The sequence below is a fragment of the Actinoplanes sp. NPDC048796 genome (assembly GCF_040650035.1).
Classification (GTDB): Bacteria; Actinomycetota; Actinomycetes; order Mycobacteriales; family Micromonosporaceae; genus Actinoplanes.
Window position 1 is genome coordinate 56,703 of record NZ_JBEZGO010000009.1, and the last position, 53,861, is coordinate 110,563.

General features: G+C 71.1%; 59 protein-coding genes and 2 pseudogenes (2 of these 61 cut by a window edge). 28 read left to right on the forward strand and 33 right to left on the reverse strand.

The annotated features are described in order from the left end of the window. Positions 1–206: the 5' portion of a hypothetical protein gene (locus AB0C26_RS31530; RefSeq protein WP_360254899.1), read on the reverse strand. Its footprint begins 25 nt before the window's first position; the window shows 206 of its 231 coding nt (coding positions 1–206); the start codon lies at positions 204–206; its stop codon lies off the left edge, out of view. 132 nt (positions 207–338) lie between these two features. Here AB0C26_RS31530 and AB0C26_RS31535 point away from each other — a divergent pair, with 132 nt between their 5' ends. Both AB0C26_RS31535 and AB0C26_RS31540 read left to right on the forward strand, forming a co-directional pair. After that, entirely contained in the window at positions 339–833 is a 495-nt protein-coding gene (locus AB0C26_RS31535) for a sigma-70 family RNA polymerase sigma factor (protein WP_360254901.1), read from the forward strand. Beyond that, positions 820–1,431, forward strand: coding sequence for a hypothetical protein (locus AB0C26_RS31540; protein WP_360254903.1), 612 nt, complete (start codon positions 820–822; stop codon positions 1,429–1,431). The genes AB0C26_RS31535 and AB0C26_RS31540 overlap by 14 nt, the downstream gene beginning before the upstream one ends. Here AB0C26_RS31540 and AB0C26_RS31545 read toward each other — a convergent pair. The 3 genes from AB0C26_RS31545 to AB0C26_RS31555 form a co-directional block, all read right to left on the reverse strand. Beyond that, positions 1,388–1,783: a DUF6069 family protein gene (locus AB0C26_RS31545; protein ID WP_360254905.1), complete on the reverse strand. Its 396-nt coding sequence runs from the start codon at positions 1,781–1,783 to the stop codon at positions 1,388–1,390. The two genes, AB0C26_RS31540 and AB0C26_RS31545, sit on opposite strands and share 44 nt — an antisense overlap. Positions 1,784–1,788: 5 nt before the next feature. Continuing rightward, entirely contained in the window at positions 1,789–2,754 is a 966-nt protein-coding gene (locus AB0C26_RS31550; RefSeq protein WP_360254907.1) for an RNA polymerase subunit sigma-70, read from the reverse strand. A gap of 64 nt (positions 2,755–2,818) precedes the next feature. Continuing rightward, complete coding sequence (locus tag AB0C26_RS31555; RefSeq protein WP_360254909.1) at positions 2,819–3,334, reverse strand: GNAT family N-acetyltransferase; 516 nt, start codon at positions 3,332–3,334, stop codon at positions 2,819–2,821. Positions 3,335–3,351: 17 nt separating this feature from the next. Here AB0C26_RS31555 and AB0C26_RS31560 point away from each other — a divergent pair, with 17 nt between their 5' ends. The 5 genes and pseudogenes from AB0C26_RS31560 (at position 3,352) to AB0C26_RS31580 (ending at position 8,038) form a co-directional block, all read left to right on the forward strand. Continuing rightward, entirely contained in the window at positions 3,352–4,632 is a 1,281-nt protein-coding gene (locus AB0C26_RS31560) for an alpha-hydroxy-acid oxidizing protein (protein ID WP_360254911.1), read from the forward strand. Positions 4,633–4,761: 129 nt separating this feature from the next. Next, positions 4,762–6,009: a PQQ-binding-like beta-propeller repeat protein gene (locus AB0C26_RS31565; RefSeq protein WP_360254913.1), complete on the forward strand. Its 1,248-nt coding sequence runs from the start codon at positions 4,762–4,764 to the stop codon at positions 6,007–6,009. Between the two features lie 7 nt (positions 6,010–6,016). Then, positions 6,017–6,365 (forward strand): annotated as a pseudogene (locus AB0C26_RS31570) (acetamidase/formamidase family protein); the annotation flags it as partial. Between the two features lie 18 nt (positions 6,366–6,383). Further along, a complete protein-coding gene (locus AB0C26_RS31575) occupies positions 6,384–6,701 on the forward strand; it encodes an acetamidase/formamidase family protein (RefSeq protein WP_360254915.1) in 318 nt (105 codons plus the stop codon). 341 nt (positions 6,702–7,042) lie between these two features. Continuing rightward, positions 7,043–8,038, forward strand: a complete 996-nt coding sequence (locus AB0C26_RS31580; protein ID WP_360254917.1) for an SGNH/GDSL hydrolase family protein — start codon at positions 7,043–7,045, stop codon at positions 8,036–8,038. Here AB0C26_RS31580 and AB0C26_RS31585 read toward each other — a convergent pair. The 9 genes from AB0C26_RS31585 to AB0C26_RS31625 are packed head-to-tail and all read right to left on the reverse strand — an operon-like array spanning position 8,007 to position 15,441. Continuing rightward, positions 8,007–8,645, reverse strand: coding sequence for a PilZ domain-containing protein (locus tag AB0C26_RS31585; RefSeq protein ID WP_360254919.1), 639 nt, complete (start codon positions 8,643–8,645; stop codon positions 8,007–8,009). The genes AB0C26_RS31580 and AB0C26_RS31585 overlap by 32 nt on opposite strands. Before the next feature lie 51 nt (positions 8,646–8,696). Further along, positions 8,697–8,978, reverse strand: coding sequence for a YciI family protein (locus tag AB0C26_RS31590; RefSeq protein ID WP_360254921.1), 282 nt, complete (start codon positions 8,976–8,978; stop codon positions 8,697–8,699). Beyond that, a complete protein-coding gene (locus AB0C26_RS31595; protein WP_360254923.1) occupies positions 8,975–9,889 on the reverse strand; it encodes an amidohydrolase family protein in 915 nt (304 codons plus the stop codon). The genes AB0C26_RS31590 and AB0C26_RS31595 overlap by 4 nt, the downstream gene beginning before the upstream one ends. After that, positions 9,876–10,952: a VWA domain-containing protein gene (locus AB0C26_RS31600; protein ID WP_360254925.1), complete on the reverse strand. Its 1,077-nt coding sequence runs from the start codon at positions 10,950–10,952 to the stop codon at positions 9,876–9,878. Before AB0C26_RS31600 ends, AB0C26_RS31595 begins: the two co-directional genes overlap by 14 nt. Next, a complete protein-coding gene (locus tag AB0C26_RS31605; protein ID WP_360254927.1) occupies positions 10,939–11,805 on the reverse strand; it encodes a MoxR family ATPase in 867 nt (288 codons plus the stop codon). Before AB0C26_RS31605 ends, AB0C26_RS31600 begins: the two co-directional genes overlap by 14 nt. After that, positions 11,802–12,806 (reverse strand): molybdopterin cofactor-binding domain-containing protein, encoded by a 1,005-nt coding sequence (locus AB0C26_RS31610; RefSeq protein WP_360254929.1) that lies wholly within the window; start codon positions 12,804–12,806, stop codon positions 11,802–11,804. The genes AB0C26_RS31605 and AB0C26_RS31610 overlap by 4 nt, the downstream gene beginning before the upstream one ends. A 3-nt stretch (positions 12,807–12,809) precedes the next feature. Beyond that, on the reverse strand, positions 12,810–14,189 hold the full coding sequence (locus AB0C26_RS31615) for a molybdopterin cofactor-binding domain-containing protein (RefSeq protein WP_360254931.1): 1,380 nt from the start codon (positions 14,187–14,189) through the stop codon (positions 12,810–12,812). Continuing rightward, complete coding sequence (locus tag AB0C26_RS31620) at positions 14,189–14,656, reverse strand: (2Fe-2S)-binding protein (protein WP_360254933.1); 468 nt, start codon at positions 14,654–14,656, stop codon at positions 14,189–14,191. The genes AB0C26_RS31615 and AB0C26_RS31620 overlap by 1 nt, the downstream gene beginning before the upstream one ends. 17 nt (positions 14,657–14,673) lie before the next feature. Then, positions 14,674–15,441 (reverse strand): FAD binding domain-containing protein, encoded by a 768-nt coding sequence (locus AB0C26_RS31625; protein WP_360254935.1) that lies wholly within the window; start codon positions 15,439–15,441, stop codon positions 14,674–14,676. A 49-nt stretch (positions 15,442–15,490) separates the two neighbouring features. Here AB0C26_RS31625 and AB0C26_RS31630 point away from each other — a divergent pair, with 49 nt between their 5' ends. Further along, positions 15,491–16,198: a GntR family transcriptional regulator gene (locus tag AB0C26_RS31630; RefSeq protein WP_360254937.1), complete on the forward strand. Its 708-nt coding sequence runs from the start codon at positions 15,491–15,493 to the stop codon at positions 16,196–16,198. Between the two features lie 7 nt (positions 16,199–16,205). On the opposite strand, the gene AB0C26_RS31635 is transcribed toward AB0C26_RS31630, so the two are convergent. Continuing rightward, positions 16,206–16,382 carry a hypothetical protein gene (locus AB0C26_RS31635; RefSeq protein WP_360254939.1) on the reverse strand — a complete coding sequence of 59 codons (177 nt, stop codon included), beginning with the start codon at positions 16,380–16,382 and terminating at the stop codon, positions 16,206–16,208. Between the two features lie 140 nt (positions 16,383–16,522). Here AB0C26_RS31635 and AB0C26_RS31640 point away from each other — a divergent pair, with 140 nt between their 5' ends. Further along, positions 16,523–16,984, forward strand: a complete 462-nt coding sequence (locus tag AB0C26_RS31640) for a hypothetical protein (RefSeq protein WP_360254941.1) — start codon at positions 16,523–16,525, stop codon at positions 16,982–16,984. Here AB0C26_RS31640 and AB0C26_RS31645 read toward each other — a convergent pair. Then, positions 16,981–17,844 carry a WD40 repeat domain-containing protein gene (locus tag AB0C26_RS31645; RefSeq protein WP_360254943.1) on the reverse strand — a complete coding sequence of 288 codons (864 nt, stop codon included), beginning with the start codon at positions 17,842–17,844 and terminating at the stop codon, positions 16,981–16,983. The two genes, AB0C26_RS31640 and AB0C26_RS31645, sit on opposite strands and share 4 nt — an antisense overlap. 167 nt (positions 17,845–18,011) lie before the next feature. After that, positions 18,012–18,818: a ThuA domain-containing protein gene (locus tag AB0C26_RS31650; RefSeq protein WP_360254945.1), complete on the reverse strand. Its 807-nt coding sequence runs from the start codon at positions 18,816–18,818 to the stop codon at positions 18,012–18,014. A 137-nt stretch (positions 18,819–18,955) separates the two neighbouring features. Here AB0C26_RS31650 and AB0C26_RS31655 point away from each other — a divergent pair, with 137 nt between their 5' ends. Then, positions 18,956–19,897, forward strand: a complete 942-nt coding sequence (locus AB0C26_RS31655) for a hypothetical protein (RefSeq protein WP_360254947.1) — start codon at positions 18,956–18,958, stop codon at positions 19,895–19,897. Here AB0C26_RS31655 and AB0C26_RS31660 read toward each other — a convergent pair. The 5 genes from AB0C26_RS31660 to AB0C26_RS31680 all read right to left on the reverse strand — a co-directional run bounded on the left by AB0C26_RS31660 (position 19,894) and on the right by AB0C26_RS31680 (position 22,385). Beyond that, positions 19,894–20,112 (reverse strand): hypothetical protein, encoded by a 219-nt coding sequence (locus AB0C26_RS31660; RefSeq protein WP_360254949.1) that lies wholly within the window; start codon positions 20,110–20,112, stop codon positions 19,894–19,896. The two genes, AB0C26_RS31655 and AB0C26_RS31660, sit on opposite strands and share 4 nt — an antisense overlap. Before the next feature lie 4 nt (positions 20,113–20,116). Then, positions 20,117–20,446: a transposase gene (locus tag AB0C26_RS31665; RefSeq protein WP_360254951.1), complete on the reverse strand. Its 330-nt coding sequence runs from the start codon at positions 20,444–20,446 to the stop codon at positions 20,117–20,119. Between the two features lie 459 nt (positions 20,447–20,905). Further along, a complete protein-coding gene (locus AB0C26_RS31670; protein ID WP_360254953.1) occupies positions 20,906–21,253 on the reverse strand; it encodes a hypothetical protein in 348 nt (115 codons plus the stop codon). Positions 21,254–21,392: 139 nt separating this feature from the next. Next, complete coding sequence (locus AB0C26_RS31675) at positions 21,393–21,554, reverse strand: hypothetical protein (RefSeq protein ID WP_360254955.1); 162 nt, start codon at positions 21,552–21,554, stop codon at positions 21,393–21,395. Between the two features lie 12 nt (positions 21,555–21,566). Then, entirely contained in the window at positions 21,567–22,385 is an 819-nt protein-coding gene (locus tag AB0C26_RS31680) for a hypothetical protein (RefSeq protein WP_360254957.1), read from the reverse strand. Between the two features lie 164 nt (positions 22,386–22,549). Between AB0C26_RS31680 and AB0C26_RS31685 the strand changes: the two genes are divergently transcribed. From AB0C26_RS31685 to AB0C26_RS31695, 3 genes are all read left to right on the forward strand, one after another. Continuing rightward, a complete protein-coding gene (locus AB0C26_RS31685) occupies positions 22,550–23,536 on the forward strand; it encodes a LacI family DNA-binding transcriptional regulator (protein ID WP_360254959.1) in 987 nt (328 codons plus the stop codon). Between the two features lie 125 nt (positions 23,537–23,661). After that, positions 23,662–24,237, forward strand: a complete 576-nt coding sequence (locus AB0C26_RS31690; RefSeq protein WP_360254961.1) for an RNA polymerase sigma factor — start codon at positions 23,662–23,664, stop codon at positions 24,235–24,237. Further along, positions 24,230–25,132 carry a CU044_5270 family protein gene (locus tag AB0C26_RS31695; RefSeq protein ID WP_360254963.1) on the forward strand — a complete coding sequence of 301 codons (903 nt, stop codon included), beginning with the start codon at positions 24,230–24,232 and terminating at the stop codon, positions 25,130–25,132. The genes AB0C26_RS31690 and AB0C26_RS31695 overlap by 8 nt, the downstream gene beginning before the upstream one ends. A gap of 3 nt (positions 25,133–25,135) precedes the next feature. Here the strand turns inward: AB0C26_RS31695 and AB0C26_RS31700 are convergent, their stop codons facing one another. Together AB0C26_RS31700 and AB0C26_RS31705 are read right to left on the reverse strand one after the other, a co-directional pair. Beyond that, the gene (locus tag AB0C26_RS31700) at positions 25,136–25,957 is read right to left on the reverse strand and encodes an SAM-dependent methyltransferase (protein ID WP_360254965.1); all 822 of its coding nucleotides are present in this window, start codon (positions 25,955–25,957) and stop codon (positions 25,136–25,138) included. 10 nt (positions 25,958–25,967) lie between these two features. Further along, the gene (locus AB0C26_RS31705) at positions 25,968–26,801 is read right to left on the reverse strand and encodes a helix-turn-helix transcriptional regulator (RefSeq protein WP_360255495.1); all 834 of its coding nucleotides are present in this window, start codon (positions 26,799–26,801) and stop codon (positions 25,968–25,970) included. A gap of 121 nt (positions 26,802–26,922) precedes the next feature. Here AB0C26_RS31705 and AB0C26_RS31710 point away from each other — a divergent pair, with 121 nt between their 5' ends. Further along, positions 26,923–27,864, forward strand: coding sequence for an SDR family oxidoreductase (locus tag AB0C26_RS31710; RefSeq protein ID WP_360254967.1), 942 nt, complete (start codon positions 26,923–26,925; stop codon positions 27,862–27,864). Here the strand turns inward: AB0C26_RS31710 and AB0C26_RS31715 are convergent. Both AB0C26_RS31715 and AB0C26_RS31720 read right to left on the reverse strand, forming a co-directional pair. Beyond that, positions 27,851–28,843 (reverse strand): phosphatidylinositol-specific phospholipase C, encoded by a 993-nt coding sequence (locus tag AB0C26_RS31715; protein ID WP_360254969.1) that lies wholly within the window; start codon positions 28,841–28,843, stop codon positions 27,851–27,853. The genes AB0C26_RS31710 and AB0C26_RS31715 overlap by 14 nt on opposite strands. A gap of 10 nt (positions 28,844–28,853) precedes the next feature. Next, positions 28,854–29,060 carry an FG-GAP repeat protein gene (locus tag AB0C26_RS31720; protein WP_360254971.1) on the reverse strand — a complete coding sequence of 69 codons (207 nt, stop codon included), beginning with the start codon at positions 29,058–29,060 and terminating at the stop codon, positions 28,854–28,856. A gap of 197 nt (positions 29,061–29,257) precedes the next feature. On the opposite strand from AB0C26_RS31720, the gene AB0C26_RS31725 reads away from it, so the two are divergent. Together AB0C26_RS31725 and AB0C26_RS31730 are read left to right on the forward strand one after the other, a co-directional pair. After that, a complete protein-coding gene (locus AB0C26_RS31725; protein ID WP_360254973.1) occupies positions 29,258–31,216 on the forward strand; it encodes an alpha-1,4-glucan--maltose-1-phosphate maltosyltransferase in 1,959 nt (652 codons plus the stop codon). A gap of 54 nt (positions 31,217–31,270) precedes the next feature. Beyond that, positions 31,271–31,636 carry a BlaI/MecI/CopY family transcriptional regulator gene (locus AB0C26_RS31730; RefSeq protein WP_360254975.1) on the forward strand — a complete coding sequence of 122 codons (366 nt, stop codon included), beginning with the start codon at positions 31,271–31,273 and terminating at the stop codon, positions 31,634–31,636. A gap of 57 nt (positions 31,637–31,693) precedes the next feature. On the opposite strand, the gene AB0C26_RS31735 is transcribed toward AB0C26_RS31730, so the two are convergent. Further along, the gene (locus AB0C26_RS31735; protein WP_360254977.1) at positions 31,694–32,326 is read right to left on the reverse strand and encodes a VTT domain-containing protein; all 633 of its coding nucleotides are present in this window, start codon (positions 32,324–32,326) and stop codon (positions 31,694–31,696) included. Positions 32,327–32,510: 184 nt separating this feature from the next. Between AB0C26_RS31735 and AB0C26_RS31740 the strand changes: the two are divergent. The 7 genes and pseudogenes from AB0C26_RS31740 to AB0C26_RS31770 form a co-directional block, all read left to right on the forward strand. Continuing rightward, positions 32,511–32,777, forward strand: a pseudogene (locus tag AB0C26_RS31740) (helix-turn-helix domain-containing protein); the annotation flags it as partial. A 120-nt stretch (positions 32,778–32,897) separates the two neighbouring features. Continuing rightward, entirely contained in the window at positions 32,898–33,722 is an 825-nt protein-coding gene (locus tag AB0C26_RS31745; RefSeq protein ID WP_360254979.1) for an alpha/beta hydrolase, read from the forward strand. Positions 33,723–33,823: 101 nt separating this feature from the next. Then, positions 33,824–34,480: a DUF4142 domain-containing protein gene (locus AB0C26_RS31750; protein ID WP_360254981.1), complete on the forward strand. Its 657-nt coding sequence runs from the start codon at positions 33,824–33,826 to the stop codon at positions 34,478–34,480. Continuing rightward, positions 34,477–35,160, forward strand: coding sequence for a class F sortase (locus AB0C26_RS31755; RefSeq protein ID WP_360254983.1), 684 nt, complete (start codon positions 34,477–34,479; stop codon positions 35,158–35,160). The genes AB0C26_RS31750 and AB0C26_RS31755 overlap by 4 nt, the downstream gene beginning before the upstream one ends. Before the next feature lie 889 nt (positions 35,161–36,049). After that, positions 36,050–37,108: a hypothetical protein gene (locus tag AB0C26_RS31760; protein WP_360254985.1), complete on the forward strand. Its 1,059-nt coding sequence runs from the start codon at positions 36,050–36,052 to the stop codon at positions 37,106–37,108. Between the two features lie 130 nt (positions 37,109–37,238). Further along, a complete protein-coding gene (locus AB0C26_RS31765; protein WP_360254987.1) occupies positions 37,239–37,844 on the forward strand; it encodes a response regulator transcription factor in 606 nt (201 codons plus the stop codon). A gap of 200 nt (positions 37,845–38,044) precedes the next feature. Then, positions 38,045–38,590, forward strand: coding sequence for a hypothetical protein (locus AB0C26_RS31770; RefSeq protein ID WP_360254989.1), 546 nt, complete (start codon positions 38,045–38,047; stop codon positions 38,588–38,590). A 62-nt stretch (positions 38,591–38,652) separates the two neighbouring features. Here AB0C26_RS31770 and AB0C26_RS31775 read toward each other — a convergent pair whose 3' ends face one another. Next, entirely contained in the window at positions 38,653–40,110 is a 1,458-nt protein-coding gene (locus AB0C26_RS31775; RefSeq protein WP_360254991.1) for a glycosyl hydrolase, read from the reverse strand. Between the two features lie 248 nt (positions 40,111–40,358). Here AB0C26_RS31775 and AB0C26_RS31780 point away from each other — a divergent pair, with 248 nt between their 5' ends. Beyond that, positions 40,359–41,582 carry a hypothetical protein gene (locus tag AB0C26_RS31780; protein ID WP_360254993.1) on the forward strand — a complete coding sequence of 408 codons (1,224 nt, stop codon included), beginning with the start codon at positions 40,359–40,361 and terminating at the stop codon, positions 41,580–41,582. Between the two features lie 12 nt (positions 41,583–41,594). After that, complete coding sequence (locus AB0C26_RS31785; protein WP_360254995.1) at positions 41,595–42,398, forward strand: DNA-formamidopyrimidine glycosylase family protein; 804 nt, start codon at positions 41,595–41,597, stop codon at positions 42,396–42,398. Positions 42,399–42,446: 48 nt separating this feature from the next. Here AB0C26_RS31785 and lon read toward each other — a convergent pair whose 3' ends face one another. Continuing rightward, the gene (gene lon, locus AB0C26_RS31790) at positions 42,447–44,699 is read right to left on the reverse strand and encodes an endopeptidase La (protein ID WP_360255497.1); all 2,253 of its coding nucleotides are present in this window, start codon (positions 44,697–44,699) and stop codon (positions 42,447–42,449) included. Positions 44,700–44,879: 180 nt separating this feature from the next. On the opposite strand from lon, the gene AB0C26_RS31795 reads away from it, so the two are divergent. Beyond that, positions 44,880–45,260, forward strand: a complete 381-nt coding sequence (locus tag AB0C26_RS31795) for a nuclear transport factor 2 family protein (protein ID WP_360254997.1) — start codon at positions 44,880–44,882, stop codon at positions 45,258–45,260. Here AB0C26_RS31795 and AB0C26_RS31800 read toward each other — a convergent pair. Continuing rightward, positions 45,257–46,615, reverse strand: a complete 1,359-nt coding sequence (locus AB0C26_RS31800; RefSeq protein WP_360254999.1) for a UTP--glucose-1-phosphate uridylyltransferase — start codon at positions 46,613–46,615, stop codon at positions 45,257–45,259. The genes AB0C26_RS31795 and AB0C26_RS31800 overlap by 4 nt on opposite strands. A gap of 132 nt (positions 46,616–46,747) precedes the next feature. Here AB0C26_RS31800 and AB0C26_RS31805 point away from each other — a divergent pair, with 132 nt between their 5' ends. Continuing rightward, positions 46,748–48,673, forward strand: a complete 1,926-nt coding sequence (locus AB0C26_RS31805; RefSeq protein ID WP_360255001.1) for a Xaa-Pro dipeptidyl-peptidase — start codon at positions 46,748–46,750, stop codon at positions 48,671–48,673. Positions 48,674–48,870: 197 nt separating this feature from the next. Beyond that, positions 48,871–50,277, forward strand: coding sequence for a protein kinase (locus tag AB0C26_RS31810; protein ID WP_360255003.1), 1,407 nt, complete (start codon positions 48,871–48,873; stop codon positions 50,275–50,277). Here AB0C26_RS31810 and AB0C26_RS31815 read toward each other — a convergent pair. The 4 genes in view from AB0C26_RS31815 to AB0C26_RS31830 are tightly spaced (at most 51 nt apart) and all read right to left on the reverse strand, a layout consistent with a single transcriptional unit that may run on beyond the window. Beyond that, a complete protein-coding gene (locus AB0C26_RS31815; protein WP_360255005.1) occupies positions 50,274–50,900 on the reverse strand; it encodes an alpha/beta fold hydrolase in 627 nt (208 codons plus the stop codon). The genes AB0C26_RS31810 and AB0C26_RS31815 overlap by 4 nt on opposite strands. Then, positions 50,900–53,107 carry an FxSxx-COOH system tetratricopeptide repeat protein gene (gene fxsT / locus AB0C26_RS31820; protein WP_360255007.1) on the reverse strand — a complete coding sequence of 736 codons (2,208 nt, stop codon included), beginning with the start codon at positions 53,105–53,107 and terminating at the stop codon, positions 50,900–50,902. Before fxsT ends, AB0C26_RS31815 begins: the two co-directional genes overlap by 1 nt. A 50-nt stretch (positions 53,108–53,157) precedes the next feature. Beyond that, positions 53,158–53,568, reverse strand: coding sequence for a hypothetical protein (locus tag AB0C26_RS31825; RefSeq protein ID WP_360255009.1), 411 nt, complete (start codon positions 53,566–53,568; stop codon positions 53,158–53,160). Positions 53,569–53,619: 51 nt separating this feature from the next. After that, positions 53,620–53,861: the end of an alpha-amylase family glycosyl hydrolase gene (locus AB0C26_RS31830; protein ID WP_360255011.1), read on the reverse strand. The gene runs 2,500 nt beyond the window's last position; only the last 242 of its 2,742 coding nucleotides appear in the window; the start codon falls outside the window, past its right edge — the gene reads right to left on this strand; its stop codon occupies positions 53,620–53,622.

A 53,861-nucleotide genomic window follows, 5' to 3' on the forward strand; every position in this document is an offset into this window, starting at 1 on the left:
CCGAAGCCGCTGTCGCCGGTGGTCGTGGTGGTGGTGGCGTCTGTGCTGTGTGGAGCGCTGAACCAACCTCCGGAGCCGGAGCGGCGGCGGATGGGGCCGATCCCGCGGCGGTAGCCGTCGTCGAAGCCCCGGCGTACGCCGATGACCAGGGCGGCGACCAGCACGACGATCACGGCGACGGACGCGGCCGCGAGAAGGATGTCCATGTCCGTAGTGTGACCGATGGGTGCTGTCGTTCCCCCGCCCGTGGGCCGGGCTCGGCGGCCGTTTCCGCGGTTCGCGAAAGCGGCGGTAAGGATCGGGGCTTCGGCCGACATGTACCGGTCGAGGAGGGACCGATGGGCGACGCTCCACCTGAACAGAGATTCACCGAGCTCTACCGGGCCAGTCACGGGCGGGTTCTGCGGTTCGTCGCGCGCCGGGTCGACGACGACGCCGAGGCCGAGGATCTGACCGCTGAGGTGTTCCGGATCGCGTGGGACAAGACCACGGGCGGCGACGTTCTCACGCCGGCCTGGCTTTTCGTGACGGCCCGGCATGTGCTGAGCAATCACCATCGGTCGGTACGGCGGGGCGACTCGGCCTACCGCAAGGCGGCCGTCACCGGGCCACGGGCCGACGAGCGGACCGCCGATCTGGTCGCCGAGGTGCTGGAACGGCTGCCGGAGGCGCATCGGGACGTCCTGGTCCACCGGTACTGGGACGATCTGACCGCCGGCGAGATCGCCGCGCTCACCGGGCTGTCGGCGTCGGCGGTGTGGGTGCGGCTCCATCGGGCCCGGCAGGCTTTCAAGAGGTCGTACGGAGCGGAGGTCCGTCATGCCCAGCGTTAAGCGACTGATGCGGGACGCCAACCCGGTGCCCGGCGACCGCCCCGGGACCGAGGCGCGGGCCGAGGCGCGGCTGGCCGAACTGCTGGGTGGTCCGGCGCGGACGGCCGCTCCCCGGCGCCGGATCCTGGTCGGGGTGGCCGCCGCCGCAGTCGTGCTGGCCGGGGCGGTGACCGTGGGCGCGGTGGTGCTCCGGGACGCGGCGCCGCCCTCGTCGCCGGCGTCGGACCAGCCGTTCTATCCGACCGCCGGCGAGCTGGAGGGCAGTGCCGAGGCCATCGTCCGGGGGACGGTCGGCGCGACCCGCGCCAGTGCGGGCGAGACCGTGGCCACCTTCGCGGTGAGCCGGGTGGCCACGGGCACCCCGCGACCGGGCTCGTCGATCCGGGTCGTCTTCTCCGCCTCCGGACCGGAACAGGCCGACGGCATCCGCCAAGGCGGCGAGTACGTCCTGCTCCTCCAGGCCCGCGACGCCACCTCGTGGAACCTGGTCAACACCACCCAGGGCTACTACACCGTCGACCGGGGCCGGCTCGTTCCCACCGCCGGCAACCCGGTCACCCTCGGGCCGCCGACAACGACGGCGCTGGGGCTCTCCTGAGCATCCGGAGCGTCAGCGCCGGAATCATCACCGCGGCCGCGACGAGATGAAGCGCGACCAGGGTGGCCACGGTGGCCGCGTCCGCGCCGGAGAGGAAGGGCGGGATCAGCGAGATCGCGGTCAGCGCGCCCGCCGTCCACCCGAACCGCTCGGCCGGGCGCGTGCTCCAGCGGCGGAAGGCGTAGGCGAGCGCTACGCCCACGAGGGAGAAGAAGCCGGTGACGACGGCGATCCCGGACAGCGGGATGGTCTCGCCATCGTTCGGGACCTCGAAGTCCACCCCGAGAGCCTGGGCGAGCGCGGCGGTGAGTGTGGTGGCCAGTACGGCGGCGAGTGTGGCGACGAAGGGCATCGGTGTCACTCCGTGCCGTCGGCGGGCAGGTGGGCGGGCAGGCCGAAGCGCGGGAAGCGGTCGGCGTGGAACGTGTAGATCTCGGTGATCGCGCCGGCCGTGAGGCGCAGGACGTCCATGGTCAGGGGCAGGTACGCGCCCTCCGCCGGGCGCCAGTGGTAGTAGGCGATCGCGGGCTGGCGGTTGGCCGAGGTGGGTACGGCGCGCAGGCCGGTCATGCCCTCGTAGCCGCTCTCCTTCCAGTACCTCACCACCGTGTCGCGGCCGGCGTACAGGCCCGGGGTGGGTGGCATGGCGCTGCGGACGTCGTCGCGCACCATCGACGCGAGGACCGGGATGTTCGCGGTCACGCTGGCCTCGGTGTACCGGCGTACGAGATCAAGCGTCTCGGGGTTCTCCTCGCCGCCGGTCCAGTCCTGCCGTTCGGCCGGCAGATGCTCCCGCATGCCGGCCCGGGCGCGCTGAAGTGCGCTGTTCACCGAGTTGACCGAGTCGCCCAGAAGGTCGGCGACGTCCTTGGCCGGCCAGCCGAGCACGTCCCGCAGGATCAGCACGGCCCGCGGGCGCGGGGCCAGATGCTGGACCGCGATCAGGTACGCCAGTTCGACCGTCTCCCGCGCCACGGCTCGCACCTCGGGCGCGTCGGCGTCGCCGGCCGGCAGCTCGTCGAGCAGCCGGTCCGGGTAGGGCTGCAACCACAGCACCTCGCCGCCGGCGGCCGGTTCCGGGCGGACCTTGGCCAGCAGGTCGAGGCAGGCGTTGGTGGCGATCCGGTACAGCCAGGCCCGTACGGTCGACCGCCCCTCGAAGGTCTCCCGCCGGCGCCAGGCCCGCAGGAACGTCTCCTGCACGGTGTCCTCGGCGTCCTCGAACGATCCGAGCATCCGATAGCAGTGCACGTGCAGTTCCCGTCGGTGCCGTTCGGCCAGCCCCGAGAAGGCCGGCTCCTCCAGCCGCGTCTCCGCGCTCATCACGTCATCCTTCCGCCTCAGCGTGTCCAGTCGTAGGTATGACGGCCGTGGCGGCGGGAACTCATCACAGCTGCTTGTGGAGGATCAGCAAGTGGCAGGGCACGGCCAGCAACGGTGACAGCTCCGGATGGTCGCCGGCCAGCGATTCCGTGCCCACCTGGCGGTAGCCGATCCGGGTGTACCAGCCGCGCAGGAACTCCTTGACCGGATGTTCCCCGTCCAGCGGCACCAGCAGTTCCAGCCGCATCGCCGGCGCCCCGGCCGCCCGCGCGTGCTCCTCGGCGTACCGCACCAGTTCCCGGCCCACGCCGCGGCCGCGCTCGGCCGGGTCGGCCGCCAGCATGCCCAGCTGGAAGAGCCCGGGCGCGAACGGCTGAACCCGTACGGAACCCAGAATGTGATCCCCCCGCCGCGCGACCGCGAGTTTCCCGCCGAGCCCGGCCATCTCCGCCGCCGACGTTCGCCGCATGCCCTCGCGCCAGAGGCCCTTCTCCCCTTCGGCGTACGCGTCGTTGACGATCCGGGCCAGCCGTTCGGCGGTCGCGGCATCGGGTTCCGCCTCCAGCATCGCGATCTCCATGCCACTAGCATGCGGCCATGTCCACCACCGCGGGCGCCGGGCTGAGCCGGCTGAACACGATCTACCGGGCCGGCGTTCTCGGGCGCCGGCCGCGCGTACCGGCCGACTTCGCCGAGCTCGAGCGCCGGGCCCGGCGCGTCAGCAGCGCTGTGGCCTGGGCTTATGTGGCCGGCGGGGCGGGTGCGGGGCGGACCATGCGCCGCAACCGGGAGGCGTTCGACGGCTGGGCGATCGTGCCGCGGATGGCATCGGGCGCCGTCGACCGCGACCTGTCGGTGGAGTTGCTCGGGCGGCGGCACCCCACGCCGGTGCTGCTGGCGCCGGTGGGCGCCGGGGCGCTGATGGGCGCGGACAGCGATCTGCACATCGCGCGGGCCGCGGCCGCGACCGGCACCACGTACATCCTCTCCAACCAGGGCTGTAACCCGATGGAGGACTGCGCGGCGGCGATGGGCGACGCCTCGCGCTGGTTCCAGCTGTACTGGAGCAAGGACGAGGACCTGGTCGACAGCCTCATCGGCCGGGCCGAGGCGGCCGGGGCGGGGGCGCTGGTCGTCACGCTCGACACGACGGTGCTCGGCTGGCGGCCGCAGGACCTCAATCTCGGGTCGCTGCCGTTCAGCCGAGGGCAGGGCATCGCGCAGTACACGTCCGACCCGCGGTTCCGGCAGATCGTCGCCGAGCGGCTCGGCCGGCCGGCGGCGCGGCCCCAGGTGACCCTGGGCGCGATCCGGACGCTGCTGGCGATGTCGCGCAACCATCCGGGGCGGTTCCTGGCCAACCTCCGCTCGCCGGTGCCGCGGGCGTCGGTCGAGACGTTCCTCGACATCTACTCCAACCCGGGGCTGAGCTGGGACCACCTGGCCACGCTGCGCGAGCGCACCCGGCTGCCGGTGGTGCTCAAGGGCATCCTGCACCCGGACGACGCCCGCCGCGCCCTCGACCTGGGGGCCGACGCGATAGTCGTCTCCAACCACGGCGGCCGCCAGGTCGACAACGCCGTGGCCTCCCTCGACGCGCTGATCACCATCCGCGACGCGGTCGGTCCCGATCCGGTGCTGCTGCTCGACAGCGGCGTCCGCGGCGGGGCCGACGTGTTCACCGCGCTCGCCCTGGGGGCGAACGCCGTCCTGCTCGGCCGCCCCTACATGTACGGGCTGGCCCTCGACGGCGGCCGTGGCGTCGAGGACGTCATCCGCAACGTGATCGCCGAGCTCGACCTGACCATGGCCCTGGCCGGCACGCCGGACATCGCCTCGATCACCGGAGATCTGCTGACCAGCACTCAAGTACGGTGATCGGCGCCCGACCCGGCAGTCCGTGCCACCGGCTACCGGCCGGCCCAGGGCTTTCACCTCGCCGGGCCGATGCCGGGCGAGGACGTGTCCCTGCTGTTCGAGAGGGCTACCAGCTACATTGCCTGAACGATGGCTCTGATCGACCTCGGTGACACCGCGGCGCCCGCCCCGCCGGCGGCCGCGCCGGTGAACCTGCCACGGCTGCGCCGGACGGCGCTGGCCGGGCTCACCGTGGCCGGGCTGCTGGCGGTGGGCGCCTCGGCGGCGCCGGCGCCGGCGCCGGTGCGGACCGCCTGGACGGCGACGTTCCGGCCGAGCGACACCATGGCGATCGACGGCCGTACGGTCTACCTCAACCGCGACAGCGACGCCGGGCCGACCGTCGTCACCGCCTACGACCTGGCCACCGGGCGGCAACGGTGGTCCACCCCGGCCGGCGACGGTCCGGCCGACCGGGGCGTGCGAACGGCCGGCGACGTCGTGCTGGTCTCCACCGAAACGCCGGGACCGGGCACGATCGCGCTCGACGCGGCGACCGGCGCCGAACTCTGGCGGGCGAACGGCGACGCCCGGCCGTCGGCGGCGAGCGGCGACGTGCTGCTGGCCGGGACGGGCCGGCTGCGCCTGGTGAGGTTGCGCGACGGTCGCGAGGTGTGGCGGCACCCGCTCTCGCCGGCCGATCAGTGGACCATGCTGACCGAGGGCGGCCGGCCCTCGACGATCGTCACGGTCTCCGCCCAGGGCGACGCCACCGTCTACCGCTACGCGGACGGCGAGGTGCTGCACCGCGGCCGGATCCCGTGGAACGGGGTGTACTCGGCCGGGCTCACCCCCGCCGGCCCCTACCTGGTGGTGGTGCGGACGGCCTCGGCCCAGACCGTGGCCACCGTCTACCGCCCGGCCGACCTGCGGCCGCTGTGGCGGACCGGCGAGCTGATCGGTTCGGTGACGGGCTGCGGGGTGCTGATCTGCGCGGCCGGTGTACGCGGGGTGGCCGCCCACGACGCGGCCACCGGCCGCGAGGTCTGGCGGCGGGACGACATGACGTACGTCTGGGACCTCGGCGGCGGCCGCCTGCTGCTCTCGGCGGCCGACCCGGCCCGGACGGCGCTGGCCGACACCGCCACCGGCCGGGCCGTCGGCCGCCCGCTCGACGGGCAGCCCGTGACCGACAAGGCCGGTTCGATCCTCCTGCTACGGGCGACCGGAACGCCGGTTGCCCGCACGGCGGTGACCCGGGTCGACCTGGCCACCGGCCGGACCGTCCCGCTCGGCACCATCGGCTCGTCCCCGGCCCCGGACTGCCGGGGAGCGCCCGGCCACCTGCTCTGCGCCCGCGACGACACATTGACGGTTACCCTCGTCACAGGGAGGTAGGCGACCGATGGTCGACATCCTCGACGTGGGGCCGATCCCGCAGGAGGACTCGGGGCCGCTGGCCGGGCAGGGCTGGGGTTACACCGGCATCTTCGCCACCGCGAACGGTGGCGGTTTCCTGACCGAGCAGTTCCCCGACGCGTACAAGGTGATCTGGGACTTCGCCGGCCAGACGGCGACCTCGCGGCACATCCCGCACGTCTCGTTCACCGGCATCGTGCATCCGGGCCTGATGGGTACCGCCCCGTCGGCCGCCCTGCTGGCGAAATGGAACCAGCGGGAGGGCGCCCTGATCGCGACCGACCCGAACCGGGTGCCGCCGCTGGCCTTGCCGCCGGAGCCGCGCGACGCCGTACTGGGAAGCCTCCCGCAGAGTGACTACGCGCGGGTGGCGGCCGAGGCCGCGCGGACCGCACCACGACGGCGAGCAGCGCTACCTCGACTCGCACCTGTCCTACCAGCGGGCCTGCCTGCACGCGATCGACTATCTGACCGCCTTCGGCTACACCCCCGAGCAGGCCTACATGATCCTGGGCGCCGCCCCCATCGAGGGCCGGCTCTCCGGCGTCGTCGACATCCCCAACGCGTGCGCCACGGTCTACCTGCCGACGGCCATCTTCGACTTCGACATCCGCCCCTCCGCCGCCGGCCCCACCCGCGTCAACCCGGGCCCGGGCGTACCCCGCTCGTGACCTCGAACGCGGGCACGGCCTCGGCCGTGGGGATGGAGAAGAACAGCGCCGAGAACTACGCCCCGGCGACGTTGACGGAGTACGGCCATCTGGTCGAGACGTTCGCGGTCGTTGAAATCCTCCGTCAGGTGACCTGGCCGGCATCAGAGCGCTGCGCGCCCGCATCGGTGGGCGCCTCGCCGCCGCGGTGGTGTTCTACACCGGGGCGTTGAGCTTCCGATTCGACGACGACACGTTCGTGCTCCCCCTGGACGCGCTCTGGTCGAGCGCGTCATAGTCGGCACCTGGGTTGCACCCGGGGGATGCTTGGGAGAGTGCCTATGCCGGCCGATGCGTTCGGCGTGAAGAGTCGTCTTGCCGGCCGCCTCGCCGGCGTTGTGCTCGCCGCCACTGTTCTGGCCGCGGGGATCTCCGGTCCCGCGGCCGCTGACCGGCTTGTGGCGGAGCCCGTCCGGGTGATGCCGCTCGGGGATTCGATCACCTGGGGTAGTGGGAGCGCCGACTCGCGGGTCGGCAACCGGACCGGGGCCGCGACGGCCAGCGGGTACCGGGTCGATCTGCGGAAGCGGCTCACTGCGGCCGGGATGGACGTCGACTTCGTCGGGTCGCGGCAGGCCGGGCCGTCCGGGACCGACCGCGACAACGAGGGGCACCCGGGGTGGCGGATCGACCAGATCGCGGCCGAGGTGGACGGCTGGCTCGACACCTACCGGCCCGACGTCGTTCTGCTGCACATCGGGACCAACGACATCGCTCAGAACCGGCCGGTCGACGTCTCCGCCGCCGGGTTGTCCGCGCTGATCGATCAGATCCGGGCCGGGCGGCCGGGCGCCGACATCTTCGTGCAGCGGCTCGTCCAGGGGCACGCCGAGCCCGTCAAGAGCCGGATCGCCGCCTACAACCGGATGATCCCGGGCATCGTGGCCGGCAAGGACGCCAAGGTGCACCTGGTCGACCAGTCGTCGGTCGGTGGTCTGTCGCTGTTCGACAACCTGCACCCCAACGACGACGGCTACGCCAAAATGGCCTACAACCTCTACCGCGCCATGGCCCGGGTCTACTCCGGCGGCGGCGCCTGGCCCGCCGGCCGCAACCCGTACACGGCGACCGCCCGGACCCTGTGCTTCCAGATCAACCGGACCGTGGCCGGGCGGCGGACCTGGCACCCCGACTGCCGTACCTGGACCCTGCGCACCGTCTGGCAGCGGCCCGGCACCACCGTCCGGACCTACCGGGTCAAGGTCAAGGGGCATTACGTGACGCGTACGCGGGTGGTGGCCACGTGGCTGTCCGACGACCCGTACCTCACGAGTGTTCGTGCCGGCGGCGTTCGCTGATCTCCCAGCTCATCACGTAGGAGCGGATCGTCCGGGCCGCCTGCTCGGGCGTGGTGAAGGTGACCACGACGTGCCGGCCGGGGTCGCCGTGCGGGGCCTCCCGGACGGTCAGGATCGTGCCGTCCAGGGCCAGCCGGTGGTCGCCGGGCAGGTTCATGGCGGCCCGCAGCCGGTCGCCGGGGGTCAGCGGGGCCGGCTCGTCGATCCAGCAGCGCAGTCCGCCCTCGCTGATGTCGAGCAGGGCGGCCTGCATCTCGTGGCCGTCGCCGGTCAGGCGCACGGCGGCGCCGCCACCACCGCGGACGTACTCCCGGCGGTTGCTGTGCCGCGCGGGGCCGGCCGGGGCCAGGGCCCAGTGGTACGGGGCCTCGCCGTCGACCGCGACCAGGCGGCTGGGGAGAACGATGCGGGTGCTCGGTGACGCCCAGAAGACGTCGAACTCCGCCGCCTGGCCGGCGACCTCGAGCGGGGCGGCGACGGTGAAGGTGTCGCCGCCGGTCGCGACCAGGCGGGAACGGACGTTCGCGCCCTCGCCCAGGGCCAGGTACATCGGGGTGCCGACGGCGGGCAGCTCAGCGAGGGCGGTGGAGGAGGCCGAAGCGATCATGTGCATCCGGATCGGCCGCGGGTGCGGGTACCTGAGCGGTTCGGTTGCGGATCAGGTGTGATCCGTCAGGCCCACCGTGATCTTCCATTCCTTCAGGTCGCGGTCCTTGGTCACCCCGTGTCTGGTGTACGGGTCCTGCTCGACCAGGGCCTGCGCGGCCTCGAGGTCGGGCGCGGACAGGACGATGACGCCGCCGCTGAGGTCGGCCAGCGGCCCGGCCAGCAGGAGGGCACCCGAAGCCTGGAGCTTGGCGAGGTGTTCCAGGTGCTCCGGGCGGCGCGAAGCGCGCTCCGGGGTGTCGTGGTATCCGTACGTGAGAATGAAGTGGCTCATGGCTCTTTCCTTTCGGGGAGGCCGTAGACCCGGCGGGCCGTACGGGAGAAGACGTCCGCCTGTTCGGTGCCGGTGCGGTGGGCGAGGGCCTGTTTCCAGGCGCCGGTCAGCTCGGCGGCGGTGGTCCACAGGGTTTCGACGGGCAGGTTCGTGCCGAACATCGCCCGCTCCGACCCGAATAGGGACAGCACCTCGTCGGTCACCAGCCGCAGCAGCGACGGGTCGACGCGGTGCACGAAGGTGCCCTGCCCGGTCAGCTTGACCACCACGTTCGGCAGCGCGGCCAGCTCGCGCAGGCCGGCCCGCCACTCGGCGAGGACCGCCGGATCCGTGTGGTCGGTCAGCATGCCGGCGTGGACCAGCACGAACGTCACGTCCGGGTGGTCGGCGACGAGGGCCGCCGCGTCGTGCATCTGCCCGGCGAAGACCTGCAGCTCGAACAGCCAGCCCAGGTCCTTCAGGGCCGCGATGTTCGAGCGGAACACCGGGTCCTTCATCCGGTCGGGCGCGTCGGCGAAGCGGAACTCGGGGCGCTCGTGCCAGTGCAGCTGGAGGCGGGTGCCGACGACGAGCGGGCTGATCGACTGCTGCGTCCGCATGACCTCGACCGCGTCCTCGGCGAACAGGTCGGCGCAGCCGACCACGGCCATCGGCCAGCCGGACCGCTCGTGCACCCCGGCGATCCAGTGGATCTCGTCGACGACCCGGTCCATCGGCCAGTTCGGCTGGACGTACACCGACGAGCTGATGCCGGCCGAGATGGCGTCGTTGCGGTACTCCTCGATGAGGTAGTCGCGCCGGATCGGCTCGTACGGGCCGAAGATCCTGGGGACCATCGGCCCGGACAGCCATGGCATGTCGGCCTGTCGCCACACGTGGTGGTGCGAGTCGACGATGTCACCCGTGTACATAGGCAAACCCTTCTCGTACGGCGGTGAGCGCGGTCCCGAGGTCCCGGACCCCGGTCAGCGAGTCGAGGTCGGCCCGCACCGCCGCCATGGCGCGGGTCAGCGGCCGGTACGCGGGGTCGCAGGCCAGCGGCGACCACCAGCAGAGCCGGTGCGCGAGCCGGGACAGCCGGCCGACCGCGTCGGTCATGGCCGCGCAGTCGCCGCGTTCGAGCCCGTCGGAGAGGACGAGCACGAGCGCGCCCCGGGCCATGGTCACGTAGTGCGCGTTGCCGAGGAACGTCAGCAGGCTCTCGCCGATCTGGGTGCCGCCCTCGGCGTCCTGCACCACCCCGGCCAGGGCGCCGAGCGCGGCGTCGAGCGACGGGACCCGCAGCGCCCCGGTCACCCGGGTCAGCCGGGTGCCGAAGGTGAAGACCTCGGCCCGGGCGCAGGTGGCGACGACCGCGTGCGCGAACCGGAGGTAGTCGGCGCTGTACTGCTTCATCGACCCGGACACGTCGACCAGCACCAGCACGCGGCGCTGCCGGCGGGGCCGGGAAAGCCAGTGCAGCCGGACGACCTCGCCGTAGGTACGCCGGGAGTCCTGACAGGTGGAGCGCAGGTCGACCCGCCGGCGGCGGCCGCCGGGCCGGCCGCGCCGCGACCTGGTGGTGGGCACCGCCCGGGGCAGCGAATCGCGGATCTGCCGCAGCAGGTCGAGCGGGCCGGGCTCGGTGGCCGGGAACCGGACCGTCGTCTCGGGGCTGATCCGGCCGGCCGCGAGTCCTTCGCTGCCGCCCTGCTCGAGGACGAGGTCGCCGGCCTCGCGGGAGCCCGGGACACCGGTCGACTCCTCGCCGGTGTCCGGCGCCGCCGCCACGATCAGCTCCGAGGAGGCGAACACCTCGTCGTAGATCCGCAACTCGGCCTCGGAGGTCACCAGGGTGGCGGCCCCGGCCCAGTAGAAGTGAGACGGCATCAGCTCCACGGCGGCGAAGAAGTCCCGCTGCTTGTCGACCGGCACGGCGAGCCCGCGCGCCCGCAGCTCGCGGACGAAGGCGAACAGGACGTCAACGGGGGTCATCGGGGAAGACCTCACCGGCGTGCGCGGTGATCAGGGCGACGTCCTCCTCGTTCTTCAGCACGAGCCCGAGCGACGCGCGCAGGGCGTCACCGGGTGACGCGCCCTCGGCGGTCAGCGCGAGGGAGCCTTGAGCCCACGCGATCGACTCGGCGATGCCGGGCCGCTTCAGCGGGCCCAGCGACCGGATGACGTTCACCGAGTGGACCAGCCGGGCCGCCGCCCGCGCGCTGAGCCCGGGCGCCTGGGCCTCGACGATCGTGCGTTCGCGGTCCGGGTCCGGGAACGGGATCCAGTGGTAGAGGCAGCGCCTTTTGAGCGCGTCGTGCAGTTCCCGCGTCCGGTTGGAGGTGAGCACGACGAGCGGCGGAACGGCGGCGGTGATGGTGCCGATCTCCGGGATGGTGATCTGGAAGCCGTCGAGGAATTCCAGGAGGAACGCCTCGAATTCGCTGTCGGCCCGGTCGATTTCGTCGATCAGGAGCACGGCGCCCGTACGGCTGCGCAGCGCGCGCAGAAGGGGGCGTTCGAGCAGGAACTCGCTCGCGTACAGATCGGCCACCGGCGTGCCCCGGACCTCGGCCGCGCGCAGGCTCAGCAACTGTTTCGGATAGTCCCATTCGTAGAGCACCTGTGCGACGTCGATGCCCTCGTAGCATTGCAACCGGATCAGTTCCCGCCCGAGCGCGCCGGCCAGCACGTGCGAGATCTGCGTCTTGCCGACCCCCGGCTCCCCTTCCAGGAGCAAAGGCTTTTGCAGAGCGATGGCCAGCCGTACGGCGGTGAGCAGCCCCTCGTCGGCGAAATACTTCCGCTCCGCCAACTGCCGGCTGAGAGCGTCGCGATCCGGCGTCATGCGCGCAGCGCGTCGAGCCCGCGCAGGATCGACTCCGGGGTGAACGGCATCGTGGTCAGCCGTACCCCGCAGGCGTCGAAGATGGCGTTCGCGATCGCCGGGATCGGGGCGTTGGCCGTCATCTCGCCGATGCCCTTCGCGCCGAACGGCCCGTTCGACGCCGGACGCTCCAGAATGACGCTTGTCTGTACGGGTATCTCGCCCGGCCCGGGCATCAGATACTCGGTGAAATCGATCGGCCCGTGGTCGCGCGACGCCGGGTAATACGGCTCGGTCGACTCGAAGATGGCGTGCGAAACACCCATCCAGGCGCCACCCTCGACCTGTTGGGTGGCCATGGCCGGATTGAGGGCACGGCCGATCTCGTACGCGTTGTGCAGGCTCAGCACCGTCACCACGCCGGTCTCGTCGTCCACCTCGACCTCGGCCACGCTGCACGCGTGGGCCTGGCACGAGTCCGGGTCCATCTCGCCGGTCTCGGGCACCGGATAGTTGCGCTCCTTGAGGAACATCCCCCGCCCCGAGATCGACCTGCCCTGCTTGAAGTGGGCGGCCAGCGCGACGTCCGAGATGTGGATCTTGGTTCCGGGGCTGCCCTTGAGCCGGACGAAGCCGGTGCCGTCGGTCTCCAGGTCGCCCGCGTCGACCTCGAGCTCGTCGGCCGCCACCCGCAGCATCACGTCGCGGGCTTCGCGAGCGGCCATGATGACGGCGTTGCCGACGCGGTGGGTGCCGCGGCTGGCGAAGGTACCCATGCAGTGCGGGCCGGTGTCGGTGTCGGCGGTGTCGATGATGATGTTCTCCATCGGCATGCCCAGGGTCTCGGCCGCGCACTGGGCCACCACGGTCTTGAGCCCCTGCCCGAGGTCGACCGACGACAGGCTCACCACGAAACCGCCCATGGTGGTGGCGTGGATGAGCGCCTGGGACGGGTCGCCGCCGAGGTTCATGCCGGTCGGGTAATTGACGGAGGCGTATCCCCGCCCGTACCGAAGCGTCATTTCCTATGCCTCTCTCGGGGTTGACGAGGACAGTGCCCGGAACTCGTCGGGAAGCTCGTGGCCGACCAGCGCCGCCGCCCGCTGAATGACCTCGATCAGGGCGGTTCCCTCGGCCACCTTGCGATGGGCCTTCAGGTCGCCGTCGCGATAGGCGTTGATGAGCCGGAACTGCAGCGGGTCGATGTCGAGGGCCAGGGCCAGCCGGTCCATCTGCGATTCGAGCGCGAAATCGGCGATGGTGACCCCGAACCCGCGCATGGCGCTCGACGGCGTCCGGTTCGTGTAGACGCAGTGGCAGTCGGCGTAGACGTTCGGAATCGTGTACGGGCCGGGCAGGTGGGCGCACGCTTTCGTCGTCCCGTACGGCGAATGCCGTGAATAGGCGCCGGCGTCGACGTAGAGCATCACCTTGCGGGCGAGGATGCGGCCGTCGTTCATGACGCCGTCCTTGATGTAGATGCGCTCGGCCGCGCGCGGCGACGAGACCTGCATCTCCTCCTCGCGGGTGTAGACGAATTTGACCGGCCGGTTGGTGAGCATGGCCGCGATGCAGGCCAGCGGCTCGACCATGACGTCGACCTTGCCGCCGAATCCGCCGCCGACCGTGCCGCCCTTGACCTGGAGGTCGGTGAACGGCCGGTCGAGAATCAGCGCCGTGTTGTCGAGCGTGAAGAAAGCGGCCTGCGTATTGCTGTGAATGAGCAGCCGCCCGCTGCTCTGCGGCACGACGATGCAGCCGGTGGTCTCGGTCGGCGCGTGTTCGATCGGGGCCGAGCTGTAGCGCCATTCGAATACGCGGTCGGCCTGCGCGAACCCCTGCTCCACGTCGCCGAAACGCAGCCGGCGCGCGTGGTGGCCCTCGTACACGAAATAGTTCGTACCGGCCCGCTTGATGACCGGCGCGCCCTCGGCGAGGGCTTCCTCGACGTCGAGCACGGCCGGCAGCTCGGTGTAGGTCACCTTCACGCGGCGGGCGCCCTCGAGCGCGGCCGCCTCGGAGTCGGCCACCACGGCCACGATCGGCTCGCCCTTGTAGAGCACCCGGTCCTCGGCCAGGACCGGCTCGTCGTTGGGCTCGATGCCGATCAGCCGCAGCACGACGTACCAGTTCGAGGGCACGTCGGCGTGCGTGATGACCCTCAGCACCCCCGGAACCCGCAACGCCTCGGAACAGTCGACGCTGTCGATCCGGGCGTGGTGGTGGGCCGAGCGATGGATCTTGACGTGGGCGAGGTCGGGGAAGGTCCGATCCTCGAAGAATTCGGTACGGCCGGTGACGTGCCCGAGAGCGTCGGAGCGCTGCACCGTCTTGCCGATGACGGTGAAGTCGCCCCGGCGCTCGTCCTTGAAGTAGTCGGTGTCGATCGGGTTGACCCGCGGCATCAGAGCCTCGCCCGCTCGGCCGCGTCCAGGACGGCGCTGATGATCGGCTCGTAGCCGGTGCACCGGCACACGTTCCCGCTGATCGCCTCGGCCACCTCGTCCCGCGTCGGGTTCGGGTTGCGGTCGAGCAGCGCCTCGGCCGACATGATCATGCCGGGCGTGCAGAACCCGCACTGGGTGGCGAAGCCGTCGAGGAACGCCTGCTGCACGTGGCTGAGCTTGGCCCCGTCGGCCAGCCCCTCGACGGTGGCGACGTCCGCCCCGTCGACGGTCACGGCGGGCACCAGGCAGGACACCACCGGTTCGCCGTCGAGCAGGACCGTGCACGAGCCGCAGGCGCCCTGGGCGCAGCCCCGCTTGGCGCCGGTCAGTCCCAGTTGCTCGCGCAGCGCCAGCAGAAGGGTCGTCTCCGGTCTGGCCATGAACGCCTTGCCGATCCCGTTGACCTTGAGATTTACGATCTTCACCGGCTGCCTCGTTCTCCTCAGCGGCCAAGCAGCGCTCGGCGCAGGTGGACAGGGAAGACACGCTTGCGATACCAGGCCGAGGCGTACGCGTCGTCGGCCGGCGTCAGATGAGCGAGCTCGGCCCGCGCGGCCGCCTCGACCGTCTCCTCGGTCAGCGGCCGGCCCCGCAGAACCGCCTCGGCCGCGTGGGCCCGGACCACCCGATCGCTGACGCCGCCGAGCGCGATGGTCACCTCGCCGCTCGCTTCGTGGATCGTCGCCGCGACGGTGACCAGTGAGGCCGAGTTCCAGCGGCGGCGGGCCGCCTTGAGGTATTTGAAGGTCCCTTCTTCCGGGATGCGCACGGTGATGGCGGTGACGAGGCCCGGCCTGGTGAGCGGCAGCTCGCTCGCCCCCTCCCCGGCCAGCACGGCGCGGGCGCCCAGGGCGACCAGGGCGACGGCGAGGTCGCCGTGCGGCTGCCGGGCGAACAGGTTGCCGCCGACGGTGGCCAGGGTCCGCACCGGCACCGAGGCGATCGAGCGGACCACCGGGTTCAGAAAGGCCAGCCGCGGGTCGTGCTCGATCTGGGTCAGGGTCGTCATGGCGCCGATGGTCACGGTGTCGCCGCCGACGTGGACGCCGGTCAGGCCCGCCCGGCGCAGGCTCACCAGTTCGGTGGGTGGTGAAGCGTAGTCGTTGAGCCGCGGCATCAAGCTCGTGCCGCCGCCGATGATCGTCGCGCCCGCCGCGACCAGACTCACAGCCGCGGGCACGTCCTCGGGGACATGAACCTCAGTCAACATGCGAGATCCTTTTATCGATATCGATAATCCAACGTAACGATGACTGACTATGCTGGTCAAGAGAGTGCGCGACCTTGGGGAGGACGAGTTGGCGTCAAGGCCGACTTTGAGCGAGAGCATCCGGGACGGCCTGGTCGAGCTGATCGTCTCGGGCAAGCTCAAGTCCGGCGAACGCCTCATCGAAACCAGGATCGCCGCCGACTTCGGCACCAGCCAGGCCCCCGTCCGCGAGGCCCTGCGCGAGCTCGAAGGCCTGGGCCTCGTCGAGAGCCGGCCCCGGCGCGGCCGGCATGTGCTCCCCTTCGTCGAGCAGACCATCCGGGAGGCGTACGTCGTCCGCGCGGCCCTGGAGGAGACGGCGACCCGCCTGGCCATGCTGAACGGGAAGCTGCCCCTGCAGGACATGCGCGCCGACGTCGACGAGATGTACCGCTGCGCGCGGGCCGCCGACATTCGCGGCATCGGCCTGGCCAGCGCCCGCTTCCACCGCCGGGTCGTGCTGGCCGGCCGCAACTTCCTGCTCGAGCGGGCCTGGGAGGGCCTGCAGATCGAGGCCCGCACGGCCATCACCCTGGTCGTGGCCAACCCCGACCTCACCCACGTGGCCGACGAACACGCCACCCTGCTGGAGGTTTTGGAGTCGGGCGACGTGGAGGCCGCCTGCCTGCATGCCCGCTCCCACCAGTGGGCATACGCCGACCTCCCGCACGACATGCACGGCGCCGCCCGCGCGCTGCGCTTCCCCGTGGCGGATTGAGGACGGCTCAGGCCGCCCAGTCGCGCGGAGTCAGGAAGCGCTCGCGCATCCGGGCCTCTCCCCCGCCGCCGCCCGGCCGCTCGGCGTAATGTCCGGCCGAGGCCGAGGAGATGCGCGACCGGATCAGGCAGGTTCGGCGCGGCCTACCCGAGCCGGTTACCGCCGGCTTACGGACGCCGTTCACGCTTGCCTCGCCCGATCCGAAGTGAGCGGGGTGGTACCGGCTGGCGGGTAGTGGAGTTTGCAGGCTGGCGGTGATGCCGGGGCGGGCGGCGAGGACGACCGTGAGAGGTGACAGAGTCCTCCGAAACAGGGAGCGGTCCGATGACCGAGCATGTTCTTCCCACGGACGCTCGCGTGGCGTGGCGTGATGTGCCGGTGGCCCAGCGGGTGCTCAGCGTGCTGACCGCGGCGCTGCTCGGGGTCGACGCCTTCGTGCACCTGCACGACGCCGGGCGGTACGACCAGTTCCGGACGTCGGTGCTCAGCGAGGGCACGCTCTTCGAGGTCCAGGCCATCGTCGCCGTTCTGGCCGCCATCGCCCTGCTCCTGCGTCTGGGCGTGCTCACCTGTGCCGTCTCGCTGCTCGTGGCGGGCAGCGCCGCCGTCGCGGTGACGCTCTACACGTACGTCAATGTGGGTGCGCTCGGGCCCGTACCCAATCTTTACGAGAACACCTGGCATGGGCCGGGCAAGGTCGGTTCGGCGGTGGCCGAGACCATCGCCGCCCTGCTCGCCGTCGCCGGTCTGCTCCTGGCCGTCCGCGCCCGCCGGCGGCACAGCTAGTGGGCTTCGCCGGTGGCCAGGGCCAGCAGGGTCGGCCGTAGGGGCCGGCCGCTGACCGCGATCAGGTCGCCGGCGATCTGGACCGAGCGGGTGGCGGCCGGGTCCAGGGGGATCTTCCACCGCACCGAGCCGTCGTGGGCGACCGCGACGGCCCGGTCGTCGCCGAACGCGACGATCAGACGGCCGTCGTCCGCGCAGGCCAGCGCGCGCGTCTCCTCGCGCGGGCCGGGCACGGCGTCCACCTGCTGGAAGTCGGCGTCGAAGCGGTCGAGCCGGCCGTCGGCGCCGGCCAGCACCAGCAGTGACGTCGACCAGGTGCAGGCGCTGACCGGCCGGGCCGTGAGCCGGATCCACTCGCCCGGCTGCCGCCGGGGATGCCAGAGCCGGGCCCAACCGCTGTCGGTGATGACGACGACCTCGTCGCCGCGGTAGTGGGCGGCCAGGACCCGCCGGCCGCCGCTGACGTTGACCCGCCCGACGCAGGCGCCGCTGCGGACGTCCCACACCGAGGTGCCGCCGTTGGCGGTCATGCTGAAGACCCAGCGGCCGCCGGCCACCCAGCCCACGTGCCGGGGCCGTTCCGGCAGGGCGGCCCAGCTGGCGAACAGCTCCGGCGGGCGGTCGTCACGCAGCCACCACACGGCCCCCGAGCCGTCCGAGGACGTCGTCGCGAGCATGTCGACGACGGCCGGATTCCAGGCCGCGGCGACGATACCGCGGCCCTGGCGGAGCCGGCCGGCCGCCCGGGGGCGCGCCGGATCGGCGGTGTTCCACAGCGTCAACTCGCCACTGGGCGCGCTGACGGCGAGACGAGTGGCGTCCGGGCGAAACGCCATCGCCCCGTAGGGAGAATTCAACACTGAGGTGTCCCTGGTCTGCTGAGTGGCATTTCACCGAGCGCGAATTAATACCAGGGAGTACGCGCCGAACGTGTGCCAGCAAGCCGCCGCCACGGCAATGGAATGTGAACGAGTACACAAACATGCTTCTATACCGATTGGTGAAGTGCAAGAGGTGACCGAACAGCTCAGTCCTCGTGGCCGCAATTGAAGCGGGCCACACCGGCCGCCATCTTCAGGCCGCCGAGAATATGGGCGAGCAGCAGCGGGTCGTTGTAGTACTCGGCCTTGTGGCCCATGGCGGTATAGAAGGCCCGGCCACCGTCGTACGGCTGGCACCACGAAATGGGATGGTGGCGGCCCATGCCCGGCGAGCCCTCGGGCTCGCTGTAGCCGCGCGGGTCGTAAGTGCGCTCGTCGACCTCGGTCAGGACCCGTACGGTGTCGCGCGGGTTGGTCCGGAAGTTGTACCACTCCTCCTCGCGCACCCACTTGCGCGGCAGCGGCCTGGTGGCCGCCGTGTCGTGGCCGAGCACGTGCAGCGTGGCCGTCTGGAACTGCTCGTTGACGCCGCCCGGGTGGTCGCGGAAATAGGCGCCGACCAGGCCGCCGTACCAGGCCCAGTCGTATTCGGTGTCCGACGCGGCGTGGATGCCCGCGTAGCCGCCGCCGTGCCGGATGTAGCGCTCGAAGGCGGCCTGCTGGGCGTCGTCGAGCACGTCGCCGGTGGTGCTCAGCCACACCACGACGTCGTAGCGGGCCAGGTTCCGGTCGGTGAAGGCGGCCGCGTCCTCGGTGGCGTCGACCCGGAAGTGGTTGCGGGCGCCGAGCTGTTTGATCGCGGCCACCCCGGCCGGAATCGAATCGTGCCGGAACGCGGCGGTCTTGGAGAAGACCAGCGCGCTGAACCGGGTATGGCCGGTGCTCGCCGCCGCCGGACTGGCGAATCCGGCCACGACCAGCAGTGCCACCGCGAACCTGACCAGAAGTCTCATGACCCCTCCCGTCGTCGATCGAAGCCTATGACTTTCTGATGGACGAGGGAAGGCGCCGGGGACCGCCCTAGATCTGACAAATCAATTGCCACTGATCAGTCGTACGCTCGGGCGAAGAGGGACGAACGGGGGCTGAGATGATCGCCGAGATTGTGGTACGAGCGGTGGTCGCGACATCCATGCTGGTGGCCGCTCCGGCGCCGCCGGCCGACTGGAACGCGGCGGTGGAGAAGGTCATCCACGCCGACGTGACGCAGTCGGTGACGCTGCCCGGCGGGGACGTGCTGTGGGTCTTCGGCGACACGACCCGGGTCAACGGGGTGTCGACGGTCGGCCCGTACGGCTACCCGCACAGCGCGTTCGCCCGGCAGAAGGCGGGAACGCTGAGCTTCAGCGCGGTGCCGGGTCCTTACGGGTACGGGTGGCAGCAGGTGCCCAACTGGTCCGACGGCACCTACTTCTGGATGTCCACGCCGGTCGTCGACAACGGCACCCTGTACGTCCTCGGCGAGCGCATCCAGGGGGTGAACCCGTTCACCGTCGTCGGCACGTACGCCGCGGTCTTCGACGCCTCGACCCTGGCCTTCCAGCGGATCGTGCCGGTCCCGGCCGGCGCGACCGGCACGACGATGTGGGGCGGCGTCGCCCGCACGGCCACCGGCTGGTGGCTCACCGGCACCCACCCGGTGGCCGGGCGCTCGGTGGGCGACATGGCGTTCGTGCCGTTCGGCCGCCTGGCCGACGGCTCCCGGTGGACCGTCCACAACGACGTCATCCCGTCGTCCACGAACATCGGCGTGGCCCTGGCGCTGCGCCGGACCGCCACCGGCTGGACCATCTTCACCAAGCGCGGCGACGCGTACGCCGGCACCCAGATCGAGCGGCTGACGGCCCGCAGCGTCACCGGCACCTGGACGGTCACCGGCCTGTGGGACGCACCCAGCCCACCGGGCACGGTCACGTACGCGGTGGCGGCCCATCCCGAACAGCCCGCCCCGAGCGGCCAGATCCTGGTCTCGTACAACGTCAACGGCAACGAGCCCGACTACTACCCCCGGTTCCTGTACCTGCCCCTCTAGTGCGGATCGGGTGGTGGCCAGAGGACGTGATAGGCGTCTTCGGCGCCTGGAGCGCATCTTCGGCTGATGTCGATGAACACCGGGCCGTACGGCGATTCGACACGCCAATGTTCGAACTGGTCGAGCTCTTGGGCTGCGTAGCGTGTGAGCAGCGCGGCGAGTTGATGTATCTCCGCGTCGGTCATGCGATCTGCAGTGGCGTCCTCGGCGGCCATGTCGTCATCTTGCTGCATCAGCGTGACGCCGGGGCCAGGTGCGGGTCGCCGCCGTGGGCTTGTCGCCGGTGACCCATCGGCAGGGCAGTCCACCGGTCACCGCGGCCTCGATCAGCCGGCGTGCCAGCTGGGGTTCGGTGGCGAAGCCGAGGGTGCCGGGCGCGCCGGCTTCGGCGCGTCGTTCGGGGTCGTCGGTCCGGGATTTCGGCAGACAGAGGGCAACGTCGACCAGCAGAATCCCGTCGGGACGCCCGAGCCGTGCCGCCACGAGGGTGCGGACATCAGCGCGGACCAGTGCGTCGTTCCAGCCGGCCCGGCCGATGAGATCCGGCATCCCGCCTGGGCTGGGGTCACCGACGTGTTCCGCGATCGTCCAGCAGTTCTTGACCGGCAGCGGCGCGAGCAGCCCGACGACGAAGTCCGGGACCGGCGCCGCGGTTCAGGCCGGGCGAAGCGTGCCTCGATCGTGTCCATCAACTCGCCGAACAGCTCAGACCATGCTGGAGTACCAGACGCCGAAAGCCTTCACCTCCAGCAGGCCGACGAAGGTGACCTGGTTGTACTGGTCGGCGGCGGTCGGACAGCCGGTGGCCGAGGGGGCGTCGGCGTAGGCGGTGCCGGGCCAGTACGCGGGCAGGTCGATGCCCTGGCCGTCGGCGAAGAAGTAGACCTGGGCCGCGCGCAGGGTCCGCGTGGTCGGCCAGGTCAGCTCGGCCCACTGTTCACCTGGCCGGGCCCGAGGCGGCGACGTTCACCGGCCCGGCCGCGCCTCGCTGGTACAGCTTCAGCTCGGTCAGTCCGGTCTTCGCGCCTCCGGTCGGCTGGGCGAGGAGGAGGTGCAGCGGTGATGAATTCGGTGACGTCGAGCCGCACCGCGCCGCTTCCGGTGTGGACGCTGCGCGGGCTGTTCGGTGAAGGTGCCCGGGGAGGCTGTGATGGCGTACGCGTTCTGGCTGCTGATGTTGTCCTCATGGGCGGCGTTGCCGCCGAAGCCGATGACCGACGGATGGTGGGTGTACATGAACGCGGCCCGCCCGCGGGTCATGAGCCAGGTGCCGGCCGGCTCGATGCCGGTGCGGGCGAGAAGCCGGTCCGTCCAGAAATCGGTGCCGGACGCCTCGGCGTCGTCAATGGCCCGCATGGTGTCCCCGTTCGAATCACCCACGGGCGGCGCGGGAATCGAGCCGGTGCCACTGAAGACGGGACAACCGGCGATCTGTGCCGCCCGCGCGGGCGGCACAGATCGCCGGCAAGCAAAACCATTCCCATGCTGCACGCGATCAGGCGGCTTGACGGCGCTCAAATTCTCCCAGGGCGATACGGGTCCCGGTGGCCGCCTTGGCGCCCTGGGCGGTGACGTTCCGCGCGTCGGTCGAGGTGAGCACATGCCATTCGCGCATCGTGACCCCGTAGGCCGCGGCCGCCCACCTCCGTCCTGACATGTGCGCCTCCGTTCAGTAGCCGTAGCGGCTCTTGAGATGCCGCCACCAGTCGCGGAACATCCAGGCGTCGAACGCGGTGATCTGCGCGGCGCTGCCGGCCTTCATGAGGAAGCCGCCGACTCCGGTCGGGGTCCAGTCGTAGAAGTCGTCCAGGCCCCAGGTGTGGCCGATCTCGTGCAGCAGGATGTGGATGTCGGCCGTGTTCAGGTTGCCCATGAAGTACTCGCGGCCGACGCGCTGACCCCAGTCACCGCCGGCGCCGCCGCCGAAGCCGTCGGTCAGCCACAGCGACTGGTCGTAGTGGCGGGCGTAGCCGCCGGGGCAGTTCGGGTAGTTCCCGCTCTGGTTGAAGAAACGGCCGCACGGTACCGAACATTGCGGGGCGTTCTCCCGGATGTCGTTGACGTAGATGTCGACAGACGAGTCGGACCACTGCAGCTGCGAGCGGTTGCGCACGGCCCAGCCGACGACCCGGACCGGGACTTCCGCGTACGGCCAGCCGTTGTGCCCCGCCAGCTCGTCCATCCACTTCTTGTGCTGACGGGCGAGGGCGGCGTGGATCTGGTCGCGCTGGGCGGCGGTCACGGTGGCGGAGGAGTCCCACCGTACGCAGTAGTTGAGGTAACCGCGGTTGGCCATGACCTGGTCCCAGCCGTAGTTCCGGAAGCCGTACAGGTTGTCGTAGGTCTGCGCCTGGTGTTGCCAGACCTGGTTGAGCGGGGTGACCAGGGCGGCCGGCGGGCTCCACGTCGCGGGGGCCGCCAGGGCCGCCCCGGCGGGCAGCGTGACGACCGCCATCAGGGCGGCGATCAGCGTTCGGACGAGTCTCACGGAACCTCCATAGATTTAGACATGTCTATGCCGCTGTCCCACGATGAAGTGAGACTCCCCTACGAAAACGTTTTCGGCAAGATGTCCACTGTGTTACTCCAAAAGGAGCGACGCTGCTGGTAGCGTCGCCGCCACGACAGCGGGAGGCGACCGAAAGGCAGCGCATGGGGCGACGGAGATCCGAAGCGGTGACCCTGGCCGACGTGGCCCGCCGAGCCGGTTGTTCGATAGCCACCGCGTCGAAGGCGCTCAATTGCCGGGCCCAGGTCGCCGAGGCCACCCGGCAGCGGGTCCTGCAGGCGGCGACCGAGCTCGCGTTCCGCACGCCGAACCGTTCCCGGGCCATCGGGCTGCTCACCGACGAGCTCGGCGGCCGCTTCTCCATCCCGATCCTGCTCGGCGCCGAGAACGCGCTGGCCGGTGAGCGCATGTCGGTTCTGCTGTGTGACACCCACGGCGACGACGCCCGGCGGCGGCATTACGTGACGGCGCTGCTCGCCCGCCAGGTCGACGGTTTCATAGTGGTCGGCGACGACAACGACGTACGGCCGTCGCTGCCGCGCGACCTGCCGGTGCCGGTCGTGTACGCGTACGGGGAATCCGGTCATCCCGGCGACGTCTCGGTGATCGCCGACGACGGTGGCGGCGCCCGGCTCGCGGCCGGCCACCTGATCGGGCTGGGCCGTCGCCGGATCGCCCACATCACCGGGCCACGCCGCTACCGGGCCGCCCGCGAACGCGCCGCCGGCCTGGGCCAGGTCCTCGACGAGAACGGCCTCCCCCTGACCGGTGGCGAACCCCTCTACGGCGAGTGGTCCCAGCGCTGGGGCCGGCACGCGGCCCACCACCTGCTGGTCTCGCATCCGGACACGGACGCGGTGTTCTGCGGCAACGACCAGATCGCGGCGGGCGTCGCCCAGGCCCTGAGCGAGCTCGGCCGCCGCGTTCCCGACGACGTGGCCCTGGTCGGCTTCGACAACTGGACCGAGTTCGCCGCCGACTGCCGGCCGCCGCTCACCACGGTCGACCCGCGACTGCGAGAGCTGGGCGAGGCGGCCGTACGGCATCTGTTCGCGGCCCTGGACGGCCGGCCCTCCCGTGGGGTCGTCCGCGAGCCGTGCCGCCTGGTCGTTCGCGCCTCGACCATCTGACCGGGCCCGGCCAGGCGGGTCACCCCGAGTAGGGTGGCGCGGCGGTCCCTCGATCGGCACGAGCGGGCGGCCGCGATCGCCGCCCGCTACGTGAACTCTCGCGCCTCGGATGACGGATAACAGTCGTGGATGACGCAACTGTCCTGCTCCGGTCACGAGAACGGCCGGAAGAGTTCGCCGTGCTGTTCGACCGGCACGCCCCGTTCATACATCGCTACCTGGCCCGCCGCCTCGGCGACCAGCACGCCGACGACCTGGTGGCCGAGACGTTCCTGACCGCGTTCCGGCGCCGGGACAGGTTCAAGCCCGACCATCGGGACGCCCGGCCCTGGCTCTACGGCATCGCCACCAACCTGGTCGCCCAGCACCGCCGCGACGAGGTCCGCGAGCTGCGCCTGCATCGGGCGGTGACACCGGAGACCAGCGCCGGCTGTCACGCCGAGCAGGTCGCCACCGACGTCACCGCGGCCGCGCTGCGGGAGACACTCACCGCGGCCCTGGCCGGGCTGGCCGACGGCGACCGCGACGTGTTCCTGCTGATCGTGCAGGAGGAATTGACGTACGAGCAGGTCGCGGCGGCCCTGGAGATCCCGGTCGGCACCGTGCGCTCGCGCCTGCACCGGGCCCGTGGCCAACTGCGGGCCGCGCTGGGTGGCAGCAATCCCCTGCACCTCGTCGACAAGGAGGCCCACCATGGATGAGACCACCCTGACCAGGCAGCTCGGCGACGAGACGGCGCTGCCCTCCCCGGACCGGCTCGCCCCCGCCCGGGCCCGTCTGATGGCCGAGCTCACGGCCGCCTCGGCGCCGCCGGCGCGGCGTTCCGTCCGGCCGCGGCGTTCGTTCCGGCTGGCCGCGGCCGCCGTGGCGGCGGCGGTGGTCGGCGCCGGGGCCGTCGGCGCGGTCGTCCTGCGCGAACCGGACGCCCCGCCGGTGGCGATGGTGCCGGTGGCCGAGTTCCTGGACACGGCGGCCACCGTGGCCGCCCGGACCACCGATGTCGTGCCGCGCGGGGATCAGTACGTCTACCTCAAGACCGCCGAGCCGGGCGGGAAGTGGTTCGAGACCTGGAACTCCGTCGACGGTGAACACGACACCGTCGGGCAGTACTCGGACGGGCAGAAGGTCGTGCTGCCGGCCTGCGTCGACGGCATGGGCAAGAGCACTGACAGCTCGGGGAAGGTCAGCACGGCGCCGTGCGACGCCCAGCCGTCGTACCTGCCGGATCTGCCGACCGACCCGAAGGCCCTGATCGCCTGGCTGAACAAGCGCAACCCCGGCCCGGACGACAAGGGGGTGAACGTCAACGGTGTCGCCAAGGACATGTGGTCGCTCGCCGACGGCTACTGGCTGCGGCCGGCTCAGCGGGCCGCCCTCTACCGGGCGGTCGGCACGGTGGACGGCATCACCCTGGTCCCCTCGGTGAAGGACGCCGCCGGCCGGACCGGCACCGGCGTGGCCTGGGTGAGCCCCGGCCAGTCCGCCCCCGAAGTGATGTGGATCTTCGACGCGGAGACGCACGTCCTGCTCGGCAGTCCCGCCACCTCGGTGGTCACCCCACCGCACGTCGTCGACAAGGTCGGTCAGCGGCCCTGATTCCTATCTGACGGCGACCGCGACCCGCTCGCCGGGGAAGACCGGCAGGGACCGCCCGATCGGGCGCAGGTACCGCTCCTGGTAGTCCTCGGCTCCCAGGTCGGCCACGACCCGCAGGCCGTGGCCGGCCAGGAGGCGGGCCAGCTCCTCCGGGGCGTACGCGCTGCGCCAGCGCAGCCGCCGGGCCCAGGCGGCGTGCCGGGGGTCCTCGGCGACCGACCGCGGCATGTAGGTGAGCACGAAACGGCTGCTCTCGGGCAGGGTTCCGGCGTACGCGAAGACGGCCTCGGCGGCGGCCGGCGGCAGGTACATGGTGACCGCCTCGCAGAGCAGCAGCGCCGGCTGCGGATGGATCTCGGCCACCCCGTCCGGGAGCTGGGCGGCCAGGTCGATCGGCACGTACCGTACATGCGACGGCAGCCGGCCCAGCCGGCGCCGGACCGCTGCCTTCTTCGCCTCCTGCACGGCCGGCAGGTCGAGCTCCCAGATCTGCGCCGCCTTCATCTCGGCCAGACGGTAGGGCCGCGTGTCCATCCCCGCGCCGAGGATCACCACCTGGGTGATGCCGGTCGCCAGCGCCTCCCGGCAGGCGTCGTCGATGGCGCGGGTGCGGCACACGACCGCGCCGTAGAAGCCGGGGCCGGAGCGCTCCAGCAGGCGCAGGAAGGCGTCGCGCAGAAGGCGGTTGCCGGCGACGACGGCCGGCCAGCCACTGAGGAAAGGGCCGGCCAGGGGGTCGTCGAACAGCGGCGCGCGGGCGTGGGCCTCCAGCGCCCGCATCATGCCGGCGCCCGACGCTGTGCGCTCCACCCGACCGGCGGCCACAAATCCGACCCTAGCCCAAGGACTGGGCCCCGATCACCGACAGCAGCTGCAGTTTCTCGTGGCTCTCGCTGCCGGGGACGGCCGTGTAGACCAGAAGGGCGTGCGACTGGTCCGGGTCCACCAGGGACTGGCAGGTCAGCTCCAGGTCGCCGACCTCGGGGTGGACGAAACGCTTCGTGTGGCTGTAGCCGACACCGATCTCGTGCTCGTTCCAGACGGCGCGGAACTCCGCACTGCTCTCGAGCAGCAGATTCTGCAGATGGGCCGCGTACGAGCGGGGGCCGCGCAGGGTCACGACACGGCGCAGCCCGGAGGCGAAGACGCGGGAGTGCAACGGGTGGTCGTCGGGGTGATACAGGCGGCGGACCTCAGGGTCGGTGAACCAGCGGTAGCCGATGCTGCGCGCCGGACCCGTGTAACGGCTCGCGTCGCCGGTCAGGGCCACGCCGAGCGGGGTCTGGCGCAGGGTCTGGCCGAGCTCGGTGACCACCTCGGCCGGGGTGTCGGTGAGCCGGTCGAGGATGCGCAGCACGCCGGGGCTGATGTGCTCGCCGCCGCCGCGGGTGGGCGGGTTGTGGCCGGCCAGCCGGAACAGGTGGTCGCGCTCGTCCAGGGACAGGTGCAGTCCCTGGGCGATCGAGGCGATCATCTGCTCGGACGGCTGGGGGCCGCGCTCGCGCTCGATCCGGCTGTAGTAGTCGGCGGAGATGTGGCACAGGATCGCCACCTCCTCGCGGCGCAGCCCGGCCGTGCGGCGGCGCCGGCCGCGGGGCAGGCCCACGTCCTGCGGTTGCAGCGACTCCCGGCGGTGGCGGAGGAACTCGGCGAGCCCGGCTCGATCGATCACGCCTTCAGTTCTACCGCCACCGGCGGCGCTCAGCCTGGGATCGTCAGGCCGTGGATAAGCGCGCGGCGTCCCGGCAACCTCGGTCTCACCACGACGTCGAGTGACAGGGAGTCACGACATGGCACGCGAGCAAGCCGACATCGCCGTACCCGATCTGAGCGGAAAGCTGGCCCTGGTGACCGGCGCGAGCGACGGCGTCGGCCTGGGCCTGGCGACGCGCCTGGCGGCGGCCGGGGCCGAGGTGCTTCTGCCGGTACGGAATTCCCGCAAGGGCGAGGCGGCGATCGCGCGGATCCGGCGTGAGCACCCACGGGCCGTACTCACGCTGCGGGACCTCGACCTGTCGTCGCTGAAGTCGGTGGCCGCGCTGAGCGCCGAGCTGACCGCCGAGGGCCGGCCGATCCACATTCTCGTCGGCAACGCCGGGGTGATGACCCCGCCCGAGCGGCAGACCACGGCCGACGGGTTCGAGCTGCAGTTCGGCACCAACCACCTGGGCCACGTCGCCCTGATCACCCGGCTGCTGCCGCTGCTGCGGGCCGGGCAGGCCCGCGTCACCTCGCAGCTCAGCCTGGCCGCGAACGCGAACGCCGTCAACTGGGACGACCTGAACTGGGAGAACTCCTACAACGGCGCGCGTGCGTACAGTCAATCGAAGATCGCCTTTGGCCTGTGGGGTCTCGAACTGGACCGGCGGAGCCGGGCCGGCGGCTGGGGCATCACCAGCAACCTCGCGCACCCCGGCATCGCCGCCACCAACCTGCTCCAGGCCCGGCCCGAGGTGGGACGGCCGCGACCCACCCTGGGCGGGCGGCTGGTCCGGGCGCTGGGGCGGCGCGGCATCCTGATCGGCACGCCCGAGAGTGCCGCCCTTCCCGCCCTCTACGCCGCCACGTCACCCCAGGCCCAGGGCGGTTTGATGTACGGGCCCAGCGGCTTCCTGCATCTGTCCGGCGCGCCCGCCGAGCAGCCCCTGTACTCGCGGTTGCGCAGCGCGGACGAGGCGCGGCGGGTGTGGGAGGTGTCCGAGGAGCTCACCCACGACCTCACCCGCGATTGAGCGCGACGATCTTGTCGATCAGGCCGCTGCCCGGGAAATCGAGCATCACCATGCCCGTCCGCGCCGGTGCGGTCTGATTGAGGTAGCCGAGCAGGAACGGGTTGACGCCCTGCACGCCGAACGCGCCCCCGGCCACCTGCTGCGGCTGGGCGAAAAGGCTGGAACCGCTGGCGAAATTGACGTACATGAGCGACGGGTCGGCGGCCCGGGTGGCGTCGAGGAAGCGGCGCACCTGGTCGCATTTGGTGGCGATGGCGCCGACGTTGGGCACGGTGTACTCGTCCTGCACGTAGGCGGAGGAGCCGTCGTCCCAGCCGGCGAACTGGGCCAGCCCATAGCGGTCCACCGGCCCGCCGCGCGGCCCGTTCACCACGGCCAGGACGACGCGGCCGCGGACCGCGCCGAGGGCCGGTGTCGCCGCTCCGGCCGACCGGCTCACGGACGGCGCCCAGAACAGGTTCGGGTAGCGGGCGACGTACGCGTCGAAGATGTCGGCGAAGCCGCGCTGACCCGAGACGTCGGTGCACGAGCCGAGCTCGCCGGTGCACTCCTGCTTGAGCCGCAGGACGACGGTCTCGCGCGGATGGGCGGCCAGGAAGTCGGCGAGCGTCGTCAGGACGTCGTCGAAGTTGGCGTTCTGGTAAGTCGCGCCGTGGTGGATGGTGAAGGTGTCGCCGCCGTTGACCCGGGCCCGGATGTCGGCCACGCGGATGCCGGCGGTGAGCTGCCGGGCCAGCGTGCCACCGCTGTCACCGAAGTTCTCCTGGGTCTGGGTCAGGACGCCGCCGTGGATCGACATGGTCTCGTGCGTCCCGGGCAACGAGAGCGCGGCCAGACTGGTGCTGTCGGCCAGCGACGCCATCCAGTCGGGGTTGCTCGCCGCCCCGAGCGTGCGGTACGAGGCGTCGGCCGCGAACGCCGGTTCCGGGGCGACGAGCAGAGCGGCAAGAACAACGAAGCCGGCGACGAGTCGTCTCATGAAAAGAAGACTATCGATGCCGGGTGTACGGGATCAGAGAACGTAACCGTAAATGTTGGTGGTGAATCCGGGCTGCGCCACCTCGTCGCCGGAGACGCTCGCCGGGCAGGCCCACGGCCAGGTCGCCGTACCCGTCGTTGTCGAAGTCCCCCCTCGTCAGGGCGGCGGTGGTACCCAGGTGATCGACGTGCCCACCGGACGAGTAGCGGACCACCACGCCGCCGCGGGTGGTGGTGGCGATGTCGTCGAGGCCGGCACCGTCGAAGTCGGACGTGGCCGGGCCGGCGCCGGACCGGGGCGTCGCGGGGGCCGCGACGGGCTGGAGCGTGATGGAGGCGCCGTCAGTTGCCGATGCCCGCGCGGGCAGACATGAACTCCGGCGGGATGTCGCCGGGTCCGTTAGCGTCGGTCGGTATGACGAGCTCAATCGGGCGCATTCCGGTGGTCGGGGTCGGGCCGGTCGTCGAGCACGGCACTCGGCCGGCGAAATCGGTGACCGGGGAGGAATTCGAGGTCACGGCGACCGTGTTCCGCGAGGGGCATGACGCGGTGAACGCCACCGTGGTGCTCACCGACCCGCACGGGCAGGAGCACGCCGTGCCGATGACGCGGGTCAACGCCGGTCTGGACGCGTGGGCGGCCACCGTCAGCGGGGACCGGGCCGGGCGGTGGTCGTTCCGGGTCGAGGGCTGGTCCGATCCGTACGGGACGTGGCACCACGACGCCGTCATCAAGGTCGAGGCGGGGGTCGACGTCGAGCTCATGCTCGAGGAGGGCGCGCGGGTCCTCGAGCGGGCCGTGGCCGAGGTGCCGCGGACCAAGGAGCAGTGCACGCCGCTGACCGAGGCGGTCACCGCCCTGCGCGACACCGCGCGGACGCCGGCCGGGCGGTTGAGCGCGGGTGTCTCCGAGGCCGTACGCGATGAATTGCGGGCGCGGCCGCTGCGCGACTTCGTCAGCCCGTCGGCCGACCTCCCCTGGCTGGTCGAGCGGGACCGGGCCCTTTACGGCGCCTGGTACGAGCTGTTCCCCCGGTCCGAGGGCGCCCACTTCGACGAGGAATCGGGCCGTTGGGTGAGCGGCACCTTCGCCACCGCCGCCCGGCGCCTCGACGCCGTGGCCGACATGGGCTTCGACGTGGTCTACCTGACGCCGGTCCACCCGATCGGCCGGGTCAACCGCAAGGGGCGCAACAACTCGCTGCGCGCCGAGCCCGAGGATCCCGGTTCGCCCTATGCCATCGGGTCCGAGGAGGGTGGGCACGACGCCGTACACCCCGACCTCGGGACCTTCGACGACTTCGACGCGTTCGTGGCCCGAGCCCGCGAGCTGGGCCTGGAGGTCGCCCTCGACCTGGCCCTGAACTGCGCGCCCGACCATCCGTGGGTCGCGGCCCACCCGGAGTGGTTCACCACCCGGGCCGACGGCTCCATCGCGTACGCCGAGAATCCGCCGAAGAAATATCAGGACATCTATCCGCTGAACTTCGACAACGACCCCGAGGGCCTGTACGCGGAGATCCTGCGGGTGGTCCGCGTCTGGCTCGACCACGGCGTCACCATCTTCCGGGTCGACAACCCGCACACCAAGCCGCTGTGGTTGTGGGAGCGGCTGATCGCCGACACCGACCCGGACGTCATCTGGCTGGCCGAGGCGTTCACCCGGCCGCCGATGATGCACACCCTCGCGAAGGTCGGCTTCCAGCAGTCGTACACGTACTACGCCTGGCGGCACACCAAGCCCGAGCTCGAGGAGTACTGCACCGAGCTGGCCGGCCCGGCCGCCGCGTACATGCGCCCGAATTTCTGGCCGACCACTCACGACATCCTCACGCCGTTCATGCAGCGCGGCGGGCCGGAGGCCTGGATGATGCGGGCGGCGCTGGCCGCGACGCTCTCCCCGTCGTACGGCATCTACGCCGGCTACGAGCTGATGGAACGCGTCCCGCGGCCCGGGGCCGAGGAGCAGATCGACAACGAGAAGTACGAGTACAAGAACCGGGACTGGACCGCACCGAACGGCGCCCCCTACCTGAAGCTGATCAACGAGATCCGGCGCGCCCACCCCGCCCTGCACCGCCTGCGCAACCTGCGCTTCCACAGCGCCGACGACGACAACGTGCTGGTCTTCTCGAAGTCGCGCCGGGTCTACGACCGCGACGACGTGATCGTGGTGGTGGCCAATCTCGAACCGGACGTCACCCGCGACACGTGGATCCACCTGCGCATGCCCGATCTGGGCCTGAACTGGACCGACTCGTTCGTGGCCCACGAGCTGATCACCGGCGAGCGCTGGAACTTCTCGGAGCACAACTTCGTCCGCCTCGGCCCGGCCACGGAGCCGATCCACATCATCCACGTCCGCCTGGCCTAGCTCCTACAAACTGTCGGATCGATGCGGCTATCCTGAGCCGGGAGGTCGGCGACGGTGACGACGAAGGGCGGGCGGCGCACGCCCGGCAGCCTGGAAGCGGCGGCCATGGGCGTGCTGTGGGCCGCGGACGACGCGATGACCGCGACCGAGGTGCAGGAGGCGCTCGGCGGCGACCTCGCCTACAACACCGTGCAGACCATTCTCATTCGGTTGTACGACAAGGGAACCGTCCAGAGGCGCCGGGCGGGCCGCGGGCACGCCTACTGGCCGACCCAGGACGCGGCCACCGCGGCGGCCGCCCGGATGAGCGCCGCGCTCACCGGCCGCCCCGACCGGTCCAAGGTCCTCCAGCAGTTCGTCGGAACGCTCGACGAGTCCGACGCCGCCCTCCTGCGGCAGCTGCTGGCCGACGAGTCGTGACCTTCGCCGTCCACCTGCCGCCGCCGGCGGCCCTCAAGGCCGTCGCGAGCTGTCCGATCAAGAGCCGGACCGGGTACGCCGCCGACCGCGCAGGAGTTCGATGCCGACCGGAACGACCGATACGGCGACGATAGCGACAAGGATCAGCTCGATGTTCGACTTGACGAACGCGACCTGCCCCAGGAAATAGCCGAGGATGGTCACCCCGCAGGCCCACAGCGTGCCACCGACCACGTTGTAGAGCAGGAACGTGCGGTAGTGCATGCGGCTGGCCCCGGCCACGATGGGCGTGAAAGTCCGTACGATCGGAACGAATCGCGCGAGGATGATGGACCGGGCCCCGTACTTGTCGAAGAAGCCGCCGGCCCGCGTCAGGTTCTCCTGCTTGAACAGCCGCGAGTCCGGCCGCCGGAAGAGCGCCGGCCCGAATCGGCGGCCGAACAGGTAACCGAACTGGTCCCCGGCCACGGCCGCCACCGAAACCAGCAGGCACATGAGCCACAAAGGCTGCTTGAGGTACGTCCCGCCGGCCACCAGCAGGCCGGCGGTGAACAGCAGCGAGTCGCCGGGCAGAAAAAAGCCGATCAGCAGCCCCGACTCGGCGAAGATGATGGCCAGGATCCCGATCAGCCCGAAGGTGGAGATCAGATGTTCCGGGTCGAGGAACGAGGGGCCGAGAGCTGCCGTCATCGGATGGCGCCGCCTTTTCTGAGGATCAGTCGCGTTCTCTGGTCGTGTCTCCACCCAGCAGTGAGCGAAACCTACACGCTGTAGGTACTTCCGAACCACACGACGTGACGCGTCACGTTTCACTCCAGGCCGGCTTGCCGCCGGCCGCGGTCGAGGTCACGTCGGGGCCGATCTCGCCCGCCGTGGCGGCATGAGCGCCGGCAGCCTGCACCGGCGCTTCCGGGCCGAGCTCGGCACCACGCCCCTGGCCTGGCTGACCACCGAGCGCGTCACCCTGGCCTGCCGCCTCATCGAACAGGGTGCCCACGGTCTGGAAGCCATCGCCCGACTCTCCGGGCTGGGCAGCGGAGCCAACATGCGCGCCCTTTTCCACCGGCACGTGGGCGTGAGCCCCTCGGCATATCGGGTAGGGCTGTCCCCCAGCGCGCGTGGGGGACAGCCCCACCGCTGACCAGGCGAAACGCGCTCTGGGAGAAGTGTGAGGAGCGGCAAGAACCGGTTCGGGCCGATGCTTCGGCGGGCAACCATCTCGCATCCGCAGCACGTCGCTACTCGAGAAGGAAGCCCAGCGATGCCGTTCATCACCACCCCCGACGGAGTCGAGATCTACTACACCGAGCAGGGCAGCGGACAGCCGATCGTGCTCAGCCACGGATGGCCGCTGAGCTCGGACGCCTGGCAGGTCGAACTGAAGAGGTTCGCCGACGCCGGGTACCGGACCATCGCCCACGACCGGCGCGGTCACGGCCGGTCGGAGAAGACCTACACCGGCAACGACATGGACACGTACGCCCGTGACCTGGCCGCCGTGATCGAGGCGCTGGACCTGCACGACGTGATCCTCGTCGGTCACTCGACCGGTGGCGGCGAGGTCGTCCGCTACGCCGCGCAGTACGGCCAGCAGCAGGGCCGGGTGGCCAAGGTGATCACCGCCGGGGCCGTGCCGCCCCTCATGGTCAAGACCGACGCCAACCCGGACGGCCTGCCGATCGACGTGTTCGACGGCATCCGGGCCAACGTTCTCAAGGACCGTTCGCAGTTCTGGAAGGACCTGTCCGAGAGCTTCTTCGGCGCCAACCACGGCCGGGCCGTCTCGCAGGGCGACAAGGACGACTTCTGGCGCCAGGGCATGCTGGTGAACCTGGCCGCCGCGTACGACTGCGTGAAGGCCTTCTCCGAGACCGACTTCACCGAGGACCTCAAGGCGCTGACCGTGCCGATCCTGATCGCGCAGGGCGACGACGATCAGATCGTCCCGATCGGCGACGCCGCCCTCAAGTCGATCAAGTTGGTCAAGGACGGAACGCTGAAGGTGTACGAGGGCGCCCCGCACGGCATCCAGGGCGACTACCAGGACAAACTCGACGCCGACATCCTCGAGTGGATCAAGCAGTAGCTCCTCTCTTTCCGGGGTTGCGTCGATTGCTGCGTCGATCGACGCATATCCCCGAAGGGCGCGGGTATCCGCCACCCGCTCCCAACGAGAGGACTTAGTCAATGTTCGTCAAGCGCATGGCCGCCGCCCTGAGCGTCGCCGGTCTGCTCCTGCTGCCCGCGACCGCCGCGCAGGCCGCGCCCTCCGACCAGGACGCCGCCTACCTCAAGGCGGCCCACCAGTCGAACCTCGCCGAGATCTCCGGCGGCCGGCTGGCCCAGCAGAAGGGCCAGAGTCAGCAGGTCAAGGACCTGGGCGCCCGGTTCGTGGCCGACCACACCAAGCTGGACGCGGCCGTCCGTCAAACCGCCACCCAGCTCGGGGTGGACCTGCCTTCGGCGCCGAACGAGAAGCAGCAGGCCGTGGCGGCCCGGTACCAGCAGACCTCCGGTGACGCCTTCGACACCCTGTTCGTCTCGACGCAGATGGACGCCCACATGGCGGCCATGGCCAACGGAAAGAAGGAGATCGCGCAGGGCAACGACGCCGCCGCCAAGAAGAACGCCCAGGCCGCGGCGCCGGTCATCGCCGCGCATCACGACCTGCTGGACGACGCCGCCCGCTCCCTCGGCGTGCCGTCCAGCATCGGCACCGGGACCGGCGGCCTGGCCGCCGAGCGCACGCTCACCGCTCCGGCGGTGGCCCTGATCGCCCTCGGGGCGCTGCTGACCGTGGCCGCGGCACTGCTGCTGCGCCGGCGGCGCACCACCACCGCATGACCCGAACCCGCCCGGACGGCCGGCGCGCGACGGGCTGGGCAGCCCTCGCCGCCGGCCTGTCCGCCACGGCCGCCGGCCTGGCGCTGGCCGTCTCACCCGGCGGCCCACCGGCCGACGCGGGCGCGATACCGGCCTCCCCCATCTCCCGCCCCAGCTGGGCGCCGCCGTCCCCGGCCCCGCCCACCTCGGTTCCGCCCTCCTCGGATCCGCCCTCCTGGGCCCCGCCGACCCGTTTAGTGATCGGCGAGCCGAAGGTCGACGCTCCGGTGACCTCGGTCGGTGTCAACGCCGACCGGTCCCTGGCCGTCCCGGACGATCCGGCGCGGCTGGGCTGGTGGATCGGGTCGGCCACACCGGGCTCGCCCCGCGGAACCGTCCTGATCGCCGGCCATGTCGACACCGCCGCCGACGGACCGGGCGCCCTCTTCCGACTCGAGACCATGCCACTGGGCACGATGATCGAGGTGCGCGCCGGCGATCAGGTGCTGACCTACAAGGCGGTAGCCCGGCGCAGCTACGCCAAACAACGCCTACCGGCGGACCTTTTCCGTACGGACACCGCGCCTCGCCTCGCCCTGGTGACCTGCGGCGGCTCCTTCCGCAACGGCACCTACAGCCACAACGTCGTCGTCTACGCCGAACCCCTCAGCGCGAATCCGCCGTCGAGCCGAACCGGGTAGTCCAGCGGGCGGCCCGGCGCGCCGAGCGAGCCGCGCCGAACGATGGACCGTCGTGATCGACTGCCAGGACGACGAATTGGTCTTCCCTCCCCGTGTGTCAGCGGACCTGAAGCGGGTAGCAATCATCGATAGCTGACGATGAGAGCTGGGGAGGTAGGCCATGCGCGGGCACCGGGCGGAGCCTACGATGCCGCGCGCGGCTCGCCTCCTGCTCCTGATCGCCCTGGCCATGGCCGCTTATTCGGCCTTGACGCTTCTCGACCACGCCGCCCAGGCCGACGACGGCGCGGCGGTCCCCCTCCCGGAAGACGTCAACCACGTAGTTCAAACTGCGAGAGACCGGATAAATCCTTCTTCGCGGCCTGCGGCCCCCAAGAGTTCCCCCCGAAAGGGCGCCGACCACAAACCCGCCTCCTCCTCCGCCGCCCACCCGGGAGAGAAAGCGGCTCGCAGGGTCACGCCTCTCGGGGACCAAAAGCTCACGCACCCGAGGACCGAATCCCGAAAGCTCACCCCCGCCAAGACCACATCCCGGAAGCTCACTCCGGCGAAGGCCGCATCTCGGCAGCCCATTCCGGCCAAGACGGTGTCCCGGAAGCTCACCCCGGCGAAGACGGCATCCCGGAAGCTCACGCCATCGGTCAGCAACATTCGCAAAACGGCGGGCGTCAAGGCCACGAATCGCGTGCTCGCTCCTCTGCGGGCGCCCACATCGGTGACTGCGAAGAGCCCAAAAGCCACCGGAGCACGCACGAGTACGCGCCTTCCGATAGCGAAGCGGGCAACGTCCTCAGTTCACCAGGCGATCGGCCGGAAAGTATCGACCTCAAGAGCTGAAGCGCCGATCATCGCCGCGCCCCTCGAAGGTTCGGTCAGGACGCCGACATCAGTGCCACTCGACGTGGAGATTCCTTCCTTCTCCACCGCCGCGAGCCGCGTCGAACCTTCCACCCACGTAAGCCCGCTGAACCTCCTCGGCCCGAGCACAGCCGGCCTTTCCAACCACACAAACGGCCTCGGGGGAATCGGACTGGGCACCGCCGGCCTCTCCGCCTCTGCGGAACTAGACCTGGGCCTCCCCTCGCCAGCGGGCCTGCTGAGCCTGGACACCTCTGGATCTTCGGGATTGTTGGATCGGGGTTCCGCCGGTCTTTCGTCGCGAACGGGGGTCGGGCTGGGCGCCGGCGGCCTTTCGCCGCAGGTGCGGCTCGGTCTGGATATTGACGGCCGCTCACTGCCGGATGTGAATGTCGCGCAAGTTCGGATTCTGTCGCCTGGGCTGGTGACGATGGGCGAAAGCTTGGCGACTGCGGCAATTACCGCATCTGCGGGTCCTCGTATGCCCGAAATTTCGGCTTATGGTGGCCTCGCCTTGCAGTGGCGTGACGACAGCGGCAACGCCGGCCACAGCGACAGTGACGGCAACGGCAACGGCGCCGACCCCAACAACGGCAACGGCAACAGTGCCGGCCTCAGCAACGGCAACGGTGCCGACCTCAGCAACGGCGACAATGCGGACCACAGCGACAGCAACCGCCGCGGCGACGGCGATCAGGGCGAGCACCGCGACGGTGTGAGGCTTGTAGCGGTCCACTGTGATCGCGGTCAAAAGGGCCTCTGGGAAAACGCCAGCCGGAGGGGATCGGCGCCGGGAGCGCCCGAGCTCGGGGTGCCGGCGCAGCCCGGGGTATCGACCCATCCCGGGATGCCGGCGCAACCCGGGATGCCGGCGCAGCCCGGAGTGCCAGCGCAGCCCGGAGTGCCGGCGCAGCCCGGTGAGCGGGCCGGCGGGGGTGCTTCGGTGCGTGACGGCGGGGGTGGCGGTGGGCCTCTTCTGGCTACCGTTTCCTCGGCCTGGTGGCCGGAGGGCTGTGCCTCGCATGTTGCTGGTGGCGTGGATGTGAGCGCTTGCGGGCGTACCACCAATTATTTCGGTCCTCCCAGCTAGATCGGCGGTTCGGAATCGGACCGGCGCCGGTGCAGTGAACCGGTGTCGCGTCGTCCGGCCGGGCTCGGCCACGTGAAATGACGCTGGGCGCCGGCCTTCCCACCGCTTTGATCCTGGCTGGGAGGCCACTGTGATTCGCATTCTGCTGGTTGAACCTATGAATCTTCTGCGCGGTGCTCTGGCCGCGACCCTTTCGCTTGAAGAGGACTTCGACGTCGTTGCCGAGCTTGGTTGTCTTGGGGAAGCGCCCGATATGGCGCGGGCCGTGGCGCCGGATGTCACCGTTGTCAATGTGGGGCTGCTGGCCGGGGACGGGCTGCGGTTGCTGGGGCGGCTCAGTGTCGAGCAACCCGGCTGTGCCGTGCTCGTGCTGGCCGGGCCGGACGATCCGGGGCGGCTCAACCGGGCGCTGGACGCTCAGATCCGTGGCGTGGTCGGCACTCAGGCCGCGCCCTGCGAGCTGGTGCGGGGGATCCGGCGGGCCGCCCGGGGTGAGCGTGTCATCGACGCCGGGCTGGCCGTGGCCATGGTGGCCGCGCCGCGCAGTCCGCTGTCGGCGCGGGAACTGGACGTGCTGAGCGTCGCCGCGTCGGGGGTGCCGTCCCGGGAGGTCGCCGCTCGTCTGCATCTGGCCGCCGGGACCGTCCGTAACCACATCTCGGTGATTCTGCGGAAAACCGGCGCCCGGAACCGGCTCGAGGCCGTCCGGCTCGCCGAAAGCTCAGGATGGCTCTGACGAGGGCGAGGGGGTGGCTCTGACGAAGGCGAGGGGTGACTCCGACGAAGGCGAAAGGTGGCTCCGACGAAGGCGAAAGGTGACTCCGACGAAGGGGAAACGTGACTTTTGTCAGCGATCCCGATGGCAGCGGTCACTGGGGCGAGGCGCCGTACGCATCGATGCTTATCAGCGTCAACAGTGAATCGGCAGGAGGAACCATGGCACTTCGGAAGAGGCTCTCGATACTCGCCGTCACCCTGGTCGCGGCCCTGGGCCTGACCGCGGTGGGTGCCGGCCCGGCCACCGCCGCGCCCGCCACCACGACCGCCGTCCCCAGCGCCCCCGTCACCGGCACCTTCACGGATGCCGCCGGCAAGACCGGCACGTTCGCCGGCGGCTTCACGCCCACCAAGTTCGCCGCGCCGGGCGGCAACCTGGTCGCCACCGGAACCCTGACCGGCACGCTGACCGATGCCGCGGGCAACGCCGTCGGCACCGTCAACCAGCCGGTCACCGCGCCCGCCGCCGTCGCCCAGGCCACGTGCCGGGTGCTCGATCTGACGCTCGGCCCGCTGCACCTCGACCTGCTCGGCCTCGTGGTCGACCTGAACCAGGTGCACCTGGTCATCACCGCGGTGTCCGCGCCCGGGAACCTGCTCGGCAACCTGCTCTGCGCGATCGTCGGGCTGCTCGACGGTACGCCGACCGCCGGTTCCCTGGCCGCGATCCTGAACTTCCTGCTGGCCCTGCTCGGCGGGCTCTGAGACTCGCCGACCCCCGGCGAGATGCGGCCGTCCCCTCCGGCGGGGACGGCCGCGTCAGCGCGTCAGGAGAGGGCGACGTCGTCGTAGTACACGGTTCCGGTGTTGTCGCCGGACTTCAGATGCAGTTGCACGCTCGCGGCTCCGGCCGGCGCGACCGTGTCCACCGCCAGCTTCGTCCATCCGGTGGTGCCGGTCGGCAGGCGGTTCGACGTGTTCTGGCCGATCCACGTGCCGTTGATGTCGAACCAGCTCAGCGCGATCTCCGTGACGCCCGTGGCGCCGGCCCCTCGGGCGTACGCCTCCGCGTGCCACGCCTGCCCGGCCTGCACCGGCGTGATCGGGGACGTGAGCAGCGAGGGCAGGTTGCTGCCGGAGCGGGTCGTGCCGGAGAACTTCGCCGACCGGGTTCCCGTACGGGCCGACTCGGTGGTGACGACCGCGGCGCCGGCCTGCGGCAGGTACTGCCGCCACGGCGACTCGGCGGCGGCCGCCTCGAAGCCCAGGTTCAGGATGCTGTTCGGGGTGGATCCGGTCGTCCACGCCCCGTCCACCACCGAGGCGCTGAACTTCGGGGTGCCGTCGGTGCGGTGCAGGCCGAACTTGTACTGCGCGGGCTGGGTCGACACCGAGGAGTTGGCCGGGATGGCCCCGGCCGCGAAGTCGTTGAGCGTCCACGGCGCGACCGAGCCGACGCCCGCCTCGCCGGCCGCGCGGAAGACCCGGGCCAGGTACGCGCCCTGTTCCCCCTCGGAGGCGGCGACGGTGCTGAGGCCGGTCTCGCCGATGACCATCGGATCCGGGGCCACGGCGGTCTGCGCGCGGCGGATCTCGGCCAGGGACCGTTCCGAGGCGCCGTAGAAGTGGAAGTCGTAGTAGTCCAGCGGCGTGGTGGCCAGCTGCGTCTTGAGGGTGCCCATGCCGGTGGCGCCGCTGGCACCGTCGACGGTCAGGGTGATCGGCATGGCCGGCGCGGTCGTCCGGATCGCCGGGATCAGCTGGCGAGCCCAGGTCATCGCGGTGGCGTCGGTCGGCGAGATCTCGTTCTTGAGCTCGACGGCGATCACCCGCGGGTCGTTCGCGTACGGCGCCACCAGCGTCTGCGCCCAGGTGATGCTGCCCGCGACGTCCGAGTAGCCGGACCACCAGTCGAACAGGGTCAGCTTGACGTCGAGGCCGTTGGCTTCGGCCAGGTCGACAAAAGTGCTCAATTCAGTGGTGTACGTCGTGGAAGGCACCGGATAGCCGAAAGTCTGCGGGAAGACGATGGCCCGGACGCTGTCGGCGCCGAGCGCGGCCGCCTTGTTGAGGTCGGCGTGGAGGCGTACCACGTCGAAATTGGTCCACATGGAGGTCCAGCCGGCGTTCGACGGGTAGTAGTTGATCGTGTTCGCGGCCTGGACCGCGGCCAGCCGGCCCGCGAGAGTGGGCGCCGAGCCGGCGTGGGCGGGCGGGGCCGGCAGCAGCGTGCTCAGCAGCACGGAACCGGCCAGGGCGGTGGCACGAAGACGGAGGGTGCGCATACGGAACCGAGCCCTTACGTGGAGGGGGTGTGACGCACGGCGGCGCGCGGTGGAGAGGCGCGGCGGCCGGCCGTGGTCGAGGGGGTGGCGAACGCCCGGGAGGCTCGTCGTTGAGGGGCCCGTCCCGGCGAGGCGTCTATCGATGACGGTAAGCGCCGAAACCGGGGTTCGGCAATGACCGCCGCGTGCCAGCCCGCCCGATGATCATGATCGATATGACAAAGCCGCAGGTCGGATAGGGTGGCCCAATGCCCAGCCGACACCGCCTCCCGCTGGCGCTGACCGCCATGTCGATCGCGCTGGGCGGCGGGCTGATCGCGGCGGGCTTCTCCCCCACCGGCGCCGCGCCCGCGAGCGTGAGCAGACCGGCGCCCTCGGTCAGCGCCACCGAGAGCGTCGACCCGGCCGCCTTGGTCACGTCCCCCGCGCCGACGCCGTCAGTCGACCCGAAGTCGTCAATCGACCCGAAGCCGGCGATCCCCGACGACGACGGTGTCCACGTCGACTGCGCGAAGGGTGACGACGGCAACACGGGAACGCTCGCTAAGCCCCTGCGCAGCATCCGGGCCGCCACCGCCCGGGCTGCCGGGCCCGGCGCGGTGATCGAGCTGGCCCGGGGCTGCACCTGGACGACGACGGTCCGGTTGCGCGGCGACAAGACCCGATTGACCGCGTACGGGACGGGCCCGCTCCCGGTCATCGACGGCGCGCCGACCGGCGCCGACAGCGTGGTGGTGCTCACCGGCGAGCACCAGGTCGCCGAGAACATCAGGGTCACCAACGCGGCCGGCAACGCCATCGAGGTCCGGGGCGCGGGCAGCGCCGTACGGTCCAGCACCGTCGATCACGCCGGCGTCGGCGTGCTGCTCAAGGCACGCGGCGCCACGGCCGACCGGGTGACGGTCCGCGACCTGCACATGGTGCTCGACACCCCGGGCGGCGACGACGACTACGGCGCCATCGGCTTCGCGGTCCAGGCGAGCGACGTCGAGATCGGCCACAGCAGTTGTACGGCGTGCCGGGCCCCCAGCAGCGATTACGGGTACGACGGCGGCTTCGTCGAGGTGTGGAACTACGCCGACGGCCTCGACGTGCACGACAACACCGGGTCGGACATCCAGGGCGTTCTGGAGATCGGCGGCGACCGGCCCGACTCGTCGGCCCGCGGCATCGTCCTGCGGCACAACACGTTCCGCGACTCGCACGGCGGCCTGGTGCTGCACACCGACGGCACCTTCGCCGTGGCCGCCGCCGCGATCGCAGTCACGGGCAACACCATCACGAGCGCCGGATCGCAGGACCCGCCGATCCTCGACGGCGACCTGAGCAACGTCACCTTCGAGGGCAACACGGTGAGCACGGCCAGCTTCGTGAGCCATTCCGAGCCGGCCCGCCACCGGAACAACCGGATCATCCTGCGTGCCGGCGCCGAACTCGGGTATCCCCCGGACAGCACCGAGAAACTGGACTGAACGGGGACGACAATGCCGGAGCTGCCCGAGGTCGAGTCGGCCCGCGCGGTCATCGAACGGTCCGGCCTCGGCCGCAAGATCATCGACGTCGACGACTCCGACTCGTACGTCTGCCGCCCGCACGCGCCGGGCCAGATCAGGGACGCTCTGCTGGGCCGGGAGCTCGTACGGGCCCACCGGCGCGGCAAGAGCATGTGGTGCGACACCGGCGACGACGGCCCCGAGCTGGGCATCCATCTGGGCATGTCGGGCAAGATCGTGATCGCCGACCCGGACGGCGGTGAGATCGACGGCGGCGACTACTGGGAGGGCCGCCGCGTGCCCGGCGACTACCGCTGGTCGCGTTTCGCCCTGCTCTTCGCCGACGGCGGCCGCCTCATGCTGGTCGACCCGCGCCGCCTGGGCCGCGTCCGCCTCGATCCACCGGTCGAGGCCCTGGGCCCCGACGCGGCCACGGTGACCCCCGCCCAGTTCCGCGCGGCGCTGACGTTCGGCACCGCCCCGGTCAAGGCCCGCCTGCTCGACCAGGACGCGATCGCCGGCATAGGCAACCTGCTGGCCGACCAGATCCTGTGGTCGGCCCGCCTGAACCCCGCCCGGCGGGTGGACCGCCTGACCCCCGACGACATCGACCGCCTCCTGCGCGCCACCCGCCAGGCCGTCCGAGCCGCCATCAGAGACGGCGGCGTACACACCTTGAAGGTGATCCCCTACCGCGTCGCCGGTGCTCACTGCCCCCGAGACGGCGCCCCGATGTCCATGAGCAAGGTGGGCGGCCGCACCAGCTGGTGGTGCACCGCCGAGCAGACCCTGTAGCAGAGGCCCGTCCGTTACCCGGACGGGCCTCTGGTGAAGCTCGGTGGATCAGGCGGCGGTGACCAGGCCGGCCGAGACCGGCTCCAGGGCCGTGCTCAGGATCTCGCGGACATCGGAGACGATGTGGACGGTCAGGGCCTCGAGCACGTCGGCCGGCACGTCGTCCAGGTCGGGCTCGTTGCGCTGGGGCAGGTAGACCTCGGTCAGACCGGCCCGCTGGGCGGCGAGCAGCTTCTGCTTCACGCCGCCGATCGGCAGGACCCGGCCGGTCAGCGACACCTCTCCCGTCATGCCGACCTCGGCCCGCACGTTGCGGCCGAGCAGCAGCGAGACCAGGGCCGTGGTCATCGTGACGCCGGCCGACGGGCCGTCCTTCGGCACCGCGCCCGCGGGCACGTGCAGGTGGATCGGGTGGTCCAGCTGCTCGGGTGAGATGCCCAGCTCCTCGGCGTGCGCCCGCACGTACGAGAGCGCGATCTGCGCCGACTCCTTCATCACGTCGCCGAGCTGGCCGGTGACCGACAGGCCGCCCTTGTCGCCGGGCAGCAGCGACGCCTCGATGTAGAGCACGTCACCGCCCATGCCGGTCACGGCCAGGCCGGTCGACACGCCGGGAACGGCGGTCCGCTCGGACGACTCCGGGGTGAACCGGGGCCGGCCGATCAGGTCCTTGAGGTCGCCCGCGTCCACCGTGACGGGCAGGTCGCCCAGGGCGGCTTTGCGGAACGCCTTCGCCAGCAGGCGCTCGAACGACCGTACGCCGGCCTCTCGGGTGTAATTGGCGGCGATCTCGCGGAGCGCGTCCTCGGTGACGGTCACCTCGCCCTCGGACAGCGCGGCCCGCTCCAGCTGCCGCGGCACCAGGAAGTCGCGGGCGATGGCGACCTTGTCGCTCTCGGTGTAGCCGTCGATCGAGATGAGCTCCATCCGGTCGAACAGCGCCTGCGGGATCGTGTCGAGCACGTTCGCGGTGGCGATGAACAGCACGTCCGACAGATCGAGGTCCAGGTCGAGGTAGTGGTCGCGGAACGTGTGGTTCTGCGCCGGGTCGAGCACCTCGAGCAGGGCCGCCGCCGGGTCGCCACGGTAGTCGCTGCCGACCTTGTCGACCTCGTCGAGCAGGACGACCGGGTTCATCGAGCCGGACTCGCGGATGGCCCGCACGACGCGCCCGGGAAGAGCGCCGACGTACGTGCGCCGATGGCCTCGAATCTCCGCCTCGTCGCGGACGCCGCCCAGAGCGACCCGGACGAACTTCCGGCCGAGGGTACGGGCGACCGACTCACCCAGCGACGTCTTGCCGACTCCGGGCGGGCCGGCCAGCAGGATCACCGCGCCGGAACCGCGGCCGCCGACCGTCGTCAGGCCGCGGGACTCGCGGCGGGCGCGGACGCCCAGGTATTCGACGATGCGGTCCTTGACCTCGTCCAGGCCGTGGTGGTCGGCGTCGAGCACACCCCGGGCCGCGGCCAGGTCGGTGTTGTCGTCGGTACGCACGTTCCAGGGCAGGTCGAGGACCGTGTCGAGCCAGGTGCGGATCCAGCCCGCCTCCGGGTTCTGGTCGCCGGCCCGCTCGAGCTTGCCGACCTCGCGCAGCGCCGCCTCGCGGACATCGCCGGGCAGGTCGGCCGCCTCGACGCGGGCGCGGTAGTCGTCGTTGCCCTCGGCCTCGTCCTCGCCGAGCTCCTTGCGGATGGCCTTCAGCTGCTCGCGGAGCAGGTACTCGCGGTTGCGCTTCTCGACGTTCTCGCGAACGTCGTGCTCGATCTTGTCGCTGACCTCGGACTCGGCCAGGAAGTCGCCGGTCCACTCGATCAGCAGCCGCAGCCGGGCCTCCACGTCGGGGGTCTCCAGCAGCTCACGCTTGCGGTCGTTGGTCAGATAGGGCGCCCAGCCGGCGGTGTCGGCCAGGTCGCCGGGGTCGTCGATGGCGCTGACCGAGTCGATGACCTGCCACGCCTCGCGGCGCTGGAGGACCGAGACGACCAGTTTCTTGTACGCGGCGGCGAGCTCCCGGGCCTGCTCGCTCGGCACACCGGCCGCGACCGGCTCGACCTCGACCCACAGGGCCGCGCCGGGCCCGGTCACGCCGCCGCCGATGCGGGCGCGCACGCCGGTACGCAGAACGGCGGCGGGCGTTCCGCCGCGGGACTTGCCGACCTGCTGGACGCTGGCCACGACGCCATGCGACGCGTACCGGTCCTCGAGCCGCGGAGCGATCAGCAGCTCGGAGCCGGCCGAGGTGCGGGCCGCGTCGACGGCGGCCTGGGCCGGCTCGTCCAGCTCGACCGGCACGACCATGCCCGGCAGCAGAACGATGTCGTCCAGGAACAACACGGGGAGTCGCTTGCTAACCACCCGGCACCTCCGAAAAGTTGAGTATGCGGGGCTCAACCTCACGGCCTCCGAGGATCTTCCACCGTTCGCTGGGAGCGGAACCGGCAGCTCCGCCGCTTGCCCACGCTGGGTACGGTCGCCCGGGTGGACGAGACCTCGAGAAGCCGGCAGACCGCGTCCGACTACGTCGCGCGGATGGAGAGCCGGGACTGGCCGGGCCTGACCGAGCTGCTGGCCGAGGATGTCGTCTACGAGATGCCGCAGACCCGGGAGCGCATCCGGGGACGGTCCGCGTTCGTCGGCTTCAACGCGGACTATCCCGGTGACTGGCATTTGCGGGTACGGCGGGTGATCGCCGACGGCCGTGCCGCCGCCCTGTGGCTCGATGTGCGGGTGGGTGACGAGCGGGTGGACGCCTGCGTGTGGCTGGACATGTCGGAACACGGGCTGATCAGCCGGATCGTCGACTACTGGCCCGAGGCCTACGATCCCCCGCCGGGGCGCGAGCATCTGGTGGAGCGCTAGCTGCCCTGGAGAACCTCGCCGTCGGGGATGTGCCGGGGGCCGGTCACGTGGGCCTCGCCCTCGACGACGACGTTCGCGCCGAAGGTGACGTCGCCGTCGACGGTGAGGCGGGTGGCGCGGCGCAGGGACGGCGGGCCGGCCGGGAAGCGCTGCTCGAAACCGGGCATCAGCTTGAACAGCTCGGGGTCGAGGGTCACGACCGGGCCGCGGCCCTCGTAGACCGGCCGCATCTGGCCGTCCTGGCCCAGCTCGTAGGCGTCCGACCGGACCACCAGCAGGTCGTTCGTGGTCTTGACGGGCGCGAAGCGGGTACGCGGGACCAGCACCGGGCGGGCACCGTCGATGGAGCCGATGGCGGCGCCCATCGCCGTCTCGAGCTGGACCACGGGCGTACTGGAAGCGTCTTTGGGGTCGACGGTCTTGTGGTTGACGATGAGCGGGAGAACCGGCGCGCCCGGGTCGTCCCGCTGCAACCGCCGCAGCGTCTCCAGGTCGATCCAGAGGTTGTTGGTGTTGTAGAACCGCCACCGCTCGACGTCGGTGAACGAGGTGTCGCCGTCGGGCACCTGAGCGGTCTCGCGGACCACGACCCGGCCCTCGTGGCGGGCGAGGTGACCGCCCTTGCGGTCGGCCGGCGTGCCCCGGACGACCTCCATCGCGAACGGGACCTGCTCGTCCTCCATCCAGGCGGCGAGCCGCACGTCGACGGTGGCGCCCAGGTTGTCGGAGTTCGACACGAAGCACCAGCGCAGGCCGGCGTCGAGCAGCTCGTCGAGCTTGCCGGAGGCGGTCAGCGCGGTGTACAGGTCGCCGTGCCCGGGCGGGCACCACTCGAGCTCGGGATCGGCCGGCCACTCGACCGGGAAGTGGTCGTCGGCGCGCAGCTTGGGCTCGCGGCCCTGAAGGAAGTCGCTGACGCCGTCGTAGCGTTCGAGCGCGGCCAGCGACGGACCGCGGGTGGCGGCCGAGTTCATCAGCAGCAGCGGCAGGCGCGCGTGGTACCGCTCGCGGACGGCGGTGACCTGGGTGGCGATGATGTCGAGGAAGCTGCGGCCGGGCTTGACCTCGAGCAGGGATTTCGGCCCGGTCAGGCCCATGCTGGTGCCGAGCCCGCCGTTGAGCTTGACCACGACCAGCCGGTCGAGGATCTCGCGGGCCCGCTCGGCCGGCGGCTCGGGCAGGTCCTCGAGCGCGGTCACGTCGTCGAGCGGCTCCAGGTCGTCACCCGAGAGCAGCCCGGCCCGCGGCTGTTCCAGCTGCTCGAGCCGGCGGCGCAGCGCGGCCAGCTCGGCCGGGTGGGCGCCGTCCTTCTCCGATTTGGCCAGCGTCGCCGCCACGTAACCGGGCGTGTCCATGTGATCCTCCGAGATTTGGCAACGTTCCCCATTATCGGGGCTCAGCCCAGACGCCACACCGCGACGGGGTGATTGGGGTCCGCCCGCGGACAGCCGCGCGGCCGAGCGTCATCGATGATTTACGATGCGTCGATGTCCGGAACTTTGAAGCGAAGGCTCGCCCTGGCCGTCGTGGCCGGGGTCGGCGCCACCCTGATCGTCTCGGCCGGGCCGGCCGAGGCGAGCGCGGTGCCGCACATCCAAGGCGGGGAGACCGTGCCGGTCTACTCCTACGAGAACGCCGTCCGGGAAAGCGTCTGGGTGCAGACGCGGCTGGACAACGACGAGGACGGGGTGCCCGACAAGGTCGCCGTCGACATCGTGCGGCCGCGCGAGGCGGCCCAGCGGCACCTGAAGGTGCCGGTCATCCTCGAGGGCTCGCCCTACTACTCCTGCTGCGGGCGCGGCAACGAGAGCGAGCGCAAGCAGTACGACGCCGACGGCACCATCGTCAAGCAGCCGCTCTACTACGACAACTACTTCGTGCCGCGTGGCTACGCGTTCGTCGCCGCCGACCTGGCCGGCACCGGGCGCTCCACCGGGTGCATGGACGTCGGCGGCCGCGAGGAAGTGCTCAGCGGCAAGGCCGTCGTCGACTGGCTGAACGGGCGGGCCGAGGCCACGTACGCCGACGGCACCCCGGCCGTCGCCACCGGCTGGACCAACGGGCGTACCGGGATGATCGGCAAGTCCTGGGACGGCTCGGTGGCCAACGGCGTGGCCGCGACCGGCGTCGAGGGCCTGGAGACGATCGTGCCGATCTCCGCCATCTCGAGCTGGTACGACTACCAGCGCTACAACGGCGTGCCGCGGGTCGAGGACTATCCGGAATACCTTTTCTCGTACGTCAACGGGCGCCCCGCTTCCGCCTGTGCGGCGACGCTCGAGCGGCTGGACGAGGGCAGCGACGACGCGACCGGCGACTACAACGCGTACTGGGCCGAGCGGAACTTCCGGCCGGACGCGCGCCGCGTGCACGCCAGCGTGTTCATCGCGCACGGGCTGAACGACACCAACGTGACGACCGATCAGTTCGCTCAATGGTGGGGCCGTCTCGGCGTACCCAAGAAGATGTGGCTTTCGCAAGCCGGCCACGTGGACCCCTTCGACCTGCGGCGCGCCGACTGGGTCGACACCCTGCACCGGTGGTTCGACCGCTATCTGCAGGGCCTGCGCAACGGGATCGACCGCGAGCCGGCGGTGTCGATCGAGACGACACCCGGTACGTGGGTGAACGAGCGGACCTGGCCGGCCGCCCGCGTGACGTCGCAGCGCATCACGCTCGGCAACGGCGACGGGACGACGGGCACGCTGGGTGGGGGGTCCGGCCGAGCCGTCCGTACGTGGACCGACGCGCCCGCCCTCGACGAGGCCACCGCCGTCGCGAACCCCGGAGCCGCGGTCGCCGGCCGCCTGGCCTTCCTGACCGCACCGCTGACCCATGAGGTTCGCGTCTCCGGCACCCCGTCGGTGACCCTGCGGGTGCGGGTCGACAAGCCGACGACCGAGCTGACCGCCCGGCTCGTCGACTACGGCACCGCCACCCGCGTCAACTACCTGGCCCGCGGCGAGGGCATCACCACACTGGCCACCGAATCGTGCTGGGGCGCCTCGACCACGGCCGACGACGCCTGCTACCGCGACACCGCCCCGAGCCTGACCACTGCCGACCACGCGATCCTGACCCGGGGCTGGCAGGACGCGGCCCACCACGTGTCGCTGCGGTTCACCACGCCGCTGCGGCCGGACCGCTGGTACACGGTGACCGTGCCGATGCAGGCGACCGACCAGCGCCTGCCCGCCGGCCACGTGCTGGGCCTGATCCTGCAGGCCAGCGACAACGAGTACTCGACGCCACAGTCGACCGGCGCCACCATCGGCCTCGACCTGCGCGGCAGTTCCCTGACCCTGCCGCTGGTGGGCCGCCTGCCCCGGCCCGGCGCCAGCGCCCCGGCGGTGTCGACGGCGCCCGCGCCGAGGACGTTCGCCCCGCCGCGATTCGATCCTTTGGTGCCCTGACTCTCCGGCAGCTGTGCGGTCACTGTTGGGGTGCTGTTTCCCAACAGTGACCGCCGACGCAGTTTCCCGTCATACCTCCCGGGTATGCTGCTGCCACGGAACTGATCACCCGTCACCACCAGCGCAGATTTACCACTGTGGGTAGCTGCAGCGGAGCGGAGTGACATCGGCTCCGGGTCGGCCATGGGGAGGTCGCAGTGCCATTGCTCGCGGGAAGATATCGGCTGGGGGAAGCCCTCGGCCAAGGCGGCAGTTCGGTGGTGCACTACGGCTTCGACACGACCCTGAAGCGCCCCGTCGCGATCAAGATCTTCGACGAGTCCGCCACCGACGTTCTGCGTGAGGCCCGTACGGCGGCCGGGCTCAGCCACCCGAACATCGCCCAGGTCTACGACTACGGCGAGGCCGTCGACGGCAGCGACCGCACCCCGTACCTGGTGATGGAGTTCGTCGACGGCGAGACCCTGTCCGACCGGCTGGCCCGCACCGGCGCCCTGCGCTGGCGCCAGGCCGCCGAGATCGGCAAGGAGACGGCCTCGGCGCTGGCCGCCGCCCACGCGCAGGACCTGGTCCACCGCGACGTCAACCCGCGCAACATCATGCTGACCTCCGAGGGCGTGAAGGTCCTCGACTTCGGCATCGCCATCGCCGCCGGCCACAACAGCATCGACATCAGCGGCGCCCTGTGGGGCAGCCCCGCCCACCTGGCCCCCGAGCAGCTGCGCGGCGAACCGAGCTTCCCGGCCGCCGACATCTACGCGCTGGGCCTGCTGCTGTTCGAGTGCCTCACCGGCGCGCGGGCCTGGCCCGGCGCCAGCCTGGTCGAGGTCCTGGCCACCCGCCACGGCCGCCCCGCCCCGCGCCTGCCACGCATCTCCGGCCTGCCGCGCGACATCATCCGGCTGTACGAGTCGTGCACGGCCGAGGACCCGTCGGCGCGCCCCACGGCCCTCGAGGTCGCCGAGGTCTTCCGCGGTTTCGCCCCGACCCCGCTGACCCGCCCGGCCAGCCACATCCCGCCGATCCGCTCCGCCGCCCACCCGGCCCCGCCGACAGTGGCCAGTTCACCGTCCCGCCCGCCGCGCCGCTCCCGCCGCCGGGTCACGGTGGTGGCGTCGGCCGCGGCCGTCGCCGTGCTCCTGAGCATCGTCGGCGTCCAGCTGATCAACGGCACCGGCACCCCCGGCGGCAAAACGGCCGAGGCCGCCGTCGAGGCCACCACGCCACCGGCCACCCCGCCGCGGACGATCAGCCCGACCCCCTCCACCGCCCCGACCACGGAGCCGGCCGAGGAGGAGGAGACGACGACAACGACCAGGTACGGCGGCCGGAAGAGGAACACCACCCACACGAAGGCACCGGCGGCCAAGCCCACTTCCAAGCCGGCCAAGCCGTCCGCAACGCCGTCGAAGTCCCCGAGCAGCGCGCCGGAGACGTCGGAGCCCTCAACCGAGCCGACCCCGACGAAGTCCCCTGACGACACCAAGCCCCCCGTCGAGCCGACCGACGACCCGGCGGACCCGACCACCCCGCCGACCACCGAGGACACCACCCCACCGACCACCAAGCCCGCCGACCCGGTCGACGGCAAGACGGTCGCCTAAGCTTGCCCGACCCAGTCGGTCAGCGTCCGATCGAACAGCTCGGGCAGCTCCTGGTTCCAGAGGTGCCCGGCGCCGGGAACGATCCGCAGCTCGGCGCCGGCTATACCGTCCGCGGCCGCACGTGAGGCAGCCTGGTTGAGTCTGTCCTTGGCGCCGCAGAGCACGAGCGTCCGCGCGCGAACCCGGCCCAGGTCGGGGCGCAGGTCGGCGCGTGACAGCTCGCCCATCGTCCGGAGCAGCTGTTGCTTGGTGACCCCGTCGAAGCTCTTCGCCGGGATCAGCCGCATGACGGCCGTGTGAGGGGTCATCACCCATCGGGGTGGCCGCAGCTGGACGGCCGAGAGGGCCAGACTGGCGACGTCCTCCGGGTGGCGGGCAGCCCAGCGCAGACCGACCATGGCTCCGGCCGAAAGACCGCAGACGTGCACCGGCCCGTCAGCGGCCAGGGCGCGAAGCGCGTCAACCGCCGTGTCCAGCGAGAACGGGCCGGGTGAACGGCCGTACCCCGGAAGGTCGGGAAGGATCAGCCGGATGCGGCGGCCCAGGCCGTCGCGCTGGGGCTGCCACATGCGGTGGTCGTCGCCCGCCCCGTGCAGCAGCACCAGGGGAGGCCCCGTGCGCATCATTCCTGCTTTGCCGTTCTGCTGTGCATTGCGGCCGCCCGCCGCCGCAGCACCGCCGCGTCGTCAGTTCGGCCCAGTGCGCGCAGCGTGTACGCAAGGTTCTCCAGGCGGAGCGCGATGTCCGGATGCCCCTCCGGCAGCGCCGCCTCACTGATCCGCAACGCCCGCTGCCGTAACAGCAGAGCCTCACCCGCACGACCCAGATCCATCAACGTGTACGCGAGATTGTCCAGCCGGATCGCGATGTCCGGATGCCCCTCCGGCAGCGCCGCTTCACTGATCCGCAACGCCCGCTGTTGTAAGGGCAGCGCCTCACCCGCACGACCCGAATCCACCAATGTTTGCGCGAGATTGTCCAGTGGAGTCGCGATGTCCGGATGCCCCTCCGGCAGCGCCGCCTCACTGATCCGCAACGCCCGCTGTTGTAAGGGCAGCGCCTCACCCACACGACCCAGAGCCCTCAGCGTGTGCGCGAGATTGTTCAGGCGGAGCGCGATATCGGGATGTCCCTCCGGCAGCGCCGCCTCACTGATCCGCAACGCCCGCTGCCGTAACGGCAGCGCCTCACCCACACGACCCAGATCTCCTAACGTGTACGCGAGATTGTCCAGGCGGAGCGCGATGTCCGGATGCCCCTCCGGCAGCGCCGCCTCACTGATCCGCAACGCCCGCTGTTGTAACGGCAGCGCCTCACCCACACGACCCAGATCTCCCAACGTGTACGCGAGATTGTCCAGCCGAACCGCGATGTCCGGATGCCCCACGGGCAGCGCCGCCTCAGTGATCCGCAACGCCCGCTGTTGTAACGACAGCGCCTCACCCGGACGACCCAATAGGACCAACGTGTTCGCGAGGTTGTCCAGCCGGAGCGCGATGTGTGGATCCCCGTCGGGAACTACCGCCTCGATGATGGTGAGAGCACGATGCTCAACCTCTAACGCGGCAGCGTGTCGCCCTTGGGTGGCGTAGAAGAACCCCAGCTGGCCTATCAGAATCGCAAAATCGGCATCGGCGAGTTCTTCCGGTACCGCACGTTCTACCGCGTCTATGTGGGGTGCCAACAGTGCCCACTCCGGCCAAGTATCGACCGCCTCGGACGGGCTGCCATCCGGCATTGCCGTGCGCAGCACGGCGATCGCCCGCTCGAGGGCTTGGCCAGCAGCTTTGTCCTGCTTTGCCTGTTCTCGAACGACCCACTGCAAAAGCCGATGCATGCTGACGGTTTCATCCGTTAACGCCACCAAATTGTAGGAGGCCAGAACGGCCAACTCCTGCTCGCTGTGGGGCTCGTCGGCCAGGTAGGCCCTCGGCACCTCGTCGGGGGCGAAGCACGCCAGGAGCCGCAGCATCTCGATGGCGGCCGGCCGCTGCTCGCGGAGCCGGTTCAGCGTGACCAGCCAGACCTGGGCCACCGCCCGTTCCGCCCGGGTGCCGGGTGCGATGGCATTCAGCACGGTCTCCGGTTGGGACCGGAGGCGATCGAGGTAGGCCGCCATCGGGGTGCGGGTCTGGCGGAGATATCCGGCGGCCTGTTGCAGCGCCAGCGGGAGGTAGCCCAGCTCGTCGGCCAGGACGGCCGCCGTCAGCTGATCTGTTTGGCCGCTGCGTTCCAGCAACAGTCGTACGGCCGGCTCTCGGTCCAGCAGCTCCAAGCGTAAGCAACCGTCGAGGAGGTGTTCCCAGTCGAGGTCACGCCGGGTGGTGATCAGGACGTGGCCTGTGTCGAGCTGGGCCAGTAGCTGTTCTACGTCGGCCAGTTCCTCCACGTTGTCGAGGATCAGCAGCCAGCCTGACTGGTTCTGCAGCCAGCCTATCGCCCACGTCGCCGCCTCCAGCGGGGTCGCTGTGACCATCAGGTCGGCGTTCAGGCGGGTGGTCAGGTCGGCCAGGCTTGTCGTGATCGTGTCGGGGTTGTCGCAGCTGATCCACCACCGCACCTGGTAGCGGTCCCGGTGCCGATGGGCGTACTGCAACGCCATCTCGCTCTTGCCGACCCCGCCCAGACCGTGCACCGCCTGCGTGATCACGCCGCGACCGCCGGCCATCACCTCGTCCAGTGCGGCCAGCGCGTCCTCCCGGCCCACGAACAACCGCACGGGCGGCCGGGGCAGGTTGGTCAACCGCCCCACGATGTCCGGTGCCGCTGACGGCCGGCGCAGTTCGATCCGGCGGGCGTCGACGCGGGCGCCGTCGCCGGTGACCGCCACCCCGCTGATCGTCTGGGCCGCCAGCGAGCGTGGGCCCGGCGGGGAAGCCGTCATCGGGTGATCTGTGCGCCGTCACCGGTGACGGCCACGCCGCTGATCGTCTGCGCGGCGATCGAACGCTCACCGGACGCGGTCACCGTCACCCCGGCCTCGGCGAGCAGGCCCCGAACCTCGGCCGCCAGTTCCGGATCGGCATTGAGCGCCTTACGGACCTGCACCCGCAGGGCCGCTACCCGGTCCTCGTCGGAGACGTCCTCGGCCAGATCGGCCACCGCTTCCTCCACTCCGGCGGCCGAACGCCCGCGGTTCAGGAACCGCTGCAACAACCGGCCGCCCAAACCCACCGTAGAGTCGGCCGCCGCCTCCTGGACCCGCTCGACCACCGCGGCCCCGTACGCGCCGACCGCCGCCGAGACGTACGGCACCACCGCCGCCGTCACCGCCGCCACCTCAGGATCCATGCCTGCCTCCCAGCGTCGAGCGAGTCGTCACCATGAGTAAAGCCGCCTCGGTCAAACGGGCGGGGCTGTGGTGTAGACGGTGGGGTCGCCCTGCTTGAGCCAGATCTGGGGGTGGTCGATGGGGGTGAAGGCGCGGTCTCCGCCGGGCTCTCTGGTCGTGGGGACGGTGTCGCCGTTGGGCTGGTGCATGATGAAGTTGATCGGCTTGGTGTCGTCCTTGAGAGGGATGTCGTACGAGGCCCAGCCGTTCTCGACGCGGGTCGGGGGCCACGGCTTGTCCCAGGCGATCTGGG

What these genes read in the sequence shown, in the direction of transcription:
- AB0C26_RS31535 (WP_360254901.1), top strand. Translation starts at nt 339, where the DNA reads ATGGGCGACGCTCCACCTGAACAGAGATTCACCGAGCTCTACCGGGCC.
- AB0C26_RS31540 (WP_360254903.1), top strand. Translation starts at nt 820, where the DNA reads ATGCCCAGCGTTAAGCGACTGATGCGGGACGCCAACCCGGTGCCCGGC.
- AB0C26_RS31545 (WP_360254905.1), bottom strand. Translation starts at nt 1,783, where the DNA reads ATGCCCTTCGTCGCCACACTCGCCGCCGTACTGGCCACCACACTCACC.
- AB0C26_RS31550 (WP_360254907.1), bottom strand. Translation starts at nt 2,754, where the DNA reads ATGAGCGCGGAGACGCGGCTGGAGGAGCCGGCCTTCTCGGGGCTGGCC.
- AB0C26_RS31555 (WP_360254909.1), bottom strand. Translation starts at nt 3,334, where the DNA reads ATGGAGATCGCGATGCTGGAGGCGGAACCCGATGCCGCGACCGCCGAA.
- AB0C26_RS31560 (WP_360254911.1), top strand. Translation starts at nt 3,352, where the DNA reads ATGTCCACCACCGCGGGCGCCGGGCTGAGCCGGCTGAACACGATCTAC.
- AB0C26_RS31565 (WP_360254913.1), top strand. Translation starts at nt 4,762, where the DNA reads ATGGCTCTGATCGACCTCGGTGACACCGCGGCGCCCGCCCCGCCGGCG.
- AB0C26_RS31585 (WP_360254919.1), bottom strand. Translation starts at nt 8,645, where the DNA reads ATGATCGCTTCGGCCTCCTCCACCGCCCTCGCTGAGCTGCCCGCCGTC.
- AB0C26_RS31590 (WP_360254921.1), bottom strand. Translation starts at nt 8,978, where the DNA reads ATGAGCCACTTCATTCTCACGTACGGATACCACGACACCCCGGAGCGC.
- AB0C26_RS31595 (WP_360254923.1), bottom strand. Translation starts at nt 9,889, where the DNA reads ATGTACACGGGTGACATCGTCGACTCGCACCACCACGTGTGGCGACAG.
- AB0C26_RS31600 (WP_360254925.1), bottom strand. Translation starts at nt 10,952, where the DNA reads ATGACCCCCGTTGACGTCCTGTTCGCCTTCGTCCGCGAGCTGCGGGCG.
- AB0C26_RS31605 (WP_360254927.1), bottom strand. Translation starts at nt 11,805, where the DNA reads ATGACGCCGGATCGCGACGCTCTCAGCCGGCAGTTGGCGGAGCGGAAG.
- AB0C26_RS31610 (WP_360254929.1), bottom strand. Translation starts at nt 12,806, where the DNA reads ATGACGCTTCGGTACGGGCGGGGATACGCCTCCGTCAATTACCCGACC.
- AB0C26_RS31615 (WP_360254931.1), bottom strand. Translation starts at nt 14,189, where the DNA reads ATGCCGCGGGTCAACCCGATCGACACCGACTACTTCAAGGACGAGCGC.
- AB0C26_RS31625 (WP_360254935.1), bottom strand. Translation starts at nt 15,441, where the DNA reads ATGTTGACTGAGGTTCATGTCCCCGAGGACGTGCCCGCGGCTGTGAGT.
- AB0C26_RS31630 (WP_360254937.1), top strand. Translation starts at nt 15,491, where the DNA reads ATGCTGGTCAAGAGAGTGCGCGACCTTGGGGAGGACGAGTTGGCGTCA.
- AB0C26_RS31640 (WP_360254941.1), top strand. Translation starts at nt 16,523, where the DNA reads ATGACCGAGCATGTTCTTCCCACGGACGCTCGCGTGGCGTGGCGTGAT.
- AB0C26_RS31650 (WP_360254945.1), bottom strand. Translation starts at nt 18,818, where the DNA reads ATGAGACTTCTGGTCAGGTTCGCGGTGGCACTGCTGGTCGTGGCCGGA.
- AB0C26_RS31655 (WP_360254947.1), top strand. Translation starts at nt 18,956, where the DNA reads ATGATCGCCGAGATTGTGGTACGAGCGGTGGTCGCGACATCCATGCTG.
- AB0C26_RS31660 (WP_360254949.1), bottom strand. Translation starts at nt 20,112, where the DNA reads ATGGCCGCCGAGGACGCCACTGCAGATCGCATGACCGACGCGGAGATA.
- AB0C26_RS31665 (WP_360254951.1), bottom strand. Translation starts at nt 20,446, where the DNA reads ATGCCGGATCTCATCGGCCGGGCCGGCTGGAACGACGCACTGGTCCGC.
- AB0C26_RS31670 (WP_360254953.1), bottom strand. Translation starts at nt 21,253, where the DNA reads ATGCGGGCCATTGACGACGCCGAGGCGTCCGGCACCGATTTCTGGACG.
- AB0C26_RS31675 (WP_360254955.1), bottom strand. Translation starts at nt 21,554, where the DNA reads ATGTCAGGACGGAGGTGGGCGGCCGCGGCCTACGGGGTCACGATGCGC.
- AB0C26_RS31685 (WP_360254959.1), top strand. Translation starts at nt 22,550, where the DNA reads ATGGGGCGACGGAGATCCGAAGCGGTGACCCTGGCCGACGTGGCCCGC.
- AB0C26_RS31695 (WP_360254963.1), top strand. Translation starts at nt 24,230, where the DNA reads ATGGATGAGACCACCCTGACCAGGCAGCTCGGCGACGAGACGGCGCTG.
- AB0C26_RS31710 (WP_360254967.1), top strand. Translation starts at nt 26,923, where the DNA reads ATGGCACGCGAGCAAGCCGACATCGCCGTACCCGATCTGAGCGGAAAG.
- AB0C26_RS31715 (WP_360254969.1), bottom strand. Translation starts at nt 28,843, where the DNA reads ATGAGACGACTCGTCGCCGGCTTCGTTGTTCTTGCCGCTCTGCTCGTC.
- AB0C26_RS31725 (WP_360254973.1), top strand. Translation starts at nt 29,258, where the DNA reads ATGACGAGCTCAATCGGGCGCATTCCGGTGGTCGGGGTCGGGCCGGTC.
- AB0C26_RS31735 (WP_360254977.1), bottom strand. Translation starts at nt 32,326, where the DNA reads ATGACGGCAGCTCTCGGCCCCTCGTTCCTCGACCCGGAACATCTGATC.
- AB0C26_RS31745 (WP_360254979.1), top strand. Translation starts at nt 32,898, where the DNA reads ATGCCGTTCATCACCACCCCCGACGGAGTCGAGATCTACTACACCGAG.
- AB0C26_RS31750 (WP_360254981.1), top strand. Translation starts at nt 33,824, where the DNA reads ATGTTCGTCAAGCGCATGGCCGCCGCCCTGAGCGTCGCCGGTCTGCTC.
- AB0C26_RS31755 (WP_360254983.1), top strand. Translation starts at nt 34,477, where the DNA reads ATGACCCGAACCCGCCCGGACGGCCGGCGCGCGACGGGCTGGGCAGCC.
- AB0C26_RS31770 (WP_360254989.1), top strand. Translation starts at nt 38,045, where the DNA reads ATGGCACTTCGGAAGAGGCTCTCGATACTCGCCGTCACCCTGGTCGCG.
- AB0C26_RS31775 (WP_360254991.1), bottom strand. Translation starts at nt 40,110, where the DNA reads ATGCGCACCCTCCGTCTTCGTGCCACCGCCCTGGCCGGTTCCGTGCTG.
- AB0C26_RS31780 (WP_360254993.1), top strand. Translation starts at nt 40,359, where the DNA reads ATGCCCAGCCGACACCGCCTCCCGCTGGCGCTGACCGCCATGTCGATC.
- AB0C26_RS31785 (WP_360254995.1), top strand. Translation starts at nt 41,595, where the DNA reads ATGCCGGAGCTGCCCGAGGTCGAGTCGGCCCGCGCGGTCATCGAACGG.
- lon (WP_360255497.1), bottom strand. Translation starts at nt 44,699, where the DNA reads ATGGTCGTGCCGGTCGAGCTGGACGAGCCGGCCCAGGCCGCCGTCGAC.
- AB0C26_RS31800 (WP_360254999.1), bottom strand. Translation starts at nt 46,615, where the DNA reads ATGGACACGCCCGGTTACGTGGCGGCGACGCTGGCCAAATCGGAGAAG.
- AB0C26_RS31805 (WP_360255001.1), top strand. Translation starts at nt 46,748, where the DNA reads ATGTCCGGAACTTTGAAGCGAAGGCTCGCCCTGGCCGTCGTGGCCGGG.
- AB0C26_RS31815 (WP_360255005.1), bottom strand. Translation starts at nt 50,900, where the DNA reads ATGCGCACGGGGCCTCCCCTGGTGCTGCTGCACGGGGCGGGCGACGAC.
- AB0C26_RS31825 (WP_360255009.1), bottom strand. Translation starts at nt 53,568, where the DNA reads ATGGATCCTGAGGTGGCGGCGGTGACGGCGGCGGTGGTGCCGTACGTC.